The 55,959-nt window shown below is 61.3% G+C and carries 53 protein-coding genes, 1 other RNA gene and 2 pseudogenes (1 of these 56 only partly in view); 34 read left to right on the plus strand and 22 right to left on the minus strand.

The window, feature by feature from the left end:
- The first annotated feature begins 757 nt into the window (after positions 1-757).
- Positions 758-1,078, plus strand: coding sequence for a hypothetical protein (locus tag ACTIFK_RS12150; protein ID WP_439543338.1), 321 nt, complete (start codon positions 758-760; stop codon positions 1,076-1,078).
- 735 nt (positions 1,079-1,813) lie between these two features.
- Here ACTIFK_RS12150 and ruvA read toward each other — a convergent pair.
- From ruvA to ACTIFK_RS12165, 3 genes are all read right to left on the minus strand, one after another.
- A complete protein-coding gene (gene ruvA, locus ACTIFK_RS12155; protein ID WP_439543339.1) occupies positions 1,814-2,440 on the minus strand; it encodes a Holliday junction branch migration protein RuvA in 627 nt (208 codons plus the stop codon).
- Positions 2,437-2,970 carry a crossover junction endodeoxyribonuclease RuvC gene (gene ruvC, locus ACTIFK_RS12160; RefSeq protein WP_439543340.1) on the minus strand — a complete coding sequence of 178 codons (534 nt, stop codon included), beginning with the start codon at positions 2,968-2,970 and terminating at the stop codon, positions 2,437-2,439. Before ruvC ends, ruvA begins: the two co-directional genes overlap by 4 nt.
- 530 nt (positions 2,971-3,500) lie before the next feature.
- Positions 3,501-4,094, minus strand: coding sequence for an HdeD family acid-resistance protein (locus ACTIFK_RS12165; RefSeq protein WP_439543341.1), 594 nt, complete (start codon positions 4,092-4,094; stop codon positions 3,501-3,503).
- Positions 4,095-4,277: 183 nt separating this feature from the next.
- On the opposite strand from ACTIFK_RS12165, the gene ACTIFK_RS12170 reads away from it, so the two are divergent.
- Together ACTIFK_RS12170 and ACTIFK_RS12175 are read left to right on the plus strand one after the other, a co-directional pair.
- Positions 4,278-4,625, plus strand: a complete 348-nt coding sequence (locus tag ACTIFK_RS12170; RefSeq protein ID WP_439543342.1) for a hypothetical protein — start codon at positions 4,278-4,280, stop codon at positions 4,623-4,625.
- A 41-nt stretch (positions 4,626-4,666) separates the two neighbouring features.
- The gene (locus tag ACTIFK_RS12175) at positions 4,667-5,029 is read left to right on the plus strand and encodes a DUF2200 domain-containing protein (RefSeq protein ID WP_439543343.1); all 363 of its coding nucleotides are present in this window, start codon (positions 4,667-4,669) and stop codon (positions 5,027-5,029) included.
- A 49-nt stretch (positions 5,030-5,078) separates the two neighbouring features.
- Here ACTIFK_RS12175 and ACTIFK_RS12180 read toward each other — a convergent pair whose 3' ends face one another.
- From ACTIFK_RS12180 to ACTIFK_RS12190, 3 genes are all read right to left on the minus strand, one after another.
- A complete protein-coding gene (locus ACTIFK_RS12180) occupies positions 5,079-7,424 on the minus strand; it encodes an arylsulfatase (protein WP_439543344.1) in 2,346 nt (781 codons plus the stop codon).
- A gap of 240 nt (positions 7,425-7,664) precedes the next feature.
- Entirely contained in the window at positions 7,665-8,087 is a 423-nt protein-coding gene (locus ACTIFK_RS12185) for a hypothetical protein (protein WP_439543345.1), read from the minus strand.
- Between the two features lie 218 nt (positions 8,088-8,305).
- Positions 8,306-9,817 carry a hypothetical protein gene (locus ACTIFK_RS12190; protein ID WP_439543346.1) on the minus strand — a complete coding sequence of 504 codons (1,512 nt, stop codon included), beginning with the start codon at positions 9,815-9,817 and terminating at the stop codon, positions 8,306-8,308.
- A gap of 232 nt (positions 9,818-10,049) precedes the next feature.
- Here ACTIFK_RS12190 and ACTIFK_RS12195 point away from each other — a divergent pair, with 232 nt between their 5' ends.
- The 3 genes from ACTIFK_RS12195 to ACTIFK_RS12205 all read left to right on the plus strand — a co-directional run bounded on the left by ACTIFK_RS12195 (position 10,050) and on the right by ACTIFK_RS12205 (position 11,545).
- On the plus strand, positions 10,050-10,580 hold the full coding sequence (locus ACTIFK_RS12195; protein ID WP_439543347.1) for a dihydrofolate reductase family protein: 531 nt from the start codon (positions 10,050-10,052) through the stop codon (positions 10,578-10,580).
- A gap of 109 nt (positions 10,581-10,689) precedes the next feature.
- A complete protein-coding gene (locus ACTIFK_RS12200; RefSeq protein ID WP_439543565.1) occupies positions 10,690-11,055 on the plus strand; it encodes an ArsR/SmtB family transcription factor in 366 nt (121 codons plus the stop codon).
- Positions 11,030-11,545, plus strand: a complete 516-nt coding sequence (locus tag ACTIFK_RS12205) for an SRPBCC family protein (RefSeq protein WP_439543348.1) — start codon at positions 11,030-11,032, stop codon at positions 11,543-11,545. The genes ACTIFK_RS12200 and ACTIFK_RS12205 overlap by 26 nt, the downstream gene beginning before the upstream one ends.
- A gap of 83 nt (positions 11,546-11,628) precedes the next feature.
- Here ACTIFK_RS12205 and ACTIFK_RS12210 read toward each other — a convergent pair whose 3' ends face one another.
- Complete coding sequence (locus ACTIFK_RS12210; RefSeq protein WP_439543349.1) at positions 11,629-12,642, minus strand: Lnb N-terminal periplasmic domain-containing protein; 1,014 nt, start codon at positions 12,640-12,642, stop codon at positions 11,629-11,631.
- A 7-nt stretch (positions 12,643-12,649) separates the two neighbouring features.
- The gene (locus ACTIFK_RS12215) at positions 12,650-14,137 is read right to left on the minus strand and encodes an amidohydrolase family protein (protein WP_439543350.1); all 1,488 of its coding nucleotides are present in this window, start codon (positions 14,135-14,137) and stop codon (positions 12,650-12,652) included.
- Positions 14,138-14,449: 312 nt separating this feature from the next.
- Here ACTIFK_RS12215 and ACTIFK_RS12220 point away from each other — a divergent pair, with 312 nt between their 5' ends.
- The gene (locus ACTIFK_RS12220; protein WP_439543351.1) at positions 14,450-15,952 is read left to right on the plus strand and encodes a L,D-transpeptidase; all 1,503 of its coding nucleotides are present in this window, start codon (positions 14,450-14,452) and stop codon (positions 15,950-15,952) included.
- A 94-nt stretch (positions 15,953-16,046) separates the two neighbouring features.
- Here ACTIFK_RS12220 and ACTIFK_RS12225 read toward each other — a convergent pair whose 3' ends face one another.
- The 5 genes and pseudogenes from ACTIFK_RS12225 to ACTIFK_RS12245 form a co-directional block, all read right to left on the minus strand.
- Positions 16,047-16,505 (minus strand): hypothetical protein, encoded by a 459-nt coding sequence (locus ACTIFK_RS12225; RefSeq protein ID WP_439543352.1) that lies wholly within the window; start codon positions 16,503-16,505, stop codon positions 16,047-16,049.
- 36 nt (positions 16,506-16,541) lie between these two features.
- Positions 16,542-17,099 carry a DUF1523 family protein gene (locus ACTIFK_RS12230; RefSeq protein ID WP_439543353.1) on the minus strand — a complete coding sequence of 186 codons (558 nt, stop codon included), beginning with the start codon at positions 17,097-17,099 and terminating at the stop codon, positions 16,542-16,544.
- Positions 17,100-17,260: 161 nt separating this feature from the next.
- A pseudogene (locus tag ACTIFK_RS12235) lies at positions 17,261-17,410 on the minus strand (erythrose-4-phosphate dehydrogenase); the annotation flags it as partial.
- Complete coding sequence (locus ACTIFK_RS12240; protein WP_439543354.1) at positions 17,409-18,218, minus strand: hypothetical protein; 810 nt, start codon at positions 18,216-18,218, stop codon at positions 17,409-17,411. The gene ACTIFK_RS12240 and the pseudogene ACTIFK_RS12235, both read right to left, overlap by 2 nt.
- Positions 18,219-18,230: 12 nt before the next feature.
- Entirely contained in the window at positions 18,231-18,605 is a 375-nt protein-coding gene (locus ACTIFK_RS12245; protein WP_439543355.1) for a bactofilin family protein, read from the minus strand.
- 275 nt (positions 18,606-18,880) lie between these two features.
- Between ACTIFK_RS12245 and ACTIFK_RS12250 the strand changes: the two genes are divergently transcribed.
- Positions 18,881-19,525, plus strand: coding sequence for a hypothetical protein (locus tag ACTIFK_RS12250; protein WP_439543356.1), 645 nt, complete (start codon positions 18,881-18,883; stop codon positions 19,523-19,525).
- Positions 19,526-19,656: 131 nt separating this feature from the next.
- On the opposite strand, the gene gap is transcribed toward ACTIFK_RS12250, so the two are convergent.
- Positions 19,657-20,664 (minus strand): type I glyceraldehyde-3-phosphate dehydrogenase, encoded by a 1,008-nt coding sequence (gap, locus tag ACTIFK_RS12255; RefSeq protein WP_439543357.1) that lies wholly within the window; start codon positions 20,662-20,664, stop codon positions 19,657-19,659.
- 285 nt (positions 20,665-20,949) lie between these two features.
- On the opposite strand from gap, the gene ACTIFK_RS12260 reads away from it, so the two are divergent.
- The 6 genes from ACTIFK_RS12260 (at position 20,950) to ACTIFK_RS12285 (ending at position 25,138) form a co-directional block, all read left to right on the plus strand.
- Positions 20,950-21,204, plus strand: coding sequence for a hypothetical protein (locus tag ACTIFK_RS12260; protein ID WP_439543358.1), 255 nt, complete (start codon positions 20,950-20,952; stop codon positions 21,202-21,204).
- 34 nt (positions 21,205-21,238) lie between these two features.
- A non-coding RNA gene (ssrS, locus tag ACTIFK_RS12265) (6S RNA) lies at positions 21,239-21,401 on the plus strand.
- Positions 21,402-21,468: 67 nt separating this feature from the next.
- Entirely contained in the window at positions 21,469-22,062 is a 594-nt protein-coding gene (locus tag ACTIFK_RS12270; protein ID WP_439543359.1) for a 5-formyltetrahydrofolate cyclo-ligase, read from the plus strand.
- A gap of 31 nt (positions 22,063-22,093) precedes the next feature.
- A complete protein-coding gene (locus tag ACTIFK_RS12275; RefSeq protein WP_439543360.1) occupies positions 22,094-22,918 on the plus strand; it encodes a TIGR00282 family metallophosphoesterase in 825 nt (274 codons plus the stop codon).
- Between the two features lie 383 nt (positions 22,919-23,301).
- Positions 23,302-24,051 carry a YebC/PmpR family DNA-binding transcriptional regulator gene (locus ACTIFK_RS12280; protein ID WP_439543361.1) on the plus strand — a complete coding sequence of 250 codons (750 nt, stop codon included), beginning with the start codon at positions 23,302-23,304 and terminating at the stop codon, positions 24,049-24,051.
- A 52-nt stretch (positions 24,052-24,103) separates the two neighbouring features.
- Positions 24,104-25,138: a class I fructose-bisphosphate aldolase gene (locus ACTIFK_RS12285; RefSeq protein ID WP_439543362.1), complete on the plus strand. Its 1,035-nt coding sequence runs from the start codon at positions 24,104-24,106 to the stop codon at positions 25,136-25,138.
- Between the two features lie 293 nt (positions 25,139-25,431).
- On the opposite strand, the gene ACTIFK_RS12290 is transcribed toward ACTIFK_RS12285, so the two are convergent.
- Complete coding sequence (locus ACTIFK_RS12290) at positions 25,432-27,159, minus strand: L,D-transpeptidase family protein (protein ID WP_439543363.1); 1,728 nt, start codon at positions 27,157-27,159, stop codon at positions 25,432-25,434.
- Positions 27,160-27,340: 181 nt separating this feature from the next.
- Between ACTIFK_RS12290 and ACTIFK_RS12295 the strand changes: the two genes are divergently transcribed.
- The 4 genes from ACTIFK_RS12295 to ACTIFK_RS12310 all read left to right on the plus strand — a co-directional run bounded on the left by ACTIFK_RS12295 (position 27,341) and on the right by ACTIFK_RS12310 (position 31,009).
- Positions 27,341-27,655 (plus strand): hypothetical protein, encoded by a 315-nt coding sequence (locus ACTIFK_RS12295; RefSeq protein ID WP_439543364.1) that lies wholly within the window; start codon positions 27,341-27,343, stop codon positions 27,653-27,655.
- 665 nt (positions 27,656-28,320) lie between these two features.
- Positions 28,321-28,995 (plus strand): thiamine phosphate synthase, encoded by a 675-nt coding sequence (locus ACTIFK_RS12300; RefSeq protein WP_439543365.1) that lies wholly within the window; start codon positions 28,321-28,323, stop codon positions 28,993-28,995.
- Entirely contained in the window at positions 28,992-30,020 is a 1,029-nt protein-coding gene (locus ACTIFK_RS12305; RefSeq protein ID WP_439543366.1) for a tetratricopeptide repeat protein, read from the plus strand. Before ACTIFK_RS12300 ends, ACTIFK_RS12305 begins: the two co-directional genes overlap by 4 nt.
- A gap of 200 nt (positions 30,021-30,220) precedes the next feature.
- Positions 30,221-31,009: an inositol monophosphatase family protein gene (locus ACTIFK_RS12310; protein WP_439543367.1), complete on the plus strand. Its 789-nt coding sequence runs from the start codon at positions 30,221-30,223 to the stop codon at positions 31,007-31,009.
- A 393-nt stretch (positions 31,010-31,402) separates the two neighbouring features.
- Here ACTIFK_RS12310 and ACTIFK_RS12315 read toward each other — a convergent pair.
- The 3 genes and pseudogenes from ACTIFK_RS12315 to ACTIFK_RS12325 form a co-directional block, all read right to left on the minus strand.
- Positions 31,403-31,878: pseudogene (locus ACTIFK_RS12315) on the minus strand (cyclophilin-like fold protein).
- A gap of 63 nt (positions 31,879-31,941) precedes the next feature.
- Positions 31,942-32,709 carry an SDR family NAD(P)-dependent oxidoreductase gene (locus ACTIFK_RS12320; RefSeq protein ID WP_439543368.1) on the minus strand — a complete coding sequence of 256 codons (768 nt, stop codon included), beginning with the start codon at positions 32,707-32,709 and terminating at the stop codon, positions 31,942-31,944.
- 223 nt (positions 32,710-32,932) lie between these two features.
- On the minus strand, positions 32,933-33,598 hold the full coding sequence (locus ACTIFK_RS12325; RefSeq protein ID WP_439543369.1) for a hypothetical protein: 666 nt from the start codon (positions 33,596-33,598) through the stop codon (positions 32,933-32,935).
- Between the two features lie 95 nt (positions 33,599-33,693).
- On the opposite strand from ACTIFK_RS12325, the gene ACTIFK_RS12330 reads away from it, so the two are divergent.
- Entirely contained in the window at positions 33,694-34,617 is a 924-nt protein-coding gene (locus ACTIFK_RS12330; RefSeq protein WP_439543370.1) for a hypothetical protein, read from the plus strand.
- Positions 34,618-34,749: 132 nt separating this feature from the next.
- Here ACTIFK_RS12330 and ACTIFK_RS12335 read toward each other — a convergent pair whose 3' ends face one another.
- Positions 34,750-35,661: an ImmA/IrrE family metallo-endopeptidase gene (locus tag ACTIFK_RS12335; protein ID WP_439543371.1), complete on the minus strand. Its 912-nt coding sequence runs from the start codon at positions 35,659-35,661 to the stop codon at positions 34,750-34,752.
- Positions 35,658-35,984, minus strand: a complete 327-nt coding sequence (locus tag ACTIFK_RS12340) for a helix-turn-helix domain-containing protein (protein WP_439543372.1) — start codon at positions 35,982-35,984, stop codon at positions 35,658-35,660. Before ACTIFK_RS12340 ends, ACTIFK_RS12335 begins: the two co-directional genes overlap by 4 nt.
- Positions 35,985-36,121: 137 nt before the next feature.
- On the opposite strand from ACTIFK_RS12340, the gene ACTIFK_RS12345 reads away from it, so the two are divergent.
- The 10 genes from ACTIFK_RS12345 (at position 36,122) to ACTIFK_RS12390 (ending at position 47,445) form a co-directional block, all read left to right on the plus strand.
- Entirely contained in the window at positions 36,122-36,364 is a 243-nt protein-coding gene (locus ACTIFK_RS12345; RefSeq protein WP_439543373.1) for a DUF2188 domain-containing protein, read from the plus strand.
- Positions 36,365-36,409: 45 nt separating this feature from the next.
- Positions 36,410-37,537, plus strand: coding sequence for a hypothetical protein (locus tag ACTIFK_RS12350; protein ID WP_439543374.1), 1,128 nt, complete (start codon positions 36,410-36,412; stop codon positions 37,535-37,537).
- A 4-nt stretch (positions 37,538-37,541) separates the two neighbouring features.
- Positions 37,542-39,821, plus strand: coding sequence for a ThiF family adenylyltransferase (locus ACTIFK_RS12355; protein ID WP_439543375.1), 2,280 nt, complete (start codon positions 37,542-37,544; stop codon positions 39,819-39,821).
- Entirely contained in the window at positions 39,818-40,993 is a 1,176-nt protein-coding gene (locus ACTIFK_RS12360) for a patatin-like phospholipase family protein (RefSeq protein ID WP_439543376.1), read from the plus strand. Before ACTIFK_RS12355 ends, ACTIFK_RS12360 begins: the two co-directional genes overlap by 4 nt.
- Positions 40,994-41,102: 109 nt before the next feature.
- Positions 41,103-41,609 carry a hypothetical protein gene (locus tag ACTIFK_RS12365; protein WP_439543377.1) on the plus strand — a complete coding sequence of 169 codons (507 nt, stop codon included), beginning with the start codon at positions 41,103-41,105 and terminating at the stop codon, positions 41,607-41,609.
- A gap of 920 nt (positions 41,610-42,529) precedes the next feature.
- Entirely contained in the window at positions 42,530-43,783 is a 1,254-nt protein-coding gene (locus ACTIFK_RS12370) for a hypothetical protein (protein WP_439543378.1), read from the plus strand.
- Between the two features lie 191 nt (positions 43,784-43,974).
- Positions 43,975-44,562, plus strand: coding sequence for a hypothetical protein (locus ACTIFK_RS12375; RefSeq protein WP_439543379.1), 588 nt, complete (start codon positions 43,975-43,977; stop codon positions 44,560-44,562).
- A gap of 39 nt (positions 44,563-44,601) precedes the next feature.
- Positions 44,602-45,486 (plus strand): hypothetical protein, encoded by an 885-nt coding sequence (locus ACTIFK_RS12380; RefSeq protein WP_439543380.1) that lies wholly within the window; start codon positions 44,602-44,604, stop codon positions 45,484-45,486.
- Positions 45,486-46,640 (plus strand): MFS transporter, encoded by a 1,155-nt coding sequence (locus tag ACTIFK_RS12385; RefSeq protein ID WP_439543381.1) that lies wholly within the window; start codon positions 45,486-45,488, stop codon positions 46,638-46,640. Before ACTIFK_RS12380 ends, ACTIFK_RS12385 begins: the two co-directional genes overlap by 1 nt.
- On the plus strand, positions 46,603-47,445 hold the full coding sequence (locus ACTIFK_RS12390) for a response regulator transcription factor (protein ID WP_439543382.1): 843 nt from the start codon (positions 46,603-46,605) through the stop codon (positions 47,443-47,445). Before ACTIFK_RS12385 ends, ACTIFK_RS12390 begins: the two co-directional genes overlap by 38 nt.
- 557 nt (positions 47,446-48,002) lie before the next feature.
- Here the strand turns inward: ACTIFK_RS12390 and ACTIFK_RS12395 are convergent.
- Entirely contained in the window at positions 48,003-48,230 is a 228-nt protein-coding gene (locus ACTIFK_RS12395) for a hypothetical protein (protein WP_439543383.1), read from the minus strand.
- Between the two features lie 700 nt (positions 48,231-48,930).
- Here ACTIFK_RS12395 and ACTIFK_RS12400 point away from each other — a divergent pair.
- The 5 genes from ACTIFK_RS12400 (at position 48,931) to ACTIFK_RS12420 (ending at position 54,625) form a co-directional block, all read left to right on the plus strand.
- A complete protein-coding gene (locus tag ACTIFK_RS12400; RefSeq protein WP_439543384.1) occupies positions 48,931-49,434 on the plus strand; it encodes a hypothetical protein in 504 nt (167 codons plus the stop codon).
- A 333-nt stretch (positions 49,435-49,767) separates the two neighbouring features.
- Positions 49,768-49,953 carry a helix-turn-helix domain-containing protein gene (locus tag ACTIFK_RS12405; protein WP_439543385.1) on the plus strand — a complete coding sequence of 62 codons (186 nt, stop codon included), beginning with the start codon at positions 49,768-49,770 and terminating at the stop codon, positions 49,951-49,953.
- A gap of 138 nt (positions 49,954-50,091) precedes the next feature.
- Positions 50,092-51,870 carry a tyrosine-type recombinase/integrase gene (locus ACTIFK_RS12410; protein WP_439543386.1) on the plus strand — a complete coding sequence of 593 codons (1,779 nt, stop codon included), beginning with the start codon at positions 50,092-50,094 and terminating at the stop codon, positions 51,868-51,870.
- Positions 51,867-52,982, plus strand: coding sequence for a tyrosine-type recombinase/integrase (locus ACTIFK_RS12415; protein ID WP_439543387.1), 1,116 nt, complete (start codon positions 51,867-51,869; stop codon positions 52,980-52,982). The genes ACTIFK_RS12410 and ACTIFK_RS12415 overlap by 4 nt, the downstream gene beginning before the upstream one ends.
- Positions 52,979-54,625, plus strand: a complete 1,647-nt coding sequence (locus ACTIFK_RS12420; RefSeq protein ID WP_439543388.1) for a recombinase family protein — start codon at positions 52,979-52,981, stop codon at positions 54,623-54,625. The genes ACTIFK_RS12415 and ACTIFK_RS12420 overlap by 4 nt, the downstream gene beginning before the upstream one ends.
- Before the next feature lie 217 nt (positions 54,626-54,842).
- Here ACTIFK_RS12420 and trpE read toward each other — a convergent pair whose 3' ends face one another.
- Positions 54,843-55,959 carry the 3' portion of an anthranilate synthase component I gene (gene trpE, locus ACTIFK_RS12425; protein ID WP_439543389.1) on the minus strand. 443 nt of this gene lie beyond the right edge of the window, so only the last 1,117 of its 1,560 coding nucleotides appear in the window; its start codon lies beyond the right edge, outside the window; the stop codon is at positions 54,843-54,845.

Genomic DNA, 55,959 nt, shown 5'->3' on the forward strand with positions numbered 1-55,959 from the left:
ACTTTCGGGCCCACCGTGTATCCCACCCATGCTCCCACCAGTGCCTGGACGGTTCGCCTCGACGAAACGTCCCATCACCTGGCAACCGCCGGCATCGGGTTTAATTTCTAATTTGACGGCGTGGACGTGCCGCCGGGACGCTGCGTCTCGGCGGCCCGGTTCGCGCGGGCCCCTTGAAGCCGCCTTCAGAAACCGCGAACTCCCCATGATCGCGGACGACGAGAACCAAACGCGAAAAGGCCAGAACTGGATATCGCGATCAGCAATCAGTTTCGTCTGCAGTCGGTCCGCAGGCAGCCGTCGTCCGCTTCTGGCTCGCAAGCCGACGTGCCGGGCTCAATTGGCAGATGTCGGCACTTGGTCGAAAGCGTTTGCATCGCAGCCTGCCGACATGGTCGGCTTGTGCCCATGCGGCCGACATAAGGTGCCCAGGATGAGGCACCTACGGTCCGAACGCCCGAACCCTACCGCGCCAGCTCCTTGAGCCCGCGCCGGATCAATTGAGCGGTGTCGGCATCCACTCCAAGCTCTTTCATCGCCGCCGCGACGGCCGATGCCGGTCCAGATCAGCGACAGCACCAGCCACACCGGAAACGAAAACAGTTTGCACATCGCTTACCTAATGAGAACGCCCAAACGCGAAAAAGGTCCGCTTTTGGTGCCGGCCATCAACAAACGACGAAAAAAAGTTAAGGGGAAAGCAACTGAGAAATTGCAGGCTGCATGTTCCGGCAGAAAACCGCATGGTTAGGAATTTATGAAGTGGTATGTAGCGAGTGTTGTCATTGCGGGCATTCTAACCTTCCTCCTGCTCTTTCCGGGCGTGGCCTTTCTCGGTTTGATGGCGCTTGTTCTGCCCGTCTTGTTCTTGCCGACGATTTTCACGTATTTGGTGGCGATCGGTCCAGGCCTGCTTGCATATGATCTTACCAGGAACCTGAAATGGGCCTTGCCGATCAGTGCCACATGTGTTGCGGCTGTCGCTTACGGTCTGCCCGAGTTCGCTCGTTTCTCATTCGATAGAGTGGTCAGTTCATACCAGCGTGACGATGCGGGTGTTCTACCCGTTAAGATCTGATCGGACGTTATTATTCAGGCCGACAAGTTGTTTTTTCATTCGACTTCCTGCGTTAAGCTTTGTCAGAGGCTCTTGCACTTGGCACCTGTCGAAGCAGTCTACATCACCAACGGTGCAGAAACCGAAGTTCACCGTTTGAAGGATCGAGACTGCTCGCTCACCGAGCGGACGCCCTCGGGCGGGACACGTGGTAAGCCGATTAGCTACTGCTTTACATCTGAACCTGCGAGTGTGCCATCAAGTGCGAGCCTAACAATCACGCCACGACGACTGAAAGTAAGGGAGTACACGGGCCGTGTACCTCATTGGCCTGCGCGGTTGCTCGATGTTGTGCACATGCGCTTGGAAGGTTCCGAAAGGGATCAGATTGCTGAGCGCACATATGTGGAGGGTAGGCTACCAACCACACCATTTTACATTGAGCTTGGGTTTTCGCAGGGATCACCAAGCAGCTGGCGTGCCGCAAGCGAAAATACCGTAAGTTGGGAAGAGCAAGTCGTGCATGACATTCGCAGGGCTATTGAAGGTGCCAGCCCGCAGTGAAGCCACGCCGCTGCTTTCGTCGGCGCAACGAGAAAAATCTGTCCTTGCTGGTTCATGTTCCGGGAGAAATTGACCGTTCTCTCACCTGATCAGAGAAATCCCGTGATTGTCCGCTTCGGGTCACAAGCGCTTTCCAGACAGCTAGCCGCCACCCTGTTCAATGCGTTTGATTGAGCCTGCCCGCACGCCACCCTACCGCGCCAGTTCCTTGAGCCCGCGCCGGATGAGCTTGGCGGTGTCGGCATCCACTCCAAGCTCTTTCATCGCCACGGCGACGGCTGCTGCCGCCTGGGACGGATTGTAGCCGAGGTTGGTCAAGGCCGAGATCGCTTCCGCGGCCGCCAGTCCCGCCGCCGGAACGCCAGACGCGTCTCCGCCTGCGGTCTCCCCGGACGGCTGATTGAGCCCCGCGACAGAGAGCCCCGGCGCCTTGTCCTTGAGCTCCGTCACGATACGCTGCGCGAGTTTCTTGCCGACGCCCTGCGCCTGCTCCACCGCCGCCCAGTTGCCGAGCGCAATGGCGTTAGCGAGATCGTTCGTCGACAGCACGCCGAGCACGCCCAGCGCCACTTTGGACCCGACGCCCTGCACGCCTTGCAGCGTGCGGAACCAGCTGCGCTCGACCTCGCTCTGGAAACCATAGAGGCGGATGGCGTCCTCGCGCACGTGCGTGTCGATGGTCAGCACGACCGTCTCGCCGTGCTTGAGGTTGCGCAGCGTGCGCGACGAGAGTTGCACCTCGTAGCCGACACCGCCGACGTCGATGATGGCGTGGGCCTCTCCGATGGCGTCCACGATGCCTTTAAGCTGACCGATCATCTGAGTGCCTCTTCCTTGGCGAGAAGACGCCGCGCCAGCGCCGCCGCGCCGCGATGGTTGGCGTGGCAGATGGCGATGGCCAGCGCATCCGCCTCGTCGGCCGAGTCGAAGCGCGCCTTCGGCAGCAGGAAGCCGATCATCGCCTGGATCTGCTTCTTGTCCGCGTGCCCCGCGCCCACGACCGATTTCTTGATCAGATTAGGCGTGTACTCGGATACACGCAGCCCCCGCATGGCGGGCGCCAGCAGCGCCATGCCGCGCGCCTGCCCGAGCTTGAGCGTGGACCGCGGGTTCTCGTTGACGAACGTCTCTTCGACGGCCGCCTCGCGCGCGTCGGACGCCGCGATCACCGCCATCAGCCCTTCAAACAGCTCGCGCAGCCGGTAGGCGAGATCCTCGTCCGAGGTCGAGGTGATGACCCCCGACGAGACATAGCTGAGCCGCACGCCATCGGTTTCGATGACGCCCCACCCGGTGCGCCTGAGCCCCGGATCGATGCCGATGATGCGAACCTGAGTCTCTCCCCGCATGCTGTTCGCATATCACGGGCAATGCTGATTCGTCGTCGCGAACGCAGCCAGGTCCCTTCTCCCCATGACTATGGGGAGAAGCTCCCAAGTCGTCGCGGAGAACGACATGCGCTGCTTTCGTGGGGACTTGTGAAGCTGCCTGCGGAATCGACTGTCGACGTGGCTGCCCCTTACCCGCTTCTGCCCCCCACCCTAGCCCTCTCGTCATGGCGGAGCCATGCTCCGCATGGACGTAAGAACGGGAGAGGGGACAGGTCGCGTTCTCCCCGAAACGGCAGTGCTCTCTGTCGGGACGGGAAGAGGAGGCCTTTTTTGGGGTCGGGAGGTGAATGCCTCGTTGCATTGCAAGATTGGATCGGAAGCATAAGTGCGACCGGTCCCTTCTCCCCATGCTTATGGGGAGAAGGTTAGGATGAGGGGCAGGTTCTCGTTCGAGATGTCGGGTTGCGGAATGGTAGTGGCACAGCACATATCGCTGCCCCTCACCGCTTGCGGGGAGCGGGAACAGTCGCCAACTCCACAGCCGCCGCTTAGATCCGCACCTCGGCATGCTTGCGCAGCCTCAGGCTGAACCCGATCATCAGAATGCCGTACAGGATCGCGAACGACCCGATCACGAGCACCATGGCCAGCGCGCCCGCGCCCGGCCAAGCGATGATCATGAGGCCGAAGATTACGGACAGCACGCCGCTCGCGATCAGCAGCCATTCGCCCTCGATCTCGTTGCGCATCTTGATCGCGCCGATGATCTGCATCACGCCCGTCGCAATGGCCCAGGCGGCGATGAAGAGGAGCAACACGAGCGCCGTGATCTGCGGCCACACCACCGTCAGAACGCCGGCCGCGATGCCGAACACGCCGACCAGCGCCAGCCACCAGCGTGGCGCAGGAAACCCGCCCCGGATCGCGGCGGCGATCGCCAGCACGCCATCCACGAAGGCGAAGGCGCCATAAAGGATCACGAGCGTGACGAGCGTGATCCCGGGCCAGACGAACGTCAGCACGCCAAAGATGACGGCGAGCACGCCGCGCAACAGGATCAGCCACCAGTTGCGGGCCAGGTCGTCGAGGATGGGACGCATTCTGACACTGCCTGGAGGGGCGGCATAGGGCGAGGCTTGCATGGTCGATCTCCCGATGATGTAAGCGGAGTGGATCGTCCGCAATTGTACACGATCGGTTGCGCCGCCTCGGGAAAATCCGTAACCAACGTGCCGTTAATCCTACCGGCCGGTTCACATGCCGGCACCGCTTAGAAACAACCGGGCCGCCCGCAAAGGGCGCCCGACGCATCGGGGGGCACCACCATGACGTTTCCAACTGAACTCGGCGCCAACGAGTGGATGATGATCTGGGGCGCGGGCCTGGCCCTGCTCGGCGTGCTCATTATGTGGCGCGTCTCGCGCTACGACCTCGCGGGCGCGGCCTTCGACAGTGCCTGGCAGGTCGCGCGCGGCAAGCGCACCGCCGAGACCCCGACCGCTCTCGAGGAAAAATACAACGAGATTGCGCGCGAGGCGTCCCTCACCGGCAAGGCGAAGCGGACGGCAGGCACCGTCATCGGACATTTCGCCGCCAAGGTTTTCAATTTGATTGCGATCGTGATGCTGCTGATCGGCGCCGTCCTGATCGCCCTCGGCATCTACTGGCGCTAGCGCCGTCGAACCAGGACGTTCCTCACGGAGCTATACCGCACATGGCAAAGCACCGGATCTACACGACGAGCTTCGCAAGCGTTTATCCGCACTACGTTGCGAAGGCGGAGAAAAAGGGACGGACAAAAGCGGAAGTCGACCAGATCATCTCCTGGTTGACGGGCTACAGCCAGAAGGCGCTGGACGCGCAGATCGAAAAGCGGACCGACTTTGAAACGTTTTTTGCCCAAGCCCCCGCGATCAATCCCGCGCGAACCGCGATCAAGGGCGTGGTTTGCGGTATCCGGGTGGAAGATATCGAAGAGCCGATGACGCGCGAATTCCGGTACTTGGACAAATTGATCGACGAGCTCGCGCGCGGAAAAGCGATGGACAAGATCCTGCGGAAGCCCAGTCCGAATTGAACGTTCCGGTTGTCTAAGCGCCCGAGTAAACGTCCCCGGGGGTTACGACCTATTTCAGATCAATCGTGACACTTTCGATTGTGCCGGCGAATTTGAACGGGACATCGTAGCTGAGGTTGACTGGCGTCCCCGTGTCTTCTCCCACATCGAATGTCTCAACGCTCATCGTGTAACGGACTGCGACCGTGTGCTCGATCCTGCCTTGAGCAACCTGCTGGCTATCGACGAACAAGGTCGCAACACCACCCTTGCCCATCCCGCCGCCATCGTACTTGAAGTCTAGCAGGACAATGTGTTTACCCGGGGTCAGAGCCTCGGCACTGGCGACTTCGTAATGGGCGACCTTGGCGAAGTTGTAGTGGAAGACGGGTTTGCCCTTGTTGAGGTAGAGCGCCCAGCCGTCGAAGAGCCCGCCAAGCGTGGCGATCATGCCATCGGTTTGGCCTTCCTTCACATCGATCTTGCTGGTGAGGGCCCAAGACCGGTTCTTGATGTCGGGGGCGACACCTTCCGGAATTCGCTTTGCCCCAGCATAGTACGTGTACGAGGTTCTGCCCTCGCTGAGGCTCGGCCGATTTGCCGGGTTCAGCCGCATCACTCGATCGTTGTCCAACGGCAGCACTCGGTATTTGGCCGCCTCAGAGTAGAACAAGGCCTGCATCTCTCCGAGCTTCTGGGGCTGTGATGCCGCCAGATCCTTGGACTGGCTGAAGTCCTGGTCGAGATTGTAGAGCTCCCACTTGTAGCCGGTGATGACATCGAGCTTTGGGATGCTCGATGACCATGGCGGACCGGCGGGGGTCGTCGAGGCCATCCAGCCGTCGTGATAGATCGCGCGATTTCCGAACAGCTCGAAATACTGCGTCCGGTGCGTCGACGGCGCGCTGGCGCTGGCGAACGTGTAGGCCATGCTGACGCCCTCGATCGGCCTTTGCTTCACACCGTTGACCATCGTCGGTTGCGGCACACCAACGCCCTCAAGCACGGTCGGCAGGATGTCGATGACATGATGCCATTGCGACCGCAGGCCGCCATTGTCCTTGATCCGGGCGGGCCAGGACACCACCATGCCGTTGCGAGTTCCGCCAAGATGGGAGGCGATCTGCTTCGTCCACTGGAAAGGGGTGTCCAGCGCGTGCGCCCACCCGACCGGGAAATGGTTATAGGCTTTCCATGTGCCTAGGTCGTTGATGTTGGCGATCATCTGCGGTGTCGTTTGGACAACGCCATTCATCGCGCCTTCGAGGTTCACGGCGCCCTCAATCTGCCCCTCGGCAGACGCACCATTGTCGCCGACGATGTAGATAACCAGCGTGTTGTCGGTCATCCCGAGATCATTGATCGTCTTTAGGACGCGACCGACGTTGTGGTCGGTCTGTTCGAGGTATCCGGCGTAAATCTCCATCATACGGATCGATAGCCGCTTTTGATCGGCGTCGAGGGAATCCCACGCCGGAATTCCCTCTGAGCGAGCCGTCAACGCCGTATCTGCAGGCACGATCCCGAGCTGCTTTTGGCGGGCGAGGGTCTGCTCGCGTAGGGCGTCCCAGCCCATGTCGAACTTGCCCTTATACTTGTCCACCCACTCTTGACGTGGATGGTGGGGCGCATGGGTGGCGCCGGGCACGTAGTAGACGAAGAACGGCTTATCAGGTGCCGCAGAGTGCTGTGTCTGGATGTATTTGATGGCCTGATCGGCCAGATCGTAGTCGAGATTGTAATCTGGCTTGCCGACATAGGGTTCGATCGGGGTGGTCCCTTCGAACACCAGGGGCCGCCACTGATTCATATCGCCACCGATGAACCCGTAGAACTGCTCGAAGCCCAGTCCGACAGGCCAACGGTCGAAGGGGCCGGCCTGGCTGGTCTCCCAGTCTGGAACATTGTGGTTCTTGCCAAACCAAGCCGTGTTCCAACCGTTCTGCCTCAGCACCTCACCGATGCCCGCGGTGTCCTTGCCGACGAGGGTGTCGTATCCGGGAAACCCTGTAGCCATCTCCATGATCTGGCCGGTATGCACCGAATGGTGATTTCGGCCGGTCAGAAGCGCCGCGCGCGTGGGCGAGCACATGGCGGTCGTATGGAAGCGATTATAGCGCAGGCCCTGCTGGGCTAGCCCTTCGAGGGTCGGCGTATTGATGGCGCCACCAAAAGTCTGCGACGCTGCGAACCCGACATCGTCCAGCATCACCAAAAGCACGTTCGGTGCGCCCTTGGGAGCCGTCGGAGGTGTGGGAAAGGAGGGCTTCGAATCCTGAGCGCGCTGGCCGATGGTGCCTTTGAAGGCCTGAATAGGGGCAGGCAATACGGAAGGCGTCGGCGTCTGCGCCTTCGCCTCCTGACCCTGCAGCCCCACCACAGCGATCGACATCAAGAGGAGGTGCTTCAGATGCATCTGACGTCTCCGAAACGAAAACATCCCCCCTCCTAAAACGCTAGCATCCCCGGTCCCAGCATGCCAGCGATGCAGATGCTTAATGCGGCGGTTCGTCCGTAAACAGCCCCTACTGAGTGGCCCGGATGGAATGTCCTCCGTCGACTGGCCTGCAGGCCGCTCGTCACAACGGTCAAGACGCACAACGCACCGATGGGCCATGAGCGGACGCTGGAGGCACAAAGAGCGGCGCCGTGAGCGTTATTTCCTCCGGACCATCCCGGAGTCGTTGAGGTCGTCGTAAAGCTCCGCGTCGAGCACGACGACAATGCCGGTATCGCCGTCGTCTCGCGCATCGACGATCTTGCCTTTCACGCCGACGGACATGCCGAGCAAGTCGTCAAGCTTCTTGAGATCGACAGATTTCGAAAACACCACTTCGATATCGGTAATCCCGTTCGCTTCGCCCGCATCGGTCTCGATGCACAGCAGCTCCGGAGACACGATGTGCCAATTGGTGACGAGCTCGCGCGTCGTTGGCCGCCGCGTCGTAACCTTGCGCAGCTCGCCCGCGACCGCGTCGGTCGATTTTACGCATGGCGGCCTGTCTTGCGCAGGCGCGTCGCCGGAGTAGGCAATGATGAGGGCGGCGAATGCGAGACAGAGAAACGGACGCGAAGTCATGAAACCGGCCCTTTCGGTAGTGAGACCGCTCCACAAATAGCGAAACCTGATCCTGTTGGCGACTGCCGCCGACCGGCGCCGGCTATCCCGTGAGGGCTGCCACTCACTCAGAACCAGTGGTGTGAGTCGCCTTCGACGGCGCAGCCTTCTACCTCGTCGCATTCGGCGCTCTATAACGGAGCAACCTGGCTACGGTCGCGTTGGCGTAGGCGCATGAATTAACGGAGCGAGCGGCCTGGCCCGTAAGAGCCGGTTCCGAACGTTGGCGTCGCGTCGGAAAGTAGCGTGCTCGCGTCAATCGGAGATAGCGTCGAGGCGATCACACGACCGTCGAGGGCGACCGTCAGGTTGTCACCAATCGTAAATGTGAATGTGCCACGCTCCGGTAGCTCTCCGGAATACAGAAGCTGATGCTCTAGACGGGCGCAGAAGACCGAACCGTAATCGGCTGCTTGGTCCGCCGTCATGAAGCCCTGCCGGGACGGATCGTAGATAGCACCGCGCATTGACCCAATAGACGAGCAAACTCTACCGTCGAAGACGGCAATCGTTGGCACTCGCTGCGCCCACGCCGCTTCCGTGTGCTTCGGAAAGTGCTGCATGATCGCATGGGACTCTGTGATGTAGGGCAAGCGTCCGGTTCTCGCAGGATGGCTTACGAGGCGATCTCGCGTGCTGGTTTCGCCGTATGTGTCGAAACGGGTGACTTCCCCCCAAGGATAAAGCCCGCCGAATAGCGTTCCATAGGACACCACCGCCGCCTGCATTTCGCGATAGAGCATCCCGTCCGGCGCTTTCCAGTCGTCTTCAAGGGGCGGCGCATAAGTTTCGGTGTAGCGGTAGCCGCCGTCTGGCGAGATCGCGGCTACGCCACCGGACGGGTACAAGCCAACGAGAAGTTCGTTCGCAAAAAATGTGTAAGTGTAGTGCTCGTTGGCAATCCGCGGGGTTGTTTGGTCATGGTGGACGGTTTTCGCCCCGTCCTTCGACAGGATATACAAAGGAGCGTTTCCCTCGCGCGATGAGCCTCCGATCACCACATCTTCACCCATCGCGATCCCACCGTAGGATCGACCGGCATTGGACGCAGTAGTGGCGAACGGAATCAACTCGCAGTCGGGCCGATCTTCAAGTGTGGACGTCGCTATTGTATCGTTCATGGCTGCGACGAGGCGGTCACCCGCAGCGAAAACGTATGTCGGCGGGGCGTCCTTTGGGAACGCCCCAAGATGCCGCCCGCCCGCCGACAGTGACCGTCCGTCGCAAATACCGGACTTCATGTGAAGGAATGTCCCGCCTCCGAACCGCTGCCAAAACAGTGTCGAGCCGTTTTCGAAGTCGGGTAATATGCTGCCCAGAGGTTTCCAACCATCTTCGGTCCATGCTTGGTAGGACGTCGCGTCAACCAGCGTCCCGGCGTAGTTGGCGATGTAGGCTTGGGACAGTTTCGGATGCGGCTTAGGCAGCTTCTCCCACGACAGCACCAACGGCTTGCTGGTGTCCCGACACCAGAATTCTAGATCGTTGGCATTCGTCTGATAGCGGGTCTGGACGGCGTTGACGAAGCCCGCGGCGCACACAAATCGGCCGTCTGGCGATTTGAGTTTGAAAAGCGTTCCCCATGATTGTTCGTACGGGGGTCGATTGAACTCGACACTGACGGTTATCGGTTCTGCGGCGGCCGGAACAGACAACAAGACGTAGGCGAGGGCGATTTTTCTCATGGCCATGAGACGTATAGTTGCTCGCGAGTCGGGACAACCGCTTTGAACGGGCCAATGATTATTTCGTAGAAGTGCTCAATTATATTTTTCGACAGGCCGGCGATTCGCCGGCTTTTTTGTTAGCCGCTTCGGATGCCCACTTCGCATCCGCGGCGAAACACGTTGTTGGTCCCAAACTCACTTCTGCGTCGCGTGAACTCAAGCTATTCTAAAGAACGTAGGATGGAGATTTCGCAGCATGGCAAAGCTCGTCTTTGGAATGAACCAGTCCCTGGACGGCTACGTCGACCACCAGGAAATGCACACAGGCCCCGTGCTCTTCCGCCACTGGATCGAGCAGGTGCGCGGCCTGACCGGCAGTGTGTACGGCCGCCGCATGTACGAGACCATGCGGTATTGGGACGAAGACCATCCTGAGTGGGACGCGGAGCGACGCGAGTTCGCGGCGGCGTGGCGGCGCCAGCCGAAGTGGGTCGTGTCGCGTTCGTTGAAGTCGGTCGGCCCCAACGCCACGCTTGTCGAAAATGACCTCGAGGCGGCGATGCGCGAGCTGAGGGCTCAGCACACAGGCGAGATTGCAGTGTCAGGGCCAGACTTGGCGCGAAGCCTGACCGACCTCGGCCTGATCGATGAGTATCGGCTCTACCTCCACCCCTTCGTGCTGGGTCGCGGCACACCGTTCTTCGCCGGCCCCCGGCCGCCGCTCCGTTTCGTGGCCAGCGATCTGCTTGGCGAGGACGTAATCCGGTTGACGTACGTGCCTGCCTAATCACGCAAACACCCGACGATCCTGCGCTGACGTTGCACTCACTACTTTTAGTTAGCCGTCTGGCTAACATTCCTTGACGCGATTTTGCGTCACGATTATAGTTAGCTACATGGCTAACCAATCAACCCAACTCGACCACGTTTTCGGGGCCCTGTCCGACGCAACCCGTCGCGCGATCGTCATGCGCCTCTGCAAAGGCGAGGCATCCGTCGGAGAGCTGGCAAAGCCGTTCGAAATGGCGCTGCCGAGCCTGATGAAACACATCCGCATTCTGGAGAGCTGCGGCCTCGTCGCGTCCGAGAAGACCGGGCGCGTCAGGATGTGCTCACTGCAGACGGAAGCTCTCGCAACCATCGAGGATTGGTTGGCGGCGCAAAGAGAGATCTGGGAGCAACGACTGGATCGACTGGAAATGTACGTTGAGAAACTGAAAAAAGAGGAGAAGTCCAATGCCCGCAAACGCAGGTCAAAATGAAACGCCCCATGAAACACCCCTGGCCACTTGGGCGCTCGATCGGGAGATCGTCCTCTCGCGCGTGATCAACGCGCCACGGGAGTTGGTTTTCTCCGCCTGGGCTGATCCGCGCCATCTCCCCCAATGGTTCGGTCCGGCCGGTTTCACGGTCGAGACAAAGTCGATGGATCTTCGCGTCGGCGGCGAATGGCGGTTCGATATGATCGCGCCCGACGGAAAGGGATACACAAATCGGATGCACTTCCGGCGCATTGAGCCGCCGCACCTGATCGAGTTCGATCATGGCGCCGACAAAGACAACGATCCTGGCCTATTCCGCACCACCGTCACGTTCGATGAGCAGAGCGACGGCAAAACCGTCATCACTTTGCGGCAGTTGCATCCGACGAAGTCCCAGCGCGACGCGGGCATCGGATTCGGCGCGGTCGAATTCGGTTATCAGACGCTCGACAAGCTTGCGCAGCACGTCGAACGCAGCAGGGTTGTTTAGCGACAAAGGAGCGGACCGCGCCGACGCGTCGGGCCCGCTTAGGGCCAATTCCGGACGTCGGGTAAATGAACAGCTGCTCGGCGTCAGTGAGGGATCGTTGGCAGAGACGCGCGAATGCGGTCGGAGAAATCGGGTGCGCCATCGGCTGCTTGCACGGCCGCATTGATCAGGGAACGTCGCCGCAATTCGTCAAACGGCAACGTCGTGTCGATACGGCCCGAGTGATAGAGGTAGCTGTCGATCAGTCCGTTGAAGAGATGGCGGATGTCGAAGCGTCCTGCGCGCCCCGCGGCGTTCGCATAGCGTATGATGTTGATCGTGCAGCTGTTGCTCAACAGGTGATAAAATTCCGGCCGATCGGCCAGCTCATTGATCCGCTGCAAGTAGATCATCAGCAGCCGGCGCGCATCGTCGGCTGTCGTGTTGAGGCGGTAGAGGTAAACCGTCTCCTGGCGGTGATTGACGCGCAGGCCAACGAGGTCGCGCTCGTCACCCACCACATAAATCAATTCGAATTGTTTGAAGAGAGAGGCAATCGGGTTAAAGCCCTCGCCCACCTCCGGCCGCGTTTCGATGGAGATGTTCAGCGGCGGCGCGTTGTCGAAAATGAAGCTCAGGAATGTGTGTCCGACCAGCCCTTCAGCCCAATAGGATACGTAGAAATCGATGCCGCTGAGGTGAGACAGTAGTACCTCGCGCTCCTCATACCGCACCGTGAAATCGTCCCGGCTGCGGTAGTCGAAGTTTCGTACGCCAGTGATGCGCACGCGGTCGCCGTCGATGAAAGTTCGCGGCATTACCGCGACTTCCGGTCGCCACTCCCGATCGTGCGAGGGGGCAATGGATATCCACCACGCGGCCACACCGAGAAAAAGCACGGTGAAGGCGATCGTCCGCCTCGGACGCGACAGCCAGAGCGCCCAGATCGCAAACGCCGCGAAAGCGATCGCCAGCGCCGAACGCAGCACCGCCCACGGTAGATTGGAATAGTGGATGGCCAGCGCGGCCCACGCGATGAGCAACGCCTGGCAGAGAAACTTTACTCCCGCGATAACCCAGCCAAGGGCCCGGGACAGCGATCCGAAAAGGGGGCGCAATTGGGACTCACTCGGTCAATGTATTCTTGTAGATCGTGCCGTCTTTCATGATGATTTTGAAGTTGTTGGCGGCATCGGCGATCAGGTCGATGTTGTCTAGGGGATTGCCTTCGACGAGCAGCAAATCCGCGAGCGCACCCTGTTCCACGACACCGAGCTTGCCCGGATAGGGATTGCGCTTGCCCGACAACGCCAGCAATTCGGCATTTGTCGATGTCGCCATGACCAGCGCTTCGGCGGGGGTGTACCAGCGGGTCAGCGAGGCCAGAATTGCTCCCTGCTGCTTCGCCAGCGCGGCCGAGAACAGCACATCGGTGCCCCACGCCGTCTTGATCTTGTACTTCTTCGCGAACTCGTAGGTCCTGGCTATGCCGGGCCAGACCTCATCCGCCTTGGTCCGCTGGATCGAACCTTCGGGAAATCCCAGCCTCAGGTCCTCGGGGAGCGGCTGCATGCTGAGCCAGATGCCCTTGTCGGCGATCAGCTTGGCGGTTGCTTCGTCCATCAGCATGCCGTGCTCGATGCACTTCACGCCAACCGCAATGGCCCGTTGGATCGCAGCCGGCGTAAAGGCATGCACGGTGACGTAAGTGCCCCAATTCTCGGCCGCTTCAACCGCGGCACGAAGTTCGGCCTCCGTGAAGGTCGTCACGTCGATCGGACTGAATGGCGATGACACCCCGCCGCCCGCCGTCAACTTGACCTGGGAGGCCCCCTGCATGAGCTGCTCGCGGGTGCGCAGGCGAACTTCGTCAGGGCTGTCCGCGACCATGCTCCCGCCGAGCTGTTCCATGCGGGTGAGCTTGCCGCCGAGCGTCCGCGGCAGATCGGTGAGATCGCGGAAGTCGCCGTGCCCGCTCGTGACGGTGATGACGGCGCCGGACGGATAAATGCGCGGGCCCTTGACGACGCCCTCGTCGATGGCGCGCTTGAGACCGAACACCGGCCCGCCCACGTCGCGAACGGTGGTGAAGCCGCGCATCAGAGTGTCTGTCGCTTCGGCGCCGGCCAAGAGACTGGTGTAGCTGACGTCGCCGAACGCCTGCGCCGGCGTGACTCGGATCAGCGCCGCGTGCCAATGCGCGTCGATCAGGCCCGGCATCAGCGTGCGTCCGCCGCCGGCGATGATGCGCGTGTCCGCCCGGCGGTCGACCGGGATCGGCTGCGTGGAGATGCGCTCGATGATGTTGCCCCGGATCAGCACATTGGAGGGCGTCGAGAGCGTCGCGCCCTTGCCGTCGAAGATCCGAACGTTCTCGAACAACGTGACGGCGCCGCTCGCCGAGGCGGAACCCGAACCCTGGGCCCGAACGTCCCGGATTGGGTCCAATGCTGCGACGCAAGCGAGCGCCGCTACGCCCGCCAGAACGACGCGGCCGCAGGTCCTCGAGCGTTGCGTCCTCCTCGGGACGACGTCTCGCCGCGGTGCGAGAGGGTTCGTGTGCATAGCGATCATCCTCTTCGGCTGATCGAATAGCGCAGCAATGTATCTCATTCTGGATAAGGCGGAAAGTGGCGCTCCGTTCGGGCTTAACGCACGTCCGCTTCGAGCCATGTCCGCTTCGGGCCAATGACCGGCATCAACCGGTTCGAGCGCGTAGCTCCGCGTTGGTGCCGGGTCGAATGCAGAAAAACATCAGAGAACAGAACAGCGCCCGCCCGCTTGGGGATGAAGCGAGTGTCCCAAAGAGCACATCGAAAGCCGTCGTCCGCTAAGCTAGCCTTAATTTTGCTACGCGAAACTTGATTGGTGCCGTCGAGGACTGGCATCAACGAGGACCATTTCTTAGCAGATTGATCGAACAACATGACACAATTGACCGATCGGCATTTGAGACGTCCCGTCATCGCAGCGATTGCGGCCCTTGCCGCACTGACGGCGCTGAGCGCCGATGCCAGCGCAAAACAGTCCGCCCGCTCCACCGAGGAGGCGGCGCCGCGCGATGCCGGCGAACCGATCATGGCCGTCGTGTCGATCAAGTCCCAGCAGGTCACGTTCTATGATGCCGACGGTTGGATTCTAAAGGCGCCGGTTTCGACTGGCACGAAGGGACGCGAAACGCCAGCCGGCGTTTTCGCTATTCTCCAGAAGAACGCCGACCACCGCTCGAACCTCTATGACGATGCCCGCATGCCGCACATGCAGCGGCTCACCTGGAATGGGATCGCACTGCATGGCGGCCCGCTGCCTGGGTATGCCGCCTCCCACGGCTGCGTGCGGATGCCATTCGGCTTTGCGGAGAAGCTGTTCGACACGACGCGTATTGGTATGCGCGTGATTATTTCGCCGTACGAAGACGCAACACCCGTCGCGTTTTCTCACCCGGCGCTGCTGGTGCCGAACGCGGAGGCCGTTGCTGCTGCTCCGGAGCGTGCCGAGAGGCTCGCGCTCGAAGCAGCCGAGGCTGCCAAAGCCGCCGACGCTTCGAAGAAGTCTGCCGCGAAAGCGGCGCGCGAGGCGGCATCGTCCAAGGCGGCGCTCCGCAAGTTGGAAGACCTCAAGTCCGCGGCCGACGCCGCACTCACGCGCGCCGAAAAGGCTGTCGCCGCCGCAAAGACCGACCAAGCCAAGACGCGTGCCGAGGAACAGCAGCTCAAGGCCGCCGCCAAGGCCACCGAAGCGGCAGCGAAACTCGAAACTGCCAAAGCCGATGCGACGTCAAAGCTCGATGCCGCTGATCGAGAAAAAGTTGCCGCCAAGGACGCCGCGGACAGAAAACCCGAGACCGCCAAAAATGCGGCGGAGGCGAAGCTCGCGCTCGAGCCCGTCTCGATCTACATCAGCCGCGCGACACAAAAGCTCTATGTGCGGCGGAACACGCGTGACCCTTGGCCGGACGGAGGCGAGGTCTACGATGCGACCATCGAGGTTCCGGTCACGATCCGCGATCCCGACACGCCGATCGGTACGCATGTGTTCACGGCAATGGCGTCCGAAGGGTCGGGGCTTCGTTGGTCCGCGGTCTCGATCGACAACGGCGACGACGCCCAGAATGCGCTCGATCGCATCAGCATCCCGACCGAAGTGCTTGATCGCATCGCGCCAACCGCGCTGCCGCGATCCTCGATCATCGTTTCCGACGAGCCATTGAGCAAAGAAACCAACTATCGAACCGAGTTCGTTGCGGTATTGAGCAACCAGCCACAGGGCGGCTTCAAGACGCGCCGGCCGACGCCGCCTCGTCCACCCGCCCCGACGACTTTTGACGGCGGCGGCTTCTTCAGCTTCTTCAATCAGCCGAGCCCGCCACCTGACACGAAGCGTAAGAGCGGCCGCACCAAGCAGGTGCAATCCGAGTGGATTTGGTAGGCGCCGCACGCCGCCGGCCGCCGATTGGCTACTTGGTCGTAAGGGCCAACAGGAGACGTTCCCCTCACGCAAGTGCGATGCGCCCAGCAGCCGGCTAGGGTGCCGCCGCCTTGGGGAGCCGCGCGTTGAGCAGACCGTAGATGCTCTTGGCGGCAGCCGTGCCGTCGGGTACGCCGGAGATCACCAGAGTGATCAGATCCTCGCCTCTTCGGATCAGGATCATCGGGCCCACCGATGTGGCTTGGTCGCCTAGGCCCTTAAGTTCACCCATGACAGGTGCGAGTTCCGACTCCATGGCTCCGGCTCCCTTCATGCCGGCGACGCCGTCGCCCCAGTTCAGTTGCACCTCGGCGTAGGGTGCGCCGAGTTCGCCGCCTGCGGTTTCATACGTGCACTTGGTCTGCCCGCCCCGGTCGTCAGCCACAGCGTCCACCGCGCTGCCGAGAACAGTGCTCATGTCGGCGGCGGAGACGAGCCCGCACGCCGTCGGTGCTGCAGATGCGCTGCTGCAAAGGAGCCCGGCAAGAATCAGGACAACGGAAACAATGCGCATGGAGCGAACCTCGTTGATGACGTTGCAAACCAGCCGTCAGGCCTCCGGCGCGCGCGACCGGTTCAGCCAGAAGAAGGCGTAGAAATACGCGAGCCAGAGGACCATCGAGAGGCCGTAGAAGCCGATGACGCGCAGCGACCAGAACGGCCAGGACCCGGCCGTGCCGATGGCGATTACGTTGGGATACCAGCTGAAGAGCGTGGCGCGCCACCGGTTCCACACGACCGTCATCTCGGTTTTGCGCGTGTCGGCGGTCTTGGCGTCGTTGAAGACGCGCTCGCTGTTCCGCTTCAGCCACCACCAGGAGTCGTCGTTGGTCAGCTCGAGCCCCCGGTCGGACCGGTTGCGCATGTAGATGTATTGGACGTCGGCCGTGTTGCCGCGGACATCGGGATCGCTGCGGCGCACTTCGGTTCCGGTTATGACGCCCGTCGTCCACGTCGGACGCGCGTACTCCCATGCAAACCAGAGCGGGACGCCCACCACGAGCGCGGCGACGGCCAGGACGTGATTGTCCCTGCGCCATAGGACGAAAGCGAGCAGGAGAATGGCGAGAAGGACGATGAAACCGATCGACAGCCAAGCCTGGAGCATGGATCAAACCTTGCCGCGAGGGTCACGGACCGGATGATGTTGGCATACCCGGCCGGTTGAGGCGAAGGGATTTGTCCGCCTTGGGTCACAACCGGACAAGCGTTGGCTCAGCCTGATCGCCAAGGCTGAGCCAACCGCCAAAGTTTCTGAATCGCGCCCGCCTAGATCAGCTTGCCTATCGCAACGGCTGTGCCGGCCATGCGGGTCGAGAAGCCCCACTCGGTGTCATACCACGAGAGAACGCGCACCAGCGTACCGTCCATCACCTTCGTCTGGTCGAGGTGGAAGATCGACGAACGGGCGTCGTGGCTAGCTCGCGCGTGCCATGGTTGCTCCGCATCTCTCCAGCGCCGCCGATGTCGACGACCAGCGGTCCTTCGTCACTGTCACGACGTATCTGCGGCAGCCCGACTCGGCGCCAGCAACAAAATGAACCTCGAATTTCGCTTGATTCCGGGACGGCGCCAGCGGCCAAACGAACTTTGCATCGTCCGCGGTCTTTGCGATCGCCGTCTTGATGGCATAGGCCGCGTTCTTGAAATCCTCTTTGCTGAGCCGTGAAAGGAGCACGTTCGGGAGATCGGGGCTAAGGCCGGCTGAGGCCGCCTGCGTCCGTCGCTCCTTTTTCTCTGCGGGCTCCTCAGCCGCGACCGCGGTGTCCGTGTAATCCGTGCCAGCCGGCTCGGACGCGGCGGCTCCCGGGTCCGCGGTAGGCCCGCTTGTGTCCTCCTGCATCGGCAGAGCGGAAAGAACGGGCGGCATCTGGCTGACCGCTTCGCCGGACAACGGACCCGACGCCAAGTCCGATGGACTCCCCGCAACCGCCTCCGGCTGCGTGCCCGCCGCGTGAACGCGCGCGGCAAGTCCCCGCGCCTTCTCGATGACCGCCGCGACGGCGGGCTCCGCCGTGGAAAGAACGCTCTTGAGATCCGCGGTGGTCACGGCGGCGGCCCAGGCCGCACTCAGTGCAACCGCAATCACGAACCGAATGGCGACCCGAGACGCAGATGCGCGCGGCACGCCGGCACCGACACGCTCATCCGGCACGACATTGAAGCTGAAATCGCTGGGCCGCGTGTCATACACGGTCTCCGCCCAGTGGTTTTGCGCATGAACCATGGCGCACCTCCTCTATCGGATGAGCCGATCGGCTCCTGCCGCCTCCGTCGTGACGCGGTTTGCGAGATTGCGGGGCTGGGCCACGCGCCGCGATTTGCCCTCGAAGAAGCAACCGTTCTCGAGAGAGAGCCCGCTATGGAAAATGTCGGCTGTGACGAGGCACGCGGTCTTGAGCGTGACGTGATCGGCATAGATGGCGCCCGACGCTTCGCCCATGATCGTCACCGTCTCGGCAGCGACCGTCCCTTCGACGGCGCCCCGCTCGGTAATCAGGATCTCGGTGCAGCTCACATCGCCGACGATCGTGCCGTCGACCACGACGCTCCCCGGAAAGCGGATGGCGCCTTCGATGGCCGCCTGGCGAGGGATCGAAAGCGTATTGCCCATGAACGGGACCTCTTCCGGAACGCAGCTACTGCCCCAAAAGTAGTTCGCGGAATGTGTCGAAAGATCGGCCCACAACCCGCTGGGAGACATCCAATTTATTCCAGCATCGCTGAGCATATTCAGCCGCGCTCGCAAAGACGGCAGTTGCGTCCATTGCACACCAGTGTGCCGCAGCATCCAGTGACATGTGACCAGACGTCCTTGTTCGCGCGCTTCCCGATTGCCGCCTTGTTGTTGCGTACGGTGCCGTTGCGACGACCAGTATTGAGGACAGCATGCGTAGCAAGGCCTTATTCTTCGCGTCCGCGATGCTGTGTGCATCGAACATTCCGGCGACAGCCCTCAGCTGGAATACGCAATTGAGCTGCTCTAGCGACTACTATGCGTATTGCTCGAAGCACATCGCCGGGTCGGCCGGATGCCACGCGTGCATGCGTGCCAATCGCGCGAAGCTGTCAAACTCTTGCGTCAGCGCGTTGATCGACGATGGCGTCCTGCCGAAGGCGGGCGCTACGCAGCAGAAGACGAAGGTCGCGGCGGCCAAGGCCAAGAAAGCAGCGCCGCGCTCGACCGCGAGGTCGGCGGCGAAACAGGTCGCCAAGGCGCCGCCCGAGGAATTCGCCGCTACCACACCCCCACCGGAGGCCGCGTCATCTGCCGCACCGGCCGGGCCGGCCGCGCCTCCGGAGACTGTCGCGCGCGCCCCTGACCCGCCCGTCGCACCGCCGCAGGACTCCCAACCGCTCGTGACAGCACCGCAGCAACCGGTGGAAGAGCCGGAGCCCGGGATTGATCAGGGAACGTTCGAGGCGTTCAAGAATCGCGCGCCATACTTCGTGCCCACGCCGGAAACGATGATGTTGGAGGGAACCGAAACCGCAGCGAACGCCCCGCCTCAGCCGCCGTCTATCCCCCGCTAGCTCCCGAAAGGCTTCGGCTCCCACGCGGGCATGCGAGGCCGCGCGGTCGGTCGCAAAGCCCGATGCGCAAAAGCAATCGGGCCGCGCTTCCATGAAGCGCGACCCGATGTGACTTTCAAAGTGACGTTCGACTAGATCAGCTTGCCCATCGCGACGGCCGTGTCGGCCATGCGGTTCGAGAAGCCCCACTCGTTGTCGTACCAGGAGAGAACGCGCACCAGCGTGCCGTCCATCACCTTCGTCTGGTCGAGGTGGAAGATCGACGAACGGGCGTCGTGATTGAAGTCGATCGACACGTTCGCCTGATCCGTGACGCCGAGAATGCCCTTGAGCTGCTGCTCGGAGGCGGCCTTGATCGCGGCGTTGATCTCGTCCTTCGTCGTTTCGTGCTTGGCGACGAACTTGAGGTCGACAACGGAGACGTTCGGCGTCGGCACGCGGATGGCGGAGCCGTCGAGCTTGCCGTTGAGTTCCGGCAGCACGAGACCGACCGCCTTGGCAGCACCCGTCGAGGTCGGGATCATCGACAGTGCCGCGGCGCGGCCGCGATAGAGATCCTTGTGCATCGTATCGAGCGTCGGCTGGTCGCCCGTGTAGCTGTGAATGGTCGTCATGAAGCCCTTTTCGATGCCGACCAGATCGTGCAGCACCTTGGCGACCGGCGCCAGGCAGTTGGTCGTGCACGAAGCGTTCGAGACCACCAGGTGATCCTTCGTCAGCTTGTCGTGGTTGACGCCGTAGACCACCGTCAGGTCGGCATTGTCGGCCGGAGCCGAGACGAGCACGCGCTTGGCGCCCGCCGTGAGATGGGCCGACGCCTTCTCCTTGCTCGTGAAGATGCCCGTGCACTCGAGCGCGATCTCGACGCCGAGCTCCTTGTGCGGCAACTCGGCCGGATTCTTGACGGCCGTCACCTTGATCGGGCCACGTCCGAGATCGATGGTGTCGCCGCGCACGGTCACTTCGCCCGGAAAACGTCCATGCACGCTGTCGAAGCGCAACAGATGCGCGTTCGTCTCGACCGGCCCGAGATCGTTGATCGCCACGACCTCAATGTCCGTGCGGCCCGACTCGTAGATCGCGCGCAGTACGTTGCGGCCGATGCGGCCAAATCCGTTGATCGCGACCTTGACTGCCATAAACGTCCTCCAGACGAGTAAAGGATGGGATTTTTCTTTGGATCGGCGGCCGGGAAGCAAGAACCGTAGCCACGGAGCGGCGCCATTAAGTTGAGCGCGCCATCCCCTGTCAATCCTCCCTCCGGCCACACCCTGACGCAGCAGAGGCCCCGCAAGGCCCTAACCCCACAGGTATTCCTTGTTTTGTTTCGTTCCGTTCGGCTGATTTCTTGCGCTGCAAGATGAGATTACATATTGTGCGCTCATACCCCACGACACGTCCGCAAGGAGGATGCAATTCAACCAATGGCCCAGCGGACGAGAGAGAAGGCGAAACGTCCCTCGGGACGCGTCAAAGAGCCGTCGCCCTCGGTAGCCGGACTGCCGGAGCGGCCGGACGCGCGGCTCAAGGCCGTCGAGAAGGAGCGCGACGCGCTGAAGTCCGAACTCGAAGCCGCCAAGCAGCGCATTGCCGCCCTCGAGGAAAGCCGGTCCGTCGTTGCGCGCCGGATCGACTGGGTCATCGAGTCCCTTAACGGCGTCGTCGATAAGCCCGGTTGAGCCCTCGCTTTTTCCTGCCCGAGCGCTTATGTTAGCCGTGCTGCGGGGTTCGTCAGGAACAAATTATCTCCAGGGCCTATAAGATCCGCATGGGAGCTGTCCCTGGCCGGGACCGTGGTCCCGGACACATGGCGCCCACCTTACATTTGTAGGGACCCGGCGAGATCAACCGTTCCAACGGCCACCGCGGCACTTTCTTTCGCGCCGGATATTGTCAGCGTCTGACGTTCCGCAAGCGCCCGTTCTGCAGGTAAAGCCGTTCCGTTGACAGCTATCGACGACCTCAAAAAAGAGATGCGCCGGGCGGCCAAGGCGGCGAGGCAGGCGGCGTTCGAAGCTCACGGCGCCGGCGCCTCCCGCGATATCGCGGCCCACGGCATCGCCTTTGCGGGGCGCCCCCCGCCGCTGATCGTCTCCGGATTTCTGTCGATCGGCGAAGAGATCGACGCCACACCCTTGATGGAGCGGCTTCGGAACGAAGGCTATCGGCTCTGCCTCCCCGTCATGGAGGGCAAGGGAAAGCCGCTGGTGTTTCGCGCCTGGTGGCCGGGCGATGCGCTGGCCGAAACGACCTGGGGCATCCGCGAACCGCTTCCTTCGGCCGACGTCCTCGATCCCGACATCGTGCTGGGCCCCCTGCTCGCGTTCGATCTCGCCGGCTACCGTCTCGGCTACGGCGGCGGCTTCTACGACCGCACGCTGGCGCGGCTGCGCGCCCTGAAGCCCATTGTCTCGATCGGCATCGCCTTCGACGAGCAGAGAGTCGACGCCGTCCCCCGCGCGGACTATGACGAACCGCTCGACTGGGTTCTGACGCCGTCGGGCCCGACGAAATGCCCGGCCAAAGGACACGAATGATCGAGACCATCTTCAAGCGCGGAACGGCCTGATGCGCCTGCTTTTCCTTGGCGACATCGTCGGCCGCGCGGGCCGCAAGGCCGCCATCGAGGCGATCCCCCGCCTGCGCAAGCGCTACAATCTCGACTTCCTCGTCATCAATGGCGAGAACGCCGCCGGCGGCTTCGGCATCACCGAGAGCATCCACCTTGAGCTGATCGACGCCGGGGCCGACGCCGTCACCCTCGGCAACCACGCCTTCGACCAGAAGGACACGCTGGTCTACATCCAGCGCCAGGACCGCCTCATCCGGCCGATCAATTTCCCCCCCGGCACGCCCGGCCGCGGCGCCGCGCTCCTCAAGGCGCGCAATGGCGCCGACGTGCTCGTCATCAACGCCATGGGCCGCGTTTTCATGACCGAGACCGACTGCCCGTTCCGCGCCATCGACCGCGAGATCACCGCCTGCGGCCTCAAATCCGGCGCCGACGCCATCCTGATCGACTTCCACGCCGAAGCGACGAGCGAAAAGCAGGCCCTCGGCCATTTCGTCGACGGCCGCGTCAGCGTCGTCGTCGGCACCCACACGCATACGCCGACCAGCGACGAGCGCATCCTGAACGGCGGCACGGCCTACATGTCGGATGCCGGCATGTGCGGGGACTACAATTCCGTGCTGGGCATGGAGACCGACGAGCCGATCAACCGCTTCCTCACCCGCCTGCCGCGCGAGCGCTTCGAGCCCGCCGTGGGGCCCGCCACCGTCTCCGGCCTCGCCGTCGAGACGGACGACCGCACGGGCCTCGCCGTGCGCGTCAAAAGTTTGCGGCTCGGTGGTGTTTTAGAACCTACCGAGCCGCTATTTTGGGTCGAGTGAGAGAGGTATGGCAACCACGTGAGAAGGGGTTTTTCCCGCCCTCAGTGCATTGGTGAGCCTTGCTCACCCTGGACCGCGATTGGGCAGAAGCGGCGTCGAGGCGAGGTTAATTGATTCTGCCCCTCCCAGCGAGAGTCCGCGCAAAATAACGCCTGTTTGCGGCCCCTAGAGTGCTTCCGGAAAAGTGGGAGCCGGTCATGGCGGAGCCATGCAGGCCAACGTGTCCGAGAAGAAGCACGACCAATCAAAAACCTGGAGCCGTTCCGCGGGTCCAGCAAAACCGTAACGGCTCCAGGGGGGTTGACCGGGGCCGGACGGCCGCTCATTAAGTCGGACGCACCACGCCTGGGTCGCATCCCGGGCCCTAAAGTCCGGGACCGCACATGGCTGGCCATTCAGCATTCAAGAACATCATGCACAAGAAGGGCCGCAAGGATGCGGCCCGCGCCAAGATGTTCACCAAGATCGCACGCGAAATCACGGTTGCCGCCAAAACCGGCTCTCCCGACCCCTCGATGAACCCGCGCCTCCGCCTCGCCATCCAGAGCGCCCGCGCCGAGAACATGCCGAAAGACAACATCGAGCGCGCCATCAAGAAGGCCCAGGGCGGCGACAGCGAGGCCTATGAGGCGATCCGCTACGAAGGCTATGCGCCGGGCGGCGTCGCCGTCATCGCCGAAGCCCTGACCGACAACCGCAACCGCACCGGTGGCGCCGTGCGCGCGGCCTTCACGAAAAACGGCGGCAACCTCGCGGCGACCGGCGCGGTCGCACACATGTTCGAGCACGCGGGTGAAATCCGCTTCAAGGCCGCCGCCGGTACGCCTGACGCGATCCTCGAAGCCGCCATCGATGCCGGCGCCGACGACGCTTCGTCCGACGCCAACGGCCACGTCGTCATGTGCGCGTTCGACAGCCTCGGCACCATCGCCGCGGCGCTCGAGGAAAAGCTCGGCGAGCCCGAGAGCGTCCGCGCCATCTGGAAACCCAACCTCACGTCCGAGGTCGACGAGGACAACGCCCAGAGCATCCTGAAACTGATCGCCGCCCTCGAGGACGACGACGACGTCCAGAACGTGTTCGCCAACTTCGAGGTCTCGGAAGACGTCCTGAAGAAACTTACGGCCGCCTGAGGCAGTGTCCCCGCTGGCCCATCCTGAACCCTGCAAACGAAACGAGAGGCCCATGACTGAGAAGCTCGAAGATATCGCCCAAGCCATGGTCGCGCCTGGCAAGGGTATCCTGGCTGCAGACGAAAGCTCGGCCACCATCAAGAAGCGCTTCGATTCGATCTCGGTAACGTCGACCGAAGACTCCCGCCGCGACTACCGCGAGATGCTGTTCCGCTCCTCGGACGCGATGAAAAACTACGTCTCCGGCGTCATCCTTTATGACGAGACCATCCGCCAGAAGGCCAAGGACGGCACCACCCTCGTCGACGTCATGCGCGCCGCGGGCTCCATCCCCGGCATCAAGGTGGATACGGGCGCCAAGCCGCTCGCCGGCCCGACGTCCAACATCGAGACCATCACGGAAGGCCTCGACGGACTGCGCGAGCGCCTGGCCGAGTACCACAAGCTCGGCGCGCGCTTCGCCAAATGGCGCGCCGTCATCACCATCGCCGACGGACTGCCGACCTGGAACTGCGTCAAGGCGAACGCCCACGCGCTCGCCCGCTACGCCATCCTCTGCCAGGAGGCCGGCATCGTCCCCATCGTCGAGCCCGAAGTGCTGATGGATGGCCCCCACGCCGCCCACGACATCGACGAGTGCTACCGCGTCACGGAATGGACGCTCCGCACGGTCTTCCGCGAGCTCTACGACGCCCGCGTCTCTCTTGAAGGCATGATCCTGAAGCCGAACATGGTCATCGCCGGCCAGAAGAGCGCGCGCCAAGCCTCGCCCGAGGAAGTCGCCGACAAGACGCTTCGCGTCCTCAAGGCGACCGTGCCCGCGTCGGTGCCCGGCATCGCCTTCCTGTCGGGCGGCCAGTCCGACGAGGTTGCGACCCAGCATCTCTCATTGATGAACGCAGCCGGCAACCTGCCGTGGGCGCTGACGTTCTCCTACGGCCGCGCCCTTCAGGCGGCAGCCCTCAATGCCTGGGGCGGCAAGACCGAGAACGTCGCCGCGGGACAACGCGCCTTCGCCCATCGCGCGCGCATGAACAGCCTCGCCGCGCTCGGCAAATGGGACGCGAAGCAGGAAAAAGCGGCCTAGCTCGCAAAATCGGCAAGCGACGCAATGAAAAGACGGCAGACCGAAAGGTTCGTCGTCTTTTTGCTTTGCACACCGGAAGTTGTGAGGCCCTACCGCGCGTTGCGCTGAAATTTTCGCGGGTCCGCGCGGAACAAATGGACCTTGCCAGCCGTTATCCCATCAATCCAACTCGGATAGCCTTTGGCCATCGGTCGAAGGTGAGCAGCAAGGCGTGACGAGCCCCCCTCGTTGCGCCTTGCCTGTTTCTGCGCGCACGCGCGCGCCTCAACAAACCGTTCAGAATCGCGAGCCGATCAGTTTAGCCAGAAGCCGGAGATCGCATCGGCCAGCGTGTCGGGCGCCTGATAGGTTTTCTTCTTACGCTTGTTGGAGGTCTGCTTGCTGCCCTCCGCGACCGGCGCCGCATCGTCTCCACCGTCCGAAGACGACATCTCGACAACCGGGTCGAGCCGCAGCGTACGCCCCGTCAGCGCCGCGGCGAGTTTGCCATCGTGCCCGTAGATGTCGGCGTAGGACGAAACCCTTCCGCTCTCATCCGCGACGGCGGTGAAGTAGGTCATGTGCACCGGGATCTTGTAGTCGAGATGGATCTCGCCCCCGCCTGCGATCGCGTTGGCGACCTGCTGCTCGTTGTAGCCGTTGCCCTCGGCCAGCATCACTGCCGCAAACCCCTTCGGGTTCTGCACACGGATGCAGCCGTGCGACAGCGCGCGGTTGGACTGCGCGAACAACGGCCGCTCGATCGTGTCGTGCATGTAGACGTCATGCTTGTTCGGGAAACGGAACTTCACGATGCCCAGCGGATTCTTGCCGCCCGGTGGCTGCACGAAGCTGTAGTTGCGAACGTCCTCTTTCGACCAATCGACGCTGTCTGGATCGATCTGCTTTCCGCCGCGATACACGTTGAGCCCGTAAGCACGGATCGACGCGCCGCCACCACTGCCACCGCCGAACAGCTGGGAAAAGAAGTCGTTGCCGCCGATCGCCTTCAAACGCGGCTGCAGCTCCCGCATCTTGATGCCGTCAGGCATGCCCCACGAGGGGTTGAAGCCGACGAATTCCATATCGGCCGAGAACACCGGCGTCGCCCATGCGGGCAGTCCGACGATGATGCGTTCCTTGAAGAGCAGGTCCTCGCCCTTGTAGACGCGCGTCATGAACTCCGGAATGTTGTTCTCGACGTGGACCTTGCCCAGGTGCTCCGGCATCCAGCGCCAGCGCTCCATGTTGAGCACGAGACGCAGTGTGTCGCGCTCGGGGTCGGGTGCCTTCTGGTTCTCCACCTCGCGATTGAGCGAGACGCGCGTCGCACCCGAAAGTTGGCCCGTCGCCTTGATGCCGCGCTCGACCTGGAACGCTTTGAGAGCGAGTTCGAGCTTTTCGTCGAACAGCGTTTCCGGAGTTCCGGCCTCGGCCGCCACCTTGAGCCGCTGGCGCACCAGCGCGACTTCCGGCGCATCCACGCCCTTCTTCAAAGTGGCCTTGGTGGCCGGAATGCTGATCTTCAGCGCCGGATCGATTTCCACCTCCGGCTTCGACGGTCCGCGCGCGGCGAGCAACGCCTTGCGGAGGTTTTTGAAGCCCGTGTGCTGCGGATGCAGACCCTGCAGATAGGTGTCCGGCGACGATGCCGCCGCAAGCTCCGTGAGCACGGCGTTCGGATCCTTGATCGGCGGCGTCATGTCGAGAATGCGGCTCAGCGACTGCGGATTGACCCGGCCGCCACGTGCGAAGCGCGCGTATTTCAAAAGCTGCAGCGTGAGCTTGCCTTCGGCGTCCGCGAGCGCGTCGGGCGACGTCCCGCTGACGGAGGGCAGATCGAACGCGGCGGCTGAAAGCCCCCACTCGTCCGCCTTGCGCACTTCGTCCATGGCACTCTTGGCCTTGGCGTTGAAACCGCTGCTGTCGACCCAGAGCGGCGCCTCCGCACGCGCGGCGTAGAAGGCCACAGCGGCTGCGGCGTCGTCCTTGTTGGCGCCCTTCGCGTTGGCGGCGTTTCCGAGCCATGTCCGCGTCGCCATGATGACGGGATCGACGGGCGGCGCGGCCGGAGTTGCAACCGCCGCAGGCGGTGTTGCGGTGCCCACAGGCGGAGTTGCAGCAGGCGGCGCGGTCGCTGCAGCGGCAGGCGGAGTTGCCGGTTGAGCCTCGGGTGTCGCCACCGCAGCCGGAGGCTGTTGAGCAGAAGCAGCCGGAGGCGTCGTGGCCGTGGCAGCCGGAGGCGGTGTTGGAGTTGAAGGCGAGGCCGTCTGCGCATCCGCAGGCGGTGTGGCGGCGGGCGTTGTCGTCGCCGTCGGCGAAGTACTCGGCGTCGTTGCCGCCGGAGTCGTGGTTGGAGTCGTCGCTGCTGGTGTCGTCGTCGTCGCGCTCGGAGCGGCGGGCGCCGTCGGCGCCACGGCATTCGCAACCGCATTCGCAGCGGACCCCTGTGTCGGCGTCGCCGCCTGCGCGGACGGAGCAGCGTCCTTCGCCGCTGGCGCGCTCGGAGCAACCGGTGACGCTGCGGAATTCTGTTGAGACGGAAGCGCGCCCGTCGTCGTCGGCGCCGATTGCGCCTGGGTCGTCGGCGCTGCGCCGGTTGGCGTTTCGGCCCCGGCCTGGGACACGCCCAGCGCAAGCATCACGAACGCTGTTGTTACTTTACTCGTAGGCGAAGGGAAAATACTGAGCATCAAATCGGCTCCGTCGAAGCAAACGCGCACCCCGTCTCGGACGTCGAGCAAGTCAAACCAGCCAGACACGTGACGACAGAGCATGGCTATTTCATGCCCGGTCATAAGGTTATCGCGAACGATAAGCCCCTCACCCCGCGTCTTCCGCCGTCGTGACAAACCCCGAGGGCTTCCGCCCTCACGTGGAGCATTTTCCGACGCGGCGGATACCGCTTCGTCGTAAGAAAATGCGATAAAGCAAGACACTAGCGCTCGCCTGAAACGCTGGTCGCGCGCCAAATAACGACAACGGCCGTCGCGAAGCGCAAACTGCGCCGCCGGCCCGTTAACTCTAGATTCGCCTAAGACAATACCTAGAAAGCAACAAACGGGATAGGCGTAAGACCGCGTAGGCAAACCTCTCCCGTGCAACTTCGCCACGAGCGCCGGAAACTCTTTTCCGCCCGAATTGGGACCGATACGCTCGCGCGAACCTCAAGACCGAAAACACGAGCCCGATAAGCGACAGTCATGACAAGACAACCAACATTTCCAGGGCTGTGCCTCGCGGCCGAGGCGCTCGCGGGGCCCGAATGGCTCGCGCGGGTCGAAGCCGCGCTCGAGGCCACCCGCGCCGCGACCCTCATGCTCGACGGACCGGACGGCGCGGCCATCGATCCCGCCGCCGCCCGCGCGCTCGTTCAGATGGCCCAGCGCAAGAGCGTCGCAACGCTGATCGTCGACGACTGGCGGACCGCGCGCGCCATCGGCGCTGATGGCGTCCACCTCACCCCGCGCGCAGACATCGATGACGCCTACCGCGCCGCCCGCGCCGGCCTTGCCGAGGGATCCATCGTGGGCGCCGATGGCGGCGTCTCGCGCCATGACGCGATGATGCTGGGCGAGGCCGGGGCCGACTACGTCGCCTTTGGACCGGCCGGCGCCGCCGAGAACGGCGACAGCGACAGCGAAGAATCACAAGTCTCCCTTGTCGGCTGGTGGTCCGACTTGTTTGTCGTGCCGGTCGTCGCGGTCGGCGTCGAAACCGCCGAGGACGCCGCGCGCATCGCCGCCGCGAACCCGGACTTCATCTCTGTCCGGCTGCCGCGTACGGACGCCGATGCAGGGCCGGTCGCCGAATGGGCCGCCGCAATCCTCGACGCGATCGGCGCGCCGGTCGCCACCACAGCGGGAGCGCGCTCGTGAAGCAGGTCCACCTCGCCATTCTGGGCGGCGTCGGGCTTTGCCTCGGCGTGGCCGGCGGACTGGCCGCCACCGGCATGCTGACCCCGTACCTGCCGCAGGCCCTGAAAGAGGCGGCTCGCTCCGCCTCGCCCGAACTCCCCGCCTCGCCCGAACTCAAGAGCGAGCCGCAAACACTGCCGCAGTCCGACGAGACGGCCTATATCGCGTTCGACCAGGGCCGCTATCTGACGGCGCTTGAGCTGGCCGAGCAAGCCGCCGGTCGCAACGACCCGCAGGCCCACACGCTGATCGGGCGCATCTACGGGGACGGCCTCGGCGTACCCAAGGACGAAGCCACCGCCGCGCGCTGGTACGCCCGTGCCGCCGAGCTGGGCGATACTGCGGGCATGCTGGCCCTCGGCACCATGCTCGCGGATGGCCGTGGCGTCGCCAAGGACATGAACCTCGCCGCCGAGATGTTCGAGAAGGCGGCCGCGACCGGCGATCCGCTCGCCAATTATAACCTCGGGCTCCTGTTCCTGCGTGGCAACGGCAAGCCGGAAAACCCCTACCGCGCCGCCCAGCACATCAAGTATGCCGCTGAAAAAGGCATCGCCGCCGCCCAGTACGATCTTGCCGCCCTCTATCTCGATGGCCGCGGCGTCCCGAACGACGCGCTCGAAGCCGCGCGCTGGAGTTCCAAGGCCGCCGCCCAGGGCCTTCCTGCCGCCGAATACGACTACGCCGTCATGCTGCTGCGCGGCCGCGGCCTGACCGCCGACGCGGAAAAAGCCATCCCGTACCTCATGTCCTCGGCCAATAAGGGCGTTGCGGGGGCTCAGAACCGTCTGGCCAACGTCTACCTGGAAGGCGTCGGCGTGGAGGCGAGCCCGGTCGAAGCCGCCAAATGGCGCTTGATCGCCAAGACCTCGGGCATCACCGACGACAAGCTCGACCTGTTTATCGCCGCCCTCCCCGAGGCCGACCGCGCCAAGGCCGAAGCCGCCGCCGTCGAGTGGCGGGAGAAGAAACAAGTCATGCCGTAGGGCCAAGCGCCTTCGGCGCAAATGGTCGGTCGCCTCCGGCGCAAAGAACCAAGCGCCCGCTGCGCAAGACGCGAGTTGCCTGCGGCACTAACCACGCCGGCCGCGAAAAGGGTTGACGGACACGCCTGAACCCGGCATGGCCACCCAACCCCTGGCCGCCACCGTCCCGCAGCCGATTTGTCGTTGAGATCCCGCCGCTCATGCCAGCTTCCGCACTGATGAACGTCATGATTTCGGCCGCCCGCAAGGCCGGCCGCTCCCTCGCACGCGATTTCGGCGAGGTCGAGCAGTTACAAGTGTCGGTCAAGGGCCCGGCCAACTTCGTCAGCGCCGCCGATCACAAGGCCGAAGACATCATCTACAAAGAGCTCGCCAAGGCGCGTCCCGGCTACAGCTTCCTGATGGAAGAGCGCGGCGAACTCAGAGGCGACGACGAGACCCACCGCTGGATCGTCGACCCGCTCGATGGCACGACCAACTTCCTGCACGGCATCCCGCATTTCGCGATCTCGATCGGCCTCGAGCGTGAGGGCGTCATGGTGGCGGGCGTCGTCTACAATCCCGCGACCGACGAACTCTTCACCGCCGAGAAGGGCAAAGGCGCGTTCCTCAACGATCGCCGCCGCCTGCGCGTCGCGGCCCGCAAGACGCTGGCCGATGCCGTCGTCGTCACGGGCATTCCCCATCGCGGCCGCCCGGGCCATCCGCGCTTCCTCGACGAGATGAAGACCGTCATGGTCGAAGTCGCGGGCCTGCGCCGCTCCGGCTCGGCCGCCCTCGACATGGCCTACATCGCGGCCGGTCGCTATGACGGCTACTGGGAGCGCGGCCTCAAGGCGTGGGATCTCGCGGCCGGCATCGTGCTCGTGCGCGAAGCGGGCGGCCTCGTCACCGACGTAAACGGCGGCGACGAAGCGCTCAGCCGCGGCGACGTCCTCGCCGGCAACAACTACATCACCAAGGCGCTGATGCCGCTGATCACGCACTAGGTCGTAAGCCCAAACGAGCCAGCTTCGCTCTGAGCGCAACTGCGGCCATCGTCGCCAGTCGACCCAGGTCGCGAAGGGCCACGAGCGGTCATGTGCGCAGTTGTCGCCTTTGAAATGCTATTATCAACGTTTCATCCCGCTAGCGGACCTAGCACTTAGGACATTTTCGGCAACAACTCTTCAAAGGGCGCGTCTGATCTTGAGTGGCCAGCGGTCAAACGGTTGTCATCGTCGACGGCTTGAGCGACCTAAATCGGAGTGCATGCTGGCGGATTGATGCTCTCGAAGGCCACCGGTCCACACCGCAGAGGCGGGTGTCAGAGAGCTTGATGATTGCGCCGGTGGGTTCGAAATCTTGGGGTTATCGACGTCTCAAAACCTGCTGCTGGTCAATTACTGGATGAGTTCGATGCGCAGGGGAAATTCACCGCGCGTGAGGAGAGGCTCGAAGCCGTCGTCGAAGCGACCAAGCCTGATCAGTCCTTCGGAGTACCTGTAGCCGGCGTAGAACAGCGCCAGGTTACCCCAGGGCTTGAAGTAGCAGAGGTCGCCGGGCTGCTCGTTGCTGAAGGGGCCACTGCCATCTTCCGTGAGCTTGCGCGGGAGGTAGGCGATCTTCTCGTTGTTGGCGTAGTTGTCGATCGTGAGGTCCAAGGCAACATCGATGCGAAGTCACGAGCCGATGGGTTGTCGTAGAGGGTTGCGGTCATCGTCTGACCGTTGAAAGTCATCCTGATTCTCACGTCCGTCGGCTCCTGACTTGCCGGGTCTCTGCCTTCCTGAGCACGAACCGGTTGAGGCAGGAAGGTGATGACCATGGCAACTCCCAACAACGCCCGGCGCGAGATTGAGCTAATGACGGATTTCATCTTGAGCTCCCAGTTAATCCGGGCCGCGAGGTGAACGGGGCGAATTGCGCCCATCCCTCACAATCACTGCACGGTAAATCCGCCATCGACGGCCAGTGCCTGGCCAGTCACGAAAGTCGAGCCAGTGCTGCATAGCCAGAGCACGGCGTCGGCGATTTCTTCGCCTCGCCCCAAGCGCTTCATCGGCAGATCGCGCAGGAGATCGTCCATCGCCAGCATTCCGCGATCCAGCATGTCCGCAACCATGGGCGTGTCGATGGTTCCAGGGCACACCGCGTTGACGCGTATACCACGCTCGGCGTATTCGAGCGCCACGCTACGCGTCAGGCCTATCACGCCATGCTTGGAGGCGTGATAGGCAGCAAGCTGGGCTCGGCCCGTCAACCCACCAATCGACGAGCAGTTGACGATCGCTCCGCTGCCTTGCTTCCGCATCTGCAAAAGTTCGTGCTTCACGCAGGCCCAGACGCCACGCAGATTGATGGCGTTCACCCGGTCAAAGGCCTCCGCCGGCTGGTCTGCCACATCGGACGCCGGAGCCTGTACGCCCGCATTATTGAAAGCGGCATCAAGACGGCCAAAGGTAGCAACGGTGCGTTCCACCATGGCTGCCACCTGAGATTCGTCAGACACGTCGCAGAGCACGCCGATCGCATTGCCGCCGGCCGACTTGATCTCGACCACGGCCTTCCGCAGAGCGTCCTCGCTGATGTCCGCCAACGTGACAGCCGCCCCCGCATTCGCGAAAGCCCGTGCGGTCGCCAGTCCCATGCCGGAGGCCGCGCCAGTGACCAGCGCAACATGGTCCTTGAAGTTGTAGGCAATGCTCATGGGTTCTCCACATACGGTCACGAAAAGCGGCACCGGGCGCTGTGAAAACCAGTCAAGTTGATCGTAGCATCCTACGCGCTCTTCCCGATTGCGTTCACGGGATTCTCTTGCTGGGATTAAACCCCGCGCCGCTCACAGGCAGGGTCGAGAGTTCGAATCCTCGATGGTGAAATGGCGCGCCGAAGCGGATGAAGATGAGAACTTTTATGTTGTGGTGGCGCTTCTATAATTTTCGAATGTTGTCTGAAGTCCCCGCGTTTGTGTCCTCTGCCGACGCGACGAATTGGCTGTATGCGGAGGCTGCCAGTATGTCCTCTTGATCTTGGGTCATCACATAGCGCGGCCGGTAGAAGAATGGCTGGATGATCGGGAATCTTCCGAAAATAGCACCCCGGTTTTCGCCAAGCTCGCGATGAGTGATCTCGACGACTTCTGGCGCAACACCTCCGAGTCTGATCGTACGCAGGACAGATGCTTCGATCATGCGCTCACCGATTTGAATCCAGGCGTGCCCATCAATGGTGCCGCTCGACTTGCCGATTTCGGACCAGTCTTGGTTTGGCTGCGTGGCGAAGACCTGATGTGGGCCGGCAAAAAAATCTCCGACGGCGACGGCGACGGGCAAGCCTGTGTGCTTGCGAATCCCAGAAGCGAGGAGTGCATTCATCATGAAACACACGCCGGGAGTGGGCTTGAAAATTGAGAGGAGGCCCTTCGTCAGTTGGATAAGGGCTTCGTCGTCACTCTCGTTGGGCACATATGCACGATGTGCCTCGATCTCTGCCGGTGCTCTCGTTGCCGAGGCAATCTGAAAGAACTCTTCAATCACTCGGCTGTCCTCGCCGCTGCGTTCTGCAGGCAGCAATGCATTTTGCACGTGCATTGTCATCGGAGCGCTTTGCGCATGGCCAGCGATCGGATGCTCCGCCGGAGCCGGGCTCGCGGGGGGCGGTCCGCTCGTGAGGGGAAGTCGAATAGGTGGTGATGCGGGGCAGCGATACTGGCCCCGGTCGCAACGTTATATGGGATTGGCGCGCCAAAGAGGGCGTCGGCACCCGCGCTCCATGCCTGGATTTCGCACCCTATAGGTACGAAACAATTGACTTCGTACTCTATGGGTACGAAAGTGTTGGTATGGCACAAAGAGAAGACGCCTTTAGCTACGCAGACTTGGCAATCGCAGGCGACATGACGAAACGCGCCTGGCAGCACCTCGCCGACCTCAACGCGAGGTCTCCGGATCCGGAGTTGTTGCCGGATCGCCGGAACATTGAGATGGCGAAACGCGCCGCTGTCATCGGCGGGTTCGCGGCCGCAGGCGTGCCGCTCTACGCTGCCGCGCGCCTTGCGGCGGCGCTCGTCTACAATGAGTTTAACACCATCGACGGCGAGGTTCCGAGTGGGCTCGGCTCACTCGCCAGAGGGCTGCCGCGGGCAGCCTGGAAACAAATACCTTCTGACTCCGGCGACAACGACTACTGGTTTCATCGCGCCCTCATCCGACATCGCGACATATACACGCCTGGCCAGGCTCTCGACAGTGACGCGCTCGTGCAGATTGTCGACAGGACTCACGTCTACGTCGCCGTTCTGTCCGGCACACCAATCCTCAACCCGTGGGATAGCGCCAAAGAGCCGAGATCCTACGCTGGTCGCATGGACGGTTGGGGACGCGATAGCGAAGTCAAATTTACGTCGGCGTCCGAAATGGCTTCCCACGACCCGGAAAACCCGGAGACTTTTTCCCTGGGCGCGAGAGTGAACGAGACGGCGCGAGCGGCTGACCGCAACGCAGTAGGCCGTATCACAGTCAACGTATCGTTGGCGGTACGCAACGGCCTCGACCGCATAGCACGGCATAGAGGCCATATGCATCCTGCTCCCAACGCGCGTGAGGTTGCGAGCTAATCGGGCCGGGAGCGACTGAAGCCGATAAGTAATAACTGCGGCCTTAAAAGGCCTGAGAACTTCGAGTTAGCTATTGTGAAGCCGCAAAGTAGCGAGTCCGCCCGACAACCCACTGCCGAAGAAGCCTTACAACTAGCGTCGATGTACATCCCGGCGGAAGCGCAGACGCTCCTTCGATGTTCGACCCTCGTCATCATCGATTTCTTCTTCATCGCAGTCATTGTCCGCGTCGACCCACAGCATGATGAGCGCGAAGCCCTCCTGCTGATAGAAGACTTGTTCATAGAGCGTCGGGAGTCGCTTGCCCCAGTCGGATTCAAGCCAAAGCTCGGCGCCGTTCTGGCGAATGTCCGTAATCTTCTGCCCACTATTCGCGGCGTAGTGGAACAGCGAGTTTCGCGGCACAGGAGCGCCGTACGACACTCCAATCCTCGGGAACTTTGTTTGCTTGTAGATCCGCAGCACGATGCCGTCCTTCGCGACCGCAATCGCTATTGGCTGGTCGTGATAGGTCGCGTAGGCGCGCGCCGCAGGCTCTTTGCTGACATCGAAGTGGTCCGCGAGCTGTGTGATGTGAGCAAGGTCTGGTTCGCCAAATTTGCCCATCGCAATCCGCAGTTTTGGCGGCGGCATCAGAAGCAAAGCCGAGAAGCGGTTTGCTTCAATCTCCATGCGCGCGTAGGCGTCGTTCTCCTGCGCCGACCACCTGCGCATATCTTCGCGTGAGCACAAGAACTGGCCGCTCTTCGCGGGACGATGCGTGGGGATCAAGAAATGCCCGAGCTCGTGGCCGATCGTGAAGCGGCGGCGTCCTCGCCGCGCAGTGGCATTGACCAGGATGACGCCTTCGCTCTTGCAATCGTCAGTGATAAGCCCTCCCTCGTAGCCCTCCGTCGTGAGAACTGCGATATCCGTGATGTCGAAGCACTGCGCCAGCTCTTCGACCGGCACGGGAATAGGGAGGTCCGGCTCCGCCTTCAAGATCTTGGTGATCAGCCCCTCAGGCGATCCGGTGTCATCAAGGTCGAGCCGGGTAATCTTCATGACGGCTTCTTTCGGTTCTTGAAGTGATCGATGATGCCCTGGATCGCTGCGCGGTCCTCTGGCGTCAGGTCCTTTAGCTCCCGATACATGGCGACGACTTCGGGGTCCTCAGCTTCGCCCGTCGGGTTCTCGCCGACGAGGTCGGCAATGCTCGCCTTCAAAGCGTTGGCCAGCTTGGTGAGCAACTCGATCGACGGATTCTTGCTGCGCCCGGTCTCCAGATCCCAGATGTGCGCCTTGGAGGCCCCAACCTCGTCGGCAAGCTCTTGAAGCGACTTCCCCCTGGCGATTCGGAGTTGTTTCAGCTTTACCGCCAGTGACATGGGCCCAGGCTCCTTATTTTTAGCTCGTTGATAATACTACTTATTTTTAGCCTACCATACGGTTTCGTACCAGTCCAGTTGACAAACCGGATCGTACAGATTAAGTAGTACGAATGTGTTCACAAGGGGGACGAGCCATGTCCAAGAACGATCGCTTTGTGGTCCGGCATCCGGAAGGCTGGGCCGTGAAAAAAGCAGGCGCTGACCGCGCCAGCAGCATCCACGACCGGCAGGCCGATGCCGAACGCACCGCCAAGCAGACCGTCAGCGGTTTGGGGGGAGGGGAAGTCCGGGTTCAGGACCGGGACGGGCGCTGGCGCGACTCGGACACGGTTGCACCCGGCAACGATCCGTTCCCGCCCCGTGACCGCAAGCACTGAGCGCGGGCCATTCATTTCAGCAAAATCATACTGGAGGGCTTTTCCATGACTGCCACCATTACGTTCCATCCTCTCGCCAATGCCGATTGCTCCCGCATCGACCTCGCGGACGGCAGGAAGCTGCTCATCGACTACGCCGACATGCGCAATCCCAACGACCCGAACGACAAGCGCGTCGATCTTCCCGACGAACTCTGGGCGGACCTCCGGCAGGCAAAGCGCGATGACTACGACGTGGTCTGCTTCACGCACCTTGATGATGACCATTGCTGCGGCGCCGGCGATTTCTTCTGGCTCGATCACGCCGCTAAGTACCAGGGCGAGGGCCGGGTGAAGATCAAGGAGTTGTGGGTGCCTGCCGCCGCGATCCTCGAAGAGGGGTGCGCGGACAGCGCTCGCATCGTGCGGCAGGAAGCGCGGCATCGCCTCAAGAAGGGCTACGGCATCCGCGTGTTCTCGCGCCCGGCGAAGCTCAAGGACTGGCTTGAAGCCAATGGCCTTACGCTCGAATCCCGCGCTCACCTCATCACGGACGCGGGTCAGACCGTGCCAGGCTACTCGATCTTCGGCCCCGAGCGAGCCGAGTTCTTTATTCACAGCCCGTTCGGTTGGCGTCAGGACGACAACCAGATCATCGACCGCAACCAGGACAGCGTAGTCTTCCAGGTCACGTTCCTGGAGGGCGGCCGCTATACCCGCGCGCTCTTCATGTCCGACATCAACTACGACTCCATCGACCAGATCGTCAGGACGACCAAGCGCCATGGGCGCGAGGACCGCCTGGTCTGGGATATCTTCAAGGTGCCGCATCACTGCTCGTACACCGCAATCGGCCCCGAGAAGGGAGATGACGAAACCGAGCCGACCGAGCACGTGGAATGGCTCTGCGAGACGCAGGGCCAGGAGCGCCACATCATGATGTCCACCAGCAAGCCGATGCCGGTGAAAGGCTCATTGGAAGATGACGACGTGCAGCCGCCGCATCGTCAGGCAGGTGCCTATTACCGCCGTGTCGCCAATGGCGCCGACGGCCAGTTCAAGGTCACAATGGACTTGCCGACCTCCAGCAGGCCGCGCCCGTCTAAAGTCGAAATCACCGATCGTGGCGCCAAGTTGGTGCTGCCTGTAACGGGTGCGGCAAGCATCATCTCGCAGCCCGCGCGGGCGGGGTGATGCGATGCCGCTGCACCCGTGGTGGGCCGCGTTCGGCGTCGCCCTGCAAAGCCTAGATGAACTTCGCGCCGCGCCTGCACGGGCGCTGGCAGCGTGGATTCAAAGCGGGCTAGGGACCGGCGTTCGGCTCTCCGCGCTCAGACGCGACGAGGAGACAGGCTACGAAGCTGTTTCCTTAGAAGTCGATGTCGAGCGGCCGCAGGACCTTGCCGATCCGATCAGGGGAACCGAGACTGTTGCGGTCGTCTTTCCCCTTACCGGCGGTCAGCCCCGCGTTCTTGCGCTTCGGGACGACTTCCCGGACACGCCCCATCAGAACCTGACGCCGGAAGGATCTCCGAAATCGCTCTGTGTCGATGACCGCCCCTGGATCGAGACGCAGCTCACAACAACGCCAGCGGACCTGGTGCGACGCATCCAGACCTGGCTTTCGAAGGCCGCAAGCGGCGATCTTCACGAAGACGCGCGCCCGCCCGACCCGCTCTTTTTCAAAGACCCGCTCTCCATCGTCGTCCCCGTCGAAGCGCTGACCGCAGGCGAAAAGCCGCACGAGCTCATCGGCTTCGTGCGGCCGGACAACCAGCGCATGATCATCACGCAGCTCGAGCCGACAGGGCAGGCTGGCGGACCCCGGTTCGTGGTTCTGTCATTTCATGCGTCACCCCAGGCCATGGGAAGCCTTCGCCAGGCTCCGGCCAATCTTGCCGACCTCGCAGTCGAGCTGGATCGCTGCGGCATCGATCTTCTGAAAGAGCTGCGCGGAGCTATCACGGGCTGGGCCGGGTCGAACAATGACAACCAGCGCCGGCTCTCCTCGCGGCTTGCGATTGTCGTCGCCTTCCCGGTGCAGGGCGGCGGCGAGAGCGCGACTATCGATCTCAAGGCCTTTGCATCCTTTGATACTGCCGGCGAGATTGGCGCAAAGCTCGGCGTGATTGCGTCCAACACGACCAGCGACGGAGATCAAGGCTATTTTGCTCTAGTCGGCGCCAACCCGAGTGCGCGGGGCGAAGACGTCCTTGTCGAGCCAGCCGATGCCCATATCGCCTTTGACCGCGCCCTCGCGACGGCGGTGGCTGGCGCTGCCCCGCAAGATCTGCGCCGGGTCGTCCTTGTCGGCGCAGGCGCGATAGGCTCGCAGCTCGCGGTCGATCTTGCCCGAGAGGGCGCGTTTTCCTGGACCGTCATCGACCACGACTACCTGCTTCCTCATAATCTTGCGCGTCACTCCCTGCTTCCATGGGATGTCGGGGCGCCCAAGGCCAAGGCGCTCGCGCGCCAGTTATCAGCGCTGCTGGGAGAGCCTGTTTCCGCTGCGGAATGCAACGTCATGGCGCTGCCCGAGGATGTGAAGCAGAACGTTGAGTCCGCTTTCGCCATGGCTGATGTCGTGCTCGACGCATCCGCATCCGTTGCCGTGTCGCGCTACCTTTCAGATATGGACGGCGTGAAAGGGCGACGCGTCTGCGTCTTTTTCAATCCCGCGGGCACCGCCGTCGTCGTGCTCGCCGAGGGAGCCGGCCGCGCGATAACGATGCGCGACCTTGAAGCCCAATATCACGGCCTGCACCTCTCCAGCCCGGCACTCGCGGATCATCTCAAGATAAACCTGCTGGGGCTTCGATACAGCGGGTCTTGCCGTTCGCTCACCAACCGCATTCCGGCAACACGGGCGGCACTCCTGAGCGCCATCGCCGCGAAAGGCGTCAGAATGGCTCTTGCCAACGAGAGCCCCAGCATCCGGGTATGGACTTTGTCGGAAAACATGGAAGTCACTCTCACCGCGTACGAACCGTCGCCTGTCGTGCGACTGCCGTTCGCGCCATGGACCATTACGTATGATCGCGGCGTACTGGATACTCTGTCGCGTTACAGGAGCAACCGCCTGCCCTCGGAAACCGGCGGGGTGCTGCTTGGCATCACCGATGTCAGCCGCCGTTCGATCCATGTCGCCCACGCCTTGCCGGCACCGGACGACAGCCGCGAGTCTGTGACAGCTTTCGAGCGCGGCGTCTCTGGTCTTGGCGGCAGTGTCGCGCAGGCTGCAGCCGCATCCCAGCACCAGCTTCGCTATGTCGGCGAATGGCATTCCCATCCGCTCGGCTCGTCTCCGATGCCGAGCGCGACGGACCTAAACCAGCTGTCCTGGCTGCGCAGCGAGTTGGAAGCGGAAGATCTTCCGGCGGTCATGGCCATTGCCGCTGACAACGGCACATTCGCTTTCATGATCGCCGACAGCGCATCATCCGGCGCTGATCCGCTCTCGCCGGGGGCGGCGGCATGAACAGTCCGTCCCCGGCTCGCGACATTCACTCCCTGTTCTCCGCCAACGCCGGCGATGGCGATCTCGTGCAGGCGCGCAAGCTGGAGGACATGATCGGGCTATGCCTGTCGGGCGGCGGTTTTCGCGCGACGATCTATCATGTCGGGGCCTTGATCCGCCTTAATGAGCTAGGGCTGCTCCCGCGATTGCAGGAGATCGCGAGCGTCTCGGGCGGCTCGATCACGGCGGGCATGCTCGCTGTCGCCTGGAAGCGGCTCCTGTTCGATGAGCAGGGCACAGCGGTCAACTTCCACGCGGAAGTCGCTGAACCGCTCTTGAGGTTCTCGCGGGTTCCGGTCGATCTCAAAGCGATTGCCTTTGGGCTCCTGCCGGGTTGCAGCGCGGCCGACAGCGTGGCGGCGTCCTATGATCGCCACCTCTTCAAGGGGGCAGGTCTTCAGGACATCCCCGATACGCCGCGCTTTACCTTCATGGCGACCAATCTCCAGACCGGCAGCGGATGGCGCTTTGCCAAAGCCTACGCCGCGGACTTCAGAGTAGGGCGCATCGACGTGCCGCAGATCCCTATTGCGCGCGTCGTAGCCGCATCATCCGCGTTTCCGCCGTTTCTCTCGCCGGTGCGTATCGCGTTCGCGCCCGGTTCCGTCAAAACGACAGTCGGCGCCGACCTTCACCGCGCACCCTTCACGGAGCGCGCCATTCTTTCCGACGGCGGTGTCTACGACAATCTCGGGCTCGAGCGCGTGTGGAAACGCTGCCGCACCGTTCTCGTCAGCAACGCAGGCAAGACCGTGCCCGAACTCGGCAGCCCGACCGGCAGGTGGATCGGTCAGACGTTGCGCACGCTCAATCTTGTCCAGCAGCAGGCGGAGAATTCCAGGCGGCGCATCCTATTCGGGATGAGTAACCTTGGGCAGCGGAACGTTGCTAATTGGAGCATCGACACGCCGATCGATGCCTATGGCCTTGATGGAGCGCTCTCCGTTTCAGCGGATGACGTGCGAAGGGCGGCAACGATGAGGACGCGGCTGAACAGCTTTAGCGAGGAAGAGACGGCGCTCTTGCTGGCAGTGGGATATGCCGGAGCCGACGCCGCTCTGCGTGCGAGGGGACTCGCCACAAATGCCCCGGCCGCCAAACTACCTGTCGCCGAGCTAGCCGGTGATCGCTAGTGGTGCATTTCGGCCATATTTTTTTTGAAGGCCATTAGCCAATAACATTGTCCCACCCCGGACAGTGACTCACGCTCCTCTCACAAACAATCATAGGAGTTGAGAGAGTATGAGTAAGCCATCAGATCCGAGAGGGCAGGTCGCCGCGGACCACATGGGCGACAGTTTTCTACGAATCGCAAAATACTTCCGTGAGATCCAAGACAACGCACCCGAGCAATTTGCGGAGATCGCCAAGCTCGTGGGTGTGAGCCTTCGTCGAGCCTATTATTACGCAAAGATTGATCGAGCTTTCAGCAGTCTCGATATTGATGAGAACCGTCTCGCGTTCATCGGCTGGACAAAGCTAAAGGTAATCGCAGATCACGTCGACGGCTCCAATTTCCAACTACTGCTGGATCTGGCCCAGGCTAGCACTGTTCGGGAACTCAAGATCCTGATGCAGGACGGTGTGCCAGTCGATGGGACACGTTGCGTGATCCTGTACATGGAACCGTTAGAGTACGAGGTTTTCGAACAAGCTCTCCTCGCTAGCGGTGCCTCCAAGGCAGGCCGAGGTCTGATAGATAAGGAAGCCGCCCTAGTGAAGGCTCTGACAAAGCACGTAGGGGCGTAGAGGTCACGGGCTGGGAGCGGGATGGCTATTGCGCCGATCGTCTCCCAGCTAGACTCCTAGCGGCCGGTTCGCGTCAGCGAACAGCAGCCAATTTCAAGGTCCGCGTTGAGCCAGAACCAGGCGTACCGGGAAGCGGCGATGAACGACCGCTTGATTCCACTAGCGGACATCGTCGCCGACGAGGTCAGATGCTTACCGGCTCTCGTTGAATTAAGTTTACTGTTCGATGATGAGCTGGCTTCGTAGTGGATGCCACCACCAATCGAAGCCGGAGCAGTTGTCGCTCTCTGGCGCTTAGTCGCCACGAGCTCATGGAGAGCGAGCCACTTCTCCCTCTTGGCGACTGCGGCGTCGCGGTCTTGCGATTGTCACCACGGGCGGCGGGCTCTTCACTAGGGAGCCGGTCGGCGGGGGTATTGCTCTTCGCGATCTTGTGGACCCGGCCAACCTGGGGGAAATCCCCCAGTTTCCAGATGTTCCAATCAGGAATTAGCTCTGCAAAGCCGTTAAGTGGGCAGCTTTGTTCACTAGGGGACACGAGAACGCCGCCGATCTACCGCGTCGGTGTTTCGATGTGAAGGGATATGGCTTCTGCATCACAACCCGCTCGATGTGCCGGTGTCGCGGCTTTCATAGCTTGTCGGCCACATGATCGAACATCTCATAGGGACCTGAGGAAGGTCCGACCGTTCAGGCATGGATTTCAGGAGGGCATCGGGACAAAGCAGCGGCGCACCCGCGCATGGTGACTCGGCTCTCTTAGTGCAGAGCTTGGCTATCAGTATTGGGCGCAGAGCTGCATCTAAAAATTACCTCTAAAGCCTTGCTGTCGCTGCAACGACCGCGGCTGCCGCCGTCCACGTCCTCCACCGCGGGCGCTGAGGAGCTGAAAAACTGCGTCGTTTTCAGTGGAGTCAGAGATGAGTGAAGGATCCACATTCGATCCCGATAGATTTTTAACTTACTTCAATTCGTGCATCGATGACGCCGTTTCGATTGCTCGTCGCCGAGGCGCCCGCGGCGGATTAGCGAAGCACATCGGCCGAGGATACGATCGTCCACTCCAAAAGGTAATGACGCTGAAGATTGACCTTCAGCCGCAACGCTTCGAAACATATGTGCAAAATGTGCTTATCGGTCGATTGAACCCCGAGCGAATTGATTATCTTCGCGCGTTGTTCGAGAGTTATTGGGCTGCGCAAACGCTTCGCAAGAAATACCGCAATGGCGTGAAAACCGCACCCTCGTTCCGGTGTGCTGTAGAACACCTCTACCGATTGCAAGTGGAAGGCTTTGCCATCACGGATTTGGCCTCCCCTGACATTTTGCAGTGCGTTTGCGAAGATCACATAGAGACGCCGCGCCTGCACGGGCAAATCGGCGCAGCAGTTACGAACCTGCTCAGCATTCTTACCGTCGTCGGGCATGCTCGCTTCCCCTTGTCCGACATCGATCGCGCAGCCCGACTGTCTCAAATAGTCGATGGGGGCCTGCTTGCAGCATACCAGGCAGGAAACGTGCAGGCGTTGGATACCCTAAAGGCAGCGATCCAAAAATCGTTACGCTTGAACCACCGACTCTTTACCCAGCTACTGCTCGCGGTCGTGGAGCATTTGCGGATTGATTTTCGGTGCGACGTCCTGGGCTCCGCCCGTCATACCCACGCGTTCGCAGCTTTGAGGCTGGCGAATGACCATTCGGCGCGATGCGAGGAAATTCTCGGCCGAGTGTCCCTGCTGTCAGTTCACCACAACGCGCTTAAGGGGCTTTCGGAATGCATGGATGACACGAGTATTTTCGTCGACATCAACGCGACCAGAGCTTCTTTGAGTGACCATCTCGTGCGTGTGTCCCAGGAGTTCAGAGCTGCAGATTGCCCGGAGGGAGCTGCGTTTGCTCAGCTGACCCTCGCCAAGCAGCTTCTGAGAGAAGGGCGGCTTGATCGGGCTGAGCGCGAGTTGTTCGAGGCGCGCATCTTAGTCAAACCAACTACCCTTCCGTACCTCACCGCGAACGCTGCACTGTGCGAAGCGCTCGGTGATTTCAATCATCGCCACATTAACAAGCCGGACAACGCGCAGCAGTGGTATCGGGAAGCGCAACGCAATTATTTCGAATCCGGCAGCTGGCAGCGCTGTGAACGCGTGGGGGCCAAGCTCAAGGCCATCGCTTAGAGGTCGCCTCCAGAAATACGATCCGTGGCAAGCGTCGTCGTTGTTGGCGTTTAAGTACTGCTACTTGCTCGCTTGATTCGGCCAAAACCTGACCCTTTTATTTTGGCCGAGTACAATTCGTGCGTCCGAGTTTTTAGAAAACTATAGTTCTCGCGGTTTCAAAGAATATTTGCGAAACTATGGAGAGAAAAATGATCTACACTGCGCATATCGCTCAACAGGACAATAAAGAAGAATTGAAACGCCTCTTCAATCGTTTCACCATCGAGACGGGTTGCGCCACGCTCTATGACGACGACCATTGTGCTGCTCATGTTCAAAAATTGATTGACGCCGGGGTGTCGTTCTTGTTGCGAAAGAATGGCCAAGCAATCGGAATGGTGACGTGTCACGCCATCGACGCCGGCTATGCGCTCCTCGCAGACTTAGAGACCACTCATACCTACGTCATTGCTGAAGAGCGTAGCTACGTCGCGATATCGACACTGTTGAAATGCGTCGAAGAGCATGCGGAAAACAAGGGCGTGGCGGTCCTCTTCAGCCAGTGCGATTACCGTTCAGCCGTCCTCGGCAATCCGGGCAACAGTGAGCGCGTCCAAAAGCTTTACAAGCTGAGAGGCTATCGCGGACCGATTGGAGTGATCTACGCAGCGGCGCAGTCCGTTCCAGTAGGATCGACGTTTCTCTTCAACGGGATCACGGCCGATGATATCGCGCATATGCCCGAGGTTCGGCGAATACCCACGCGACGTCTGAAATCTATCCCGCGGGCCAGCTAAAATCGTTCGAGCCGGACTCCACGGCGTCGGACATCCTTGGTGTCTGACGCCGTAATTCGTTGGTTGTTTCCGCCAAATGGAATATCCTACGCGCTCGAAATCGCGCTAGACCTTGGGATTGGGATCGCAAACAGCCTGTGGAATAGTGGGGATAAAATGCAGGGGGCACTTTGCGCCGTTCGTCGCGTCGCGGCCTTTTCGATCAGCCTAGCATTGTTGGTGCGCCCCGGGGTGAGCGGAGATTCTTCAATTGCTATCGGCGGAATTGTTGGTGCCACGTCCGACTATGTGTATCGAGGGGTTTCGCTTCGCGACGAAAAGCCTACTCCTTTTGCGTACTTTTCTGCGAAATACGGTATTGCATATCTGGATGCTTACCTAATCGGTACAGAATTGGGTGAGGACGCTCTTGAGCGGAGCCTCGGAAACATTGAAGCGGATTTCACGCTCGGAGTTAGGCCAAGCATTGGGAGCATCGAGTTCAATCTCGGTACGCGCTACACGGTATATCCCAACGGTCGTGATGGAATAGTTGGAACGCTTCTCCAAGCCGAACGTGACTTCATCGAACCGTTTGCCGGCGGAATCGTCGCCCTAACAGAAAAATTCAGTCTCGGCGGCACCGTCTACTGGACGCCCGACTACTATAACGAGACCGGTAGCGTCGTCACGGTTGAGGCGCAGGCAGCGTATGTACTGCCACCGTTCAGCGCTTGCACAAGTAAGGTCACGACTTTTCTAGGCGTGGTGGCAAGTGACGAGTCATTCGTCGTTAGCCCCGGGCAGGGCTACACATACTTTAACGTCGGCGTCGAAGCACAGATTGAGCGCATGATCTTCGATTTGCGCTATTGGACAACGGATGTCGATGGCTACGGTCTATTTGATCAGCGGCTGGTCCTTGCCGCCGGGGTAACATTCTGATGAGACCCTTGCTGCCCGTTTTTGCCGTAGTTTTCGTCGCGGCCGTCGGATACGGCATCTCGTTTCCGCTTTTGGGCTACCGACTCGAACAGCTGGCCGTGCCGGGTTGGATGCTGGGGGTCAATTCCGCCATGCCCGCTCTGGGTTGGGTGGCTGGTTCCGCTCTCATGCCGCTGCTTCAGCTCCGCTTCCGCATCCCAATCGGGGTTCTTGCATTTGCATTTCTTCTCTGCGCGGCAATCGCCGTCGTCGGCCTGAGTTTTGCAGAAGACTTCTGGTCGATGACCCTCCTCCGATTTTTCTTCGGCGGGGGGATGGGGCTTTTCTTTCGCAGTGTCGAATACTGGGTCAATGCGCTGTCCCAAGATAGCTCGCGAGCGCGCAATCTGAGTGTCAATGGCATAGCATTCATGGCTGGCCTCATGATCGGTTCGGCAGCTCAATCTTCGTTGGGCGCGGTGGGGTGGATTCCCTCTGGCGCGATACTTGGCACCATCATCCTCTCGATGTTTTTGCTTTCGCACTGGCCCGGGTTGACCCTACCCGCAGCAGCGCCGCCATCTCTTGTGCTCGTTATCGCGAGTGTGTCAGCACTACCGGCGGCGTACGCGGCCGGCTTGGCATACGGATTGTATGAGTCCGTGCCGGCCTATCTCAATCAGGTCTATGCGCTGCGGAACGGCCTTGACGCGAGCACTGCCGCATTTGCTCTGACGGCTGCCGCGGTTGGCAACATCGTGATTCCGTTGCCGGTCGCCATAATGTCGGACCGGATCGGCAGGATCGGCCCGCTTGCCGCATGCGCACTGATTTCCGGCGCGGTGTCATTGTCGATCCCATCCACTTTGGCGAGCCCCACTCTCTTTCTCCTAGCCGTTGGTGTTAGCGCGGGGACCGCAGGCACCACCTATGGGCTTGGCCTGGCGATGATTGGCGACCGTTATCAAGGAGCCGACCTGGTTACTGCCAACGCTGCATTCGGGCTTATATATGCGATAGCAAGCATTTGCGGTCCGCTCATCAATGGCCCGGCGCTCGATACCTTAGACACGAACGGCCTCTTCGTTTCTGCGGCGCTGATTTTTGCTATGCTGTTGGCCACATTGGCAGCGCTATATGTCCAAGATCGTCGTCGCGGCCGAGCGAATGTTTGAGACCACTGCGCCGCTGGCAGTGAGCCAATTGAACACTGAAGCTAGCCAAAGTATAGTTCGTGTGATGGACCGAACGCTCGTTGAACTAACGGAAGGTCTCCGATCTGCCGGAGATCTTGACAGTTTTTGGTCGCTTGCCCACGCGGCACTCGAACGGCGCGGCGTGAAGAGCATGATGTACGGCGCGTTCGCGACCCAAAACGAGACTAAGGTGGTTGGCTATTCCAGAACAATGATCTGGAAGAGCTCCCACAGCCAAGCATTTTTCGACGCGTTCGGGACGGATCAAGCACTCGACCACGATCCAAGCATCGACCATTGTCTTACGAACCCCGATATCATGTTGTGGCACCATGACAGCGATTGGAACGGCGCGCCTGCCGCTCTTAAGAAGCGGGTCAGCATCGAGCGGGATCTTGGTCTCTACGTTGGTGTAACAGTGCCAACCACTCGGTTCTCACGCATACACATCGGTGGCGTTGGTCTTTCGATGCCTGAGATCAAAATCTGTGAATTCGATCGTTTCTGGTGCGACAAAGCTCGTGAGATCGTAACGATCTGCGGTCTCATCGACACAGGGATGAGAAACCAGCACATGTCCGAACTTGTTCGTCTATCACCGCGCGAAAAAGAGTGCCTCGAATGGCTCGCGGCTGGCCTCCGGCCCGACCAAATAGCAGATCGACTCGCGATCGGCAGCAAAAGTATCGAAAAGTACATCTTTGGTGCCAAGAGAAAGTTGCGAGCCGCTACCCGCGATCATGCGATCGCCAAAGCGCTTATTCTCGGCATCATTGCGCCTTAGTCCTGGGGGTTTCCCCCCAGTTTACACCCGCCCCGTCTCGCAGGCACTCTAACGTGGAATGGGCGTCCAAATACTCGTCCATTCCGTGCCATGCGGGAACACCAGATGCTCTGGCGTGTATTGATCCGTTCTGGCTTTATATTCCATCAATTTTGCACGCGCGCCATGCCGCGCCTCTGGTTTTAATAGGTCGCAGCCGCCGGCGTGCACTAGCCATCCCGCCCGAGCTTCCATCGTCTGATGAATCGTGGCCGTCATTTGGATGTCTGCGCACGCGCCATACGCCGCTTCAGCTCTAGCAAAAAATTGCTTCGTCGGGCGATGGGCGTGTCCTGCTTCCATGCTGATGTGAACGCGTAGCGCGCGGCGGCCTCAATGCGGTGACATGAGTGGTCGGCGCCTGCCGAAAACTCCGCGACCTCCGTTCCCATATTTGCGGCGCTCCGAAGGGTTCGATAGGCTTGTTGAAAAGCCAATCTGGTCGGCGATCTCTGTCGAGCTCCCACGATTTTTCCTAGGTGGCTGGGGCGTGGAACGCAGTCATCCACACCACGGCGCTAAAGTTTCCAACGCTTCGCCAGCGCAGTGATGACCAGCCTGCGGTAATCTTCCTCAAGTCTTAAAACTTCCTGCAATACATTCAGCATTTGACGCTCATTTTGCTCGTTCTCGCCAACTCGCATCGCTTCACTAACGCGCGCCTGCTGGTGGAGGACTCGTTGCTGATGGCGAGCAATGAGACGATCGACCTCATGTAGAATTTGTAGATGCGCAGGTCTCGCCACTGAAACGGCCTCTCATCCGTTTTTCCGACTATGAGTGTTGTGCCAAATATGGCTAGATCGATCACCTGGGGATTTTTCCTCCCCCTTTGCCAGTCGTGCAATTGCATGGCGGTTAGGATGTGGGTGCGCTGACAGGTCAGACCTGCACGATGACATTTGCGGAGGACGCCTGCCTCCGGTCGACCGCGCAAAAGGCGGTATCTGGTCGCTCACAATGAACCGCGTGGAATACTTCATGCCGCCGAAACCCGCCAACGCCCGCGTTGGCACGCGAGCCTAGACGCGAATGAGCTGCAAGTCGGAGTCGATGGACGCTGAACTCTTGTCGCGCTGATCGCTAGCCGATGCCGACGCCCGAAGGTCGGTTCGCGCTTATCGGTCGGACCTATTTCCAAACGCCTTACATACTGATGCGGCGAACCGATCGCCAAATGTCGAAAGAGAGCGATGCGAGGTCCGCTAAGGGCTAACTAGCGGCCGCTACCGTAGGCGGTCTCTGAAGTCCGCTTTGGGCCAGCAACGGACGTGCCTGGGCTCGAATACGGATGTCGCTAAGGGTCAAAAGCAGCTGTTCAGGGGACGCGCCGGTCAGTCTGGCGCGGTGGTCCACCTCACGCCATAAGGACGCCCATTGCGAATCGGATGTCGGCAATCCATTTTGCACCATGCACGGGCGGCTCCAGAGACGGATCAGAGAGAAGTGAACAAGGCCAAGAGCAGCTACAAGCTGGACAACGATAGCTTCCTGGATGTGGCGCGCCACCTTCATCAAGTGCTCGAGAAAAGTCCCGACACCTTCAATGCAGTTGCAAAGGAATTGGGCCTATCCAGGCGCAAGGCGTACTATCTCGTCGAAATTGACCGCGCCTTCGCAAAACTCAAGGTCGACGGTCGTCGGTTGAAAGCTATCGGCTGGACCAAGCTCAGGCTCATTGCTCCAAAGATTGCTGCGAGAAATTGCGAAGAGCTTTTGAAACTCGCCGAGAACAAATCGGCTTATGACCTTGGACGCCTAATGGGTGACGAGGATGCCGATCCGGATGCCAAAGCTCACGCGGTGCTTCTGTATCTGACGCCCGACCAATATGAAGTGTTCCGCGATGTCCTTGAGGCACACGGCGCGAAAGTCACCAGCGGTGGGATCTCCGACAAGGAGGAGGCGCTCACCACAGCGCTGAAGAAGCTGAAGAGGCTTAACAAGTAATCCTAATTTTTGCGGCCCCTTCCATGCCGTTGACATCGCCCGCCCGGAGTGCAATTAATTGCATTCCGGGTTTGAGATGCGCTAGCGCATACTCGCAGTGACAGGGCACATGGATCGGCGGTTACAACATTACGAACCCACAGCACACGCCTCTCCAGCGCGCGCACTTAATGTGCACATTGATGCTGGTCAACAGGGAGCCTGTGGTGTTCTTTTTGTGCGAACGGACTTGCCGAATGTGTTGCCGGTCAGTGCTGCAGAAATTGCGCTAATGCGCACCTTCCTAAGCTCGGAGATCAACGAGATCCTGAGGCCGTCGGAGAGGGAGCAGTCATGAGCCTAAACAACAATAATTTCGAACAGCTGTGGACCGTTGAGGAGGTCGCGGCCTTCTACAGGGTCTGTGCAAAGACGATCCGGAGAAAGATCGTGGAGTTGGAAATCCCTACGGTCAACATCGGACGACAGATCCGCATCCGAGCGACACACGTCCCGTTATTCGCCCAGAAAAAGTGGTGATGAGTTTCCGCCCGGTTTCCCGCGTGTCGCTTCTGTCCATCCAATCGTGAAAACGGTTCCTGCCTAATCGGCAAAATTTATCGCCACCCGTTCTCACGAAATTACCGCAGTTTCCACCACTGCTCACGAGAGTCCAACATGTACCACACGAAAAATCTAGACCAGCAGCGTCGCGAATTTTCTCCAAACATTATCAGCTTGAAAACAATGCTTGAGCTGATCGCGGCAGACGACACCATTCCGCAGAAGAGACGCAACGAGCTGTGTTCCGGCGTGCGCTCGTTATGTCGGGTCTCTGGCTTGCAGGTGGCAAGCACGCCGGCCGACCCGCGGATAATTGCGGAGCGCTTGCGCGGTCTGACACCCGCAGGAGCCAGGATGAGCAAGGGCAGGTTTCAGAACTGCCTTAGCTATATGGACGCGGCGCTCTCTTCCGTTGATACGAGGTACCGAAGGAGACGCTCGCGCGTAGAGCTTGCGCCCGAACTTGCGGCCCTTCTGACTTCGATTGCTGATCGATGGCAACGAGCGAGGTTGCGGCGATTTTTTCACTATCTTGGTGAGAACGGCATCAAGCCGGAGTCAGTCTACGACGATACCTTTGATGCTTTCCGTGCGAGTCTTGACCGTAGCCTGATCCAGGATGTGCGCACAGCAGACCGTGAAGCACGGAAGATCTGGAACATGCTCGTGGCGGATAACCCGCAACTCAGCGCTCGCCAAGTCACGCTCCCGACTTACACCGACCATTACGTCCTGTCTAAGGAGACCTTTCCGGATGCGCTCTGGACGGATTTGGATGCCTACCTTGCCTCGCGCGCGCCTCGAGGTGGAAACGAACTCGACGACCTCCTGACCGAGGCGGAGCTGTTTGGCGACAATGAAGCTCCTGCGGCGCAGCCACTCCGACCATCGACAGCCAAGTTAGTCCGCTACCGAATTTGCCAATTTGCCTCCGCCCTTGTTCTGTCGGAGGTCCTAGCGCCTGATGACATGACCAGCCTAAAGACACTGGTTGCTCCAAAGACTGTGGCTGCAGGACTGAAGTTCTTCATTAAGCGAACTGGCGGCCAACAGCAGAACTCGCAGATCCGCGGTATGGCCTATGACCTCCTGATGATCGCGCGGCTTTGGGTTCGAAGCCCTCAGAGCGAGCTAAAGGTTCTTGGGCAAATCGCCATAAATGTACGGCCAGAGCATCGCGGTTTGCCCGACTCCGTACGTCGCAAGCTATCGCCTTTCAGGGACATCGAGAATGTCCAAGCGTTCCTCGCATTGCCGGATCGCGTCTTTGACGAGGCCCTTAAAAGCAAAATCGTTGACCGAGAGACGGCCAATCGTGTGGCGACGGCGCTTTGGATCAAAATTACTCAGCGTGCTCCGCTGCGTATCTCCAATCTTCTTTCAACTAGCCTGACCGCCAATGTGCTCCGCTCGCATGCAGGCAAGAACGCTAAGGTCGCCTTGTTCTATCCTCCGGAGCAGGTCAAGAACGCAAAAACATTGGAGATCCCGCTTCCGCCGGGCACGGTAAAGCTGCTCGACATCTACTTGACGACTTTCCATCCTGCGCTGATTGACACGCCGTGCGACTGGCTCTTCCCGGCTTCAAACGGCAGTCCTAAGCGCTCGCAGGTGATGTCGGCCGACATCCAAAAACTTATGCGAGAGCACCTGGGCTTCGCGATTAATCCGCATGCCTTCAGACATCTCGCGGCCAAGCTCTTTCTGACCGCGCATCCCGGCCGCTATTACGACGTGCAACTTCTGCTTGGCCACCGAAAGGTGGAGACGACTATCAAGTATTACATTGATCTGGAGGCTGAGGAGGCGTTCCGGCATTTCGACGCCATGCTGTTGGGACTTGAGGATGATAGCGCCCCGCGGCTCACCTACAGCGCGAGGCGCAAAAAATGACATTTGTCGGACGCGCCTTGCCGGTTGCCGCTTGGCCAGAATTTGACCGCCATGCCTGGGCCGAGGCTCAGTTGAAAATGAATGATCTCCTCGAGAAGGATAAGCCAGCAGCAAAGTGGAGAGGGAGCACGAGAGAACTTCACAGTCGCTGCTACGGCATATGGCTCGCTTGGCTTGATCATAAGGGCCTCCTGGACGAGGCTGCTCGTCCCGAGCACCGAGTGACCAAGCCGCTGCTTGTCGACTATTTCCGCGCTGAACGGATGCTCGGTAATGGTCCGCGCACCCTCGTCAATCATGCTGTTGGCCTGCGACACATGTTCGAGGCGCTCGCGCCGCAGAACGATTGGACCTGGATGCTACCGATGATTCACAAACTGAAAAGCGCTGTCAAGCCAGTCAAAAACCACTCGGACTTGCCCTCGATCAAAGAGTTGTTCGAAGTTGGCATGGCCATTATGCATCGAGTTCCCGAGCTTGATTGCGGCTCTCCGAAGCAGCATGCGATCTGGTTTCGCAATGGCCTTGCCATTGCCCTGCTCGCTGCCCGTCCGTTGATGCGCCGAAATAACCTCGCGACGATCAAGATTGGCGTCAACCTTCTGGAGGAAGGGACAGGCTACGCGCTGCACTTCTCCAACGACGAAATGAAAGGTCGGACACATCGCGAGGGCCCAGTGCCCAAAGCGCTAATCTCCTACATCGAGCGCTACATCCAGCTCTACCGGCCACGACTTTTTCTCGGCAAATCCGACGACCACAACATGCTCTTCATCTCTGCCATGGGCAATCCAATTACACCGCACAATCTCTCGGACGAGATCGGCAAGACAATCTCGTCCGTTCTTGGTCGGCGCGTCACGACGCATGCATTTCGTCATGCAGCTGGGAGTTCGATCGCGAAGGAAGACCCTGACCACGTCGGGATCGTTCCCTCGATTTTAGGCCATGCCCACTATCATACGTCGGAGGGGTACTACATCATCGCGGACGAGATGGCCGCGTTCGGACGCTTCAACGAAGCGCTCAACCGGCTGATGCGGCAAAGCATTGCTGGACGTCGTAAGGTGAGGGAAACTGTTGTCGGCAATATAGCGAGAGGGGACACATGAACCGCGTCACGACCGCCGCCGTCTATGTGCGTGTATCGACCAGCCGCCAAGCCGAGCGCGACCTTTCCCTTCCTGACCAAATCGCCCAATGCCGAGCCTACTGCGAGCAACGAGGTTGGCTTGTAGCCGAGATTTTCTCCGAGCCTGGAGCGTCCGCACTCGATGACGATCGCCCCGCGTTCCAGGAGATGATTTTCAAAGCCACTCGGATCGACAAGCCGTTTGACTACGTGGTCGTTCATTCGCTCAGCCGCTTCAGCCGGGACTCCCTTCATTCGGAAATGTACGTCCGGCAGCTTCGCAAGGCTGGCGTGGAACTCGTCTCGATCACCCAGGACATCGGCGCCGATGCCAGCGGCGAGTTTATCCGCAAGGTCCTGAACGTCTTCGACGAACACCAGTCGAGAGAGAACGCGAAGCACGTCCATCGCGCCATGTTGGAGAACTCCCGTCAGGGATTTTGGAACGGATCGCGACCGCCATTCGGTTACGACACCGAGATCAAAGAGCGGCGTGGCAACAAGGACAAGAAGGTGCTCGTCGTTAACGACGAGGAAGCTCGCGTTGTCCGGAAGATCTTTGATCTCGCAGTCGGTGCTGATGGCCGCCCCTTGGGTGTGAAGGCAATTGCCTCGTACTTCAATGAGCGCGGCATCTCGCGCCGTGGCCGGCGTTTCTCGACTGGAGGCGTTCACGATATCCTGACGTCGAGCACGTATCACGGCCGCCACCACTTCAACCGAACCGACAGCCGTAACGGGAGAGCCCGTCCGCCTTCACAGTGGGTCGAATTTCCGGTTCCCCAGATCGTCGACGAGGAAACGTTTACTGCCGTCCAAGCACTTCTCCAAAACCGGAGTCCGAGGCGCGTGGCGCCCAGGATCGTCAATGGGCCAACGCTGCTTGCAGGCGTAGCTCGCTGCGGCCACTGCGGGGCAGCGCTGATTCAGAACACCGGCAAGGGCGGCTTGTACCGCTACTACTGTTGTTCCCGGAAACTGAAGGAGGGAGCAACGGCCTGCAAAGGTCTGCGTATCCGCATGGACCGTCTCGATGAGGTGGTGACCAATGAGGTGGCGAGCCGCATCCTGCACCCCGAACGGCTGCGAGCACTGCTAGAGGCTTATGTTAGGTCCTCAGCAAGTCGGGCGGATGACAACAAGGAACGGCTGAGCCGGATGCGTCAAACCCACAAGGAAACCCAAGCCGCGATCGTGCGGCTTCTAGAACTTGTGGAAAAGGGCGTGATGGAGGCCGAAGATCCGAGCCTCAAGGAACGGCTCGTGGGGCTGAAGGTCCAGCGTGACGAGTTAGCTCGGGACATCGGCGAACTGCAGAAACGGGTCACCAGCGGCGAGCCCGCGCTCACTGCGGACAAAATAGAAAAGTTTGCGGCCCTGCTTGGAGATCGCTTGCGCAATGGCCCACCCGAGTTCCGGCAAGCCTATGCCCGACTGGCCATGCGCGAGGTCACTGTCACGGACCAGGAGATCCGGATCTCTGGCTCGAAAGCGGTCTTGGCCAGGGCCGCTGCACAGGGCTTAGACAACGCCCCGCCCGGAGTTCTCTCTTTTGTTCGAGAATGGCGCGCCCGAAAGGATTCGAACTTCTGCCCCCCAGATCGTAGTCTCTGGAGACCTTGAAGCGCCATCGACTATCCATCGCTAGTTGGCTCGCAGCCGACATAAACCGCTCGCGAGGCTCCGATATCCCAACCCAATGCTATAGTCTGCTTCCTCTGCAACGCAGCCTTCGGCGAGTGTTGATTCTTCCGATTTTGTGAAGACCGCTATGCGTCAATAGCGAAGCCACGTACGCTATTGGCGAGGTTCGCTTTGGACCAGAAACCGGACGCGCGCCCTAGCGTGCCTTCGCGCCGCCCTTACCGCTCTTCGACGCGAAGCGCACGGCTTCCTCGGCCGCCCGCACGATCGCCTTGGCCTTGTTGATGCATTCCTGCTGTTCTTTCTCAGGAACGCTGTCGAACACGATGCCGGCGCCCGCTTGCACGGTGAGCTTGCCGTCCTTCACCAGCGCCGTGCGCAGCACGATGCAGGTGTCCATCTCGCCGTCCGCCGTGAAATAGCCGACGCAGCCCGCGTAGGGCCCGCGCTTGGACTTCTCCAGCCCGTCGATGATTTCCATCGCCCGCACCTTGGGCGCGCCCGATACCGTGCCGGCTGGAAACCCGGCCATCAACGCATCGATGGCGTCGCTCTTGCCGGCGAGTTTGCCGACGACGTTCGAGACGATGTGCATGACATGACTGTAGCGCTCTACGACGAAGCGCGCCGTCACGTTGACCGTCCCGACCTCGGCCACGCGGCCGACGTCGTTGCGCCCGAGGTCGAGCAGCATGAGATGCTCGGAGCGCTCCTTGGGATCCGCCAGCAGCGCATCCGCCAGCGCCTTGTCCTCGGCCTCGGTCTCCCCGCGCGGCGCGGTGCCCGCGATCGGCCGGATGGTCACCTCGCCATCGCGCAGGCGCACGAGAATTTCGGGGCTCGATCCGACCAGCGCGAACGAGCCGAGGTCGAGATGGAACAGGAACGGCGACGGGTTCGTACGGCGCAGCGCGCGGTAGAGCGCGAACGGCGGCAGCGTGAACGGCGCCGTGAAACGCTGCGACAGCACCACCTGGAAGATATCGCCGGCGCGAATGAATTCCTTGGCCTTGTCGACCATGCCCATGAATTCGCGCGCGGTCGTGTTGGAGCGGGGCTCCGGCTGCGCAAGCTTCTTCGAGCCCAGCGCCCCGGCATGCGGCAGCTGCCGATCGAGCGCCGACACGACCCCCTTGAGACGCTTGAGCGCCGCCTTGTAGGCCTTGTCCGCATCCGACTTGGCGTCGGGGCGCACGGGCGTGACGATGCTGATCTCGTCTTTCACGGAATCGAAGATCACGATCACGGTCGGGCGCATCATGATCGCGTCGGGCACGCCGAGTTCGTCCGGCTTCGCCTCCGGCAGCTTCTCG

The sequence above is a fragment of the Hyphomicrobium sp. genome (assembly GCF_051860585.1).
Classification (GTDB): Bacteria; Pseudomonadota; Alphaproteobacteria; order Rhizobiales; family Hyphomicrobiaceae; genus Hyphomicrobium_C.

Coding starts and splice junctions, on each gene's coding strand:
- ACTIFK_RS12150 (WP_439543338.1), top strand. CDS start 758: ATGAAGTGGTATGTAGCGAGTGTTGTCATTGCGGGCATTCTAACCTTC.
- ruvA (WP_439543339.1), bottom strand. CDS start 2,440: ATGATCGGTCAGCTTAAAGGCATCGTGGACGCCATCGGAGAGGCCCAC.
- ruvC (WP_439543340.1), bottom strand. CDS start 2,970: ATGCGGGGAGAGACTCAGGTTCGCATCATCGGCATCGATCCGGGGCTC.
- ACTIFK_RS12165 (WP_439543341.1), bottom strand. CDS start 4,094: ATGCAAGCCTCGCCCTATGCCGCCCCTCCAGGCAGTGTCAGAATGCGT.
- ACTIFK_RS12170 (WP_439543342.1), top strand. CDS start 4,278: ATGACGTTTCCAACTGAACTCGGCGCCAACGAGTGGATGATGATCTGG.
- ACTIFK_RS12175 (WP_439543343.1), top strand. CDS start 4,667: ATGGCAAAGCACCGGATCTACACGACGAGCTTCGCAAGCGTTTATCCG.
- ACTIFK_RS12180 (WP_439543344.1), bottom strand. CDS start 7,424: ATGCATCTGAAGCACCTCCTCTTGATGTCGATCGCTGTGGTGGGGCTG.
- ACTIFK_RS12185 (WP_439543345.1), bottom strand. CDS start 8,087: ATGACTTCGCGTCCGTTTCTCTGTCTCGCATTCGCCGCCCTCATCATT.
- ACTIFK_RS12190 (WP_439543346.1), bottom strand. CDS start 9,817: ATGGCCATGAGAAAAATCGCCCTCGCCTACGTCTTGTTGTCTGTTCCG.
- ACTIFK_RS12195 (WP_439543347.1), top strand. CDS start 10,050: ATGGCAAAGCTCGTCTTTGGAATGAACCAGTCCCTGGACGGCTACGTC.
- ACTIFK_RS12200 (WP_439543565.1), top strand. CDS start 10,690: ATGGCTAACCAATCAACCCAACTCGACCACGTTTTCGGGGCCCTGTCC.
- ACTIFK_RS12205 (WP_439543348.1), top strand. CDS start 11,030: ATGCCCGCAAACGCAGGTCAAAATGAAACGCCCCATGAAACACCCCTG.
- ACTIFK_RS12215 (WP_439543350.1), bottom strand. CDS start 14,137: ATGAGATACATTGCTGCGCTATTCGATCAGCCGAAGAGGATGATCGCT.
- ACTIFK_RS12220 (WP_439543351.1), top strand. CDS start 14,450: ATGACACAATTGACCGATCGGCATTTGAGACGTCCCGTCATCGCAGCG.
- ACTIFK_RS12225 (WP_439543352.1), bottom strand. CDS start 16,505: ATGCGCATTGTTTCCGTTGTCCTGATTCTTGCCGGGCTCCTTTGCAGC.
- ACTIFK_RS12230 (WP_439543353.1), bottom strand. CDS start 17,099: ATGCTCCAGGCTTGGCTGTCGATCGGTTTCATCGTCCTTCTCGCCATT.
- ACTIFK_RS12240 (WP_439543354.1), bottom strand. CDS start 18,218: ATGGTTCATGCGCAAAACCACTGGGCGGAGACCGTGTATGACACGCGG.
- ACTIFK_RS12245 (WP_439543355.1), bottom strand. CDS start 18,605: ATGGGCAATACGCTTTCGATCCCTCGCCAGGCGGCCATCGAAGGCGCC.
- ACTIFK_RS12250 (WP_439543356.1), top strand. CDS start 18,881: ATGCGTAGCAAGGCCTTATTCTTCGCGTCCGCGATGCTGTGTGCATCG.
- gap (WP_439543357.1), bottom strand. CDS start 20,664: ATGGCAGTCAAGGTCGCGATCAACGGATTTGGCCGCATCGGCCGCAAC.
- ACTIFK_RS12260 (WP_439543358.1), top strand. CDS start 20,950: ATGGCCCAGCGGACGAGAGAGAAGGCGAAACGTCCCTCGGGACGCGTC.
- ACTIFK_RS12275 (WP_439543360.1), top strand. CDS start 22,094: ATGCGCCTGCTTTTCCTTGGCGACATCGTCGGCCGCGCGGGCCGCAAG.
- ACTIFK_RS12280 (WP_439543361.1), top strand. CDS start 23,302: ATGGCTGGCCATTCAGCATTCAAGAACATCATGCACAAGAAGGGCCGC.
- ACTIFK_RS12285 (WP_439543362.1), top strand. CDS start 24,104: ATGACTGAGAAGCTCGAAGATATCGCCCAAGCCATGGTCGCGCCTGGC.
- ACTIFK_RS12290 (WP_439543363.1), bottom strand. CDS start 27,159: ATGGCGACGCGGACATGGCTCGGAAACGCCGCCAACGCGAAGGGCGCC.
- ACTIFK_RS12300 (WP_439543365.1), top strand. CDS start 28,321: ATGACAAGACAACCAACATTTCCAGGGCTGTGCCTCGCGGCCGAGGCG.
- ACTIFK_RS12310 (WP_439543367.1), top strand. CDS start 30,221: ATGCCAGCTTCCGCACTGATGAACGTCATGATTTCGGCCGCCCGCAAG.
- ACTIFK_RS12320 (WP_439543368.1), bottom strand. CDS start 32,709: ATGAGCATTGCCTACAACTTCAAGGACCATGTTGCGCTGGTCACTGGC.
- ACTIFK_RS12325 (WP_439543369.1), bottom strand. CDS start 33,598: ATGACAATGCACGTGCAAAATGCATTGCTGCCTGCAGAACGCAGCGGC.
- ACTIFK_RS12330 (WP_439543370.1), top strand. CDS start 33,694: ATGCGGGGCAGCGATACTGGCCCCGGTCGCAACGTTATATGGGATTGG.
- ACTIFK_RS12335 (WP_439543371.1), bottom strand. CDS start 35,661: ATGAAGATTACCCGGCTCGACCTTGATGACACCGGATCGCCTGAGGGG.
- ACTIFK_RS12340 (WP_439543372.1), bottom strand. CDS start 35,984: ATGTCACTGGCGGTAAAGCTGAAACAACTCCGAATCGCCAGGGGGAAG.
- ACTIFK_RS12345 (WP_439543373.1), top strand. CDS start 36,122: ATGTCCAAGAACGATCGCTTTGTGGTCCGGCATCCGGAAGGCTGGGCC.
- ACTIFK_RS12350 (WP_439543374.1), top strand. CDS start 36,410: ATGACTGCCACCATTACGTTCCATCCTCTCGCCAATGCCGATTGCTCC.
- ACTIFK_RS12355 (WP_439543375.1), top strand. CDS start 37,542: ATGCCGCTGCACCCGTGGTGGGCCGCGTTCGGCGTCGCCCTGCAAAGC.
- ACTIFK_RS12360 (WP_439543376.1), top strand. CDS start 39,818: ATGAACAGTCCGTCCCCGGCTCGCGACATTCACTCCCTGTTCTCCGCC.
- ACTIFK_RS12365 (WP_439543377.1), top strand. CDS start 41,103: ATGAGTAAGCCATCAGATCCGAGAGGGCAGGTCGCCGCGGACCACATG.
- ACTIFK_RS12370 (WP_439543378.1), top strand. CDS start 42,530: ATGAGTGAAGGATCCACATTCGATCCCGATAGATTTTTAACTTACTTC.
- ACTIFK_RS12375 (WP_439543379.1), top strand. CDS start 43,975: ATGATCTACACTGCGCATATCGCTCAACAGGACAATAAAGAAGAATTG.
- ACTIFK_RS12385 (WP_439543381.1), top strand. CDS start 45,486: ATGAGACCCTTGCTGCCCGTTTTTGCCGTAGTTTTCGTCGCGGCCGTC.
- ACTIFK_RS12390 (WP_439543382.1), top strand. CDS start 46,603: ATGTCCAAGATCGTCGTCGCGGCCGAGCGAATGTTTGAGACCACTGCG.
- ACTIFK_RS12405 (WP_439543385.1), top strand. CDS start 49,768: ATGAGCCTAAACAACAATAATTTCGAACAGCTGTGGACCGTTGAGGAG.
- ACTIFK_RS12410 (WP_439543386.1), top strand. CDS start 50,092: ATGTACCACACGAAAAATCTAGACCAGCAGCGTCGCGAATTTTCTCCA.
- ACTIFK_RS12415 (WP_439543387.1), top strand. CDS start 51,867: ATGACATTTGTCGGACGCGCCTTGCCGGTTGCCGCTTGGCCAGAATTT.
- ACTIFK_RS12420 (WP_439543388.1), top strand. CDS start 52,979: ATGAACCGCGTCACGACCGCCGCCGTCTATGTGCGTGTATCGACCAGC.